This window comes from Streptomyces coerulescens (genome assembly GCF_042657965.1).
Lineage (GTDB): Bacteria > Actinomycetota > Actinomycetes > Streptomycetales > Streptomycetaceae > Streptomyces > Streptomyces coerulescens.
Window position 1 is genome coordinate 1 of record NZ_JBHSKM010000045.1, and the last position, 56699, is coordinate 56699.

The 56699-nt window shown below is 69.0% G+C and carries 55 protein-coding genes and 4 pseudogenes; 27 read left to right on the top strand and 32 right to left on the bottom strand.

All coding sequences use genetic code 11. From position 1 onward, the window contains the following. The first annotated feature begins 169 nt into the window (after positions 1-169). Positions 170-901: a prepilin peptidase gene (locus tag ACFPQ9_RS39960; protein WP_380864432.1), complete on the top strand. Its 732-nt coding sequence runs from the start codon at positions 170-172 to the stop codon at positions 899-901. Here ACFPQ9_RS39960 and ACFPQ9_RS39965 read toward each other — a convergent pair. The 4 genes from ACFPQ9_RS39965 to ACFPQ9_RS39980 all read right to left on the bottom strand — a co-directional run bounded on the left by ACFPQ9_RS39965 (position 801) and on the right by ACFPQ9_RS39980 (position 3449). Further along, on the bottom strand, positions 801-1481 hold the full coding sequence (locus ACFPQ9_RS39965) for an HAD family hydrolase (RefSeq protein ID WP_380864434.1): 681 nt from the start codon (positions 1479-1481) through the stop codon (positions 801-803). The two genes, ACFPQ9_RS39960 and ACFPQ9_RS39965, sit on opposite strands and share 101 nt — an antisense overlap. Positions 1482-1827: 346 nt before the next feature. Continuing rightward, the gene (locus ACFPQ9_RS39970) at positions 1828-2301 is read right to left on the bottom strand and encodes a hypothetical protein (RefSeq protein ID WP_380864436.1); all 474 of its coding nucleotides are present in this window, start codon (positions 2299-2301) and stop codon (positions 1828-1830) included. Between the two features lie 10 nt (positions 2302-2311). Further along, positions 2312-3094, bottom strand: coding sequence for a hypothetical protein (locus ACFPQ9_RS39975; protein WP_380864438.1), 783 nt, complete (start codon positions 3092-3094; stop codon positions 2312-2314). 115 nt (positions 3095-3209) lie between these two features. Next, positions 3210-3449 carry a helix-turn-helix domain-containing protein gene (locus tag ACFPQ9_RS39980; protein ID WP_380864440.1) on the bottom strand — a complete coding sequence of 80 codons (240 nt, stop codon included), beginning with the start codon at positions 3447-3449 and terminating at the stop codon, positions 3210-3212. A 735-nt stretch (positions 3450-4184) separates the two neighbouring features. Here ACFPQ9_RS39980 and ACFPQ9_RS39985 point away from each other — a divergent pair. Next, positions 4185-4604 carry a DUF6415 family natural product biosynthesis protein gene (locus ACFPQ9_RS39985; RefSeq protein ID WP_380864442.1) on the top strand — a complete coding sequence of 140 codons (420 nt, stop codon included), beginning with the start codon at positions 4185-4187 and terminating at the stop codon, positions 4602-4604. Between the two features lie 200 nt (positions 4605-4804). Here the strand turns inward: ACFPQ9_RS39985 and ACFPQ9_RS39990 are convergent, their stop codons facing one another. Beyond that, positions 4805-6064 (bottom strand): XRE family transcriptional regulator, encoded by a 1260-nt coding sequence (locus tag ACFPQ9_RS39990; RefSeq protein ID WP_380864444.1) that lies wholly within the window; start codon positions 6062-6064, stop codon positions 4805-4807. Positions 6065-6276: 212 nt separating this feature from the next. Between ACFPQ9_RS39990 and ACFPQ9_RS39995 the strand changes: the two genes are divergently transcribed. The 13 genes from ACFPQ9_RS39995 (at position 6277) to ACFPQ9_RS40055 (ending at position 18775) form a co-directional block, all read left to right on the top strand. Then, positions 6277-7200 carry an HpcH/HpaI aldolase/citrate lyase family protein gene (locus ACFPQ9_RS39995; RefSeq protein ID WP_380864446.1) on the top strand — a complete coding sequence of 308 codons (924 nt, stop codon included), beginning with the start codon at positions 6277-6279 and terminating at the stop codon, positions 7198-7200. Further along, a complete protein-coding gene (locus ACFPQ9_RS40000; RefSeq protein ID WP_380864448.1) occupies positions 7193-7726 on the top strand; it encodes a MaoC family dehydratase in 534 nt (177 codons plus the stop codon). Before ACFPQ9_RS39995 ends, ACFPQ9_RS40000 begins: the two co-directional genes overlap by 8 nt. A gap of 14 nt (positions 7727-7740) precedes the next feature. Beyond that, positions 7741-8919 carry a GNAT family N-acetyltransferase gene (locus tag ACFPQ9_RS40005; protein ID WP_380864450.1) on the top strand — a complete coding sequence of 393 codons (1179 nt, stop codon included), beginning with the start codon at positions 7741-7743 and terminating at the stop codon, positions 8917-8919. Positions 8920-9298: 379 nt separating this feature from the next. Beyond that, positions 9299-10123 (top strand): aminoglycoside phosphotransferase family protein, encoded by an 825-nt coding sequence (locus ACFPQ9_RS40010; protein WP_380864452.1) that lies wholly within the window; start codon positions 9299-9301, stop codon positions 10121-10123. Positions 10124-10430: 307 nt separating this feature from the next. Then, a complete protein-coding gene (locus tag ACFPQ9_RS40015; protein ID WP_380864453.1) occupies positions 10431-11417 on the top strand; it encodes an Ldh family oxidoreductase in 987 nt (328 codons plus the stop codon). Between the two features lie 33 nt (positions 11418-11450). Next, positions 11451-12593 (top strand): LLM class flavin-dependent oxidoreductase, encoded by a 1143-nt coding sequence (locus tag ACFPQ9_RS40020; protein WP_380864455.1) that lies wholly within the window; start codon positions 11451-11453, stop codon positions 12591-12593. 49 nt (positions 12594-12642) lie between these two features. Beyond that, a complete protein-coding gene (locus tag ACFPQ9_RS40025) occupies positions 12643-14157 on the top strand; it encodes a Gfo/Idh/MocA family oxidoreductase (RefSeq protein WP_380864457.1) in 1515 nt (504 codons plus the stop codon). Positions 14158-14333: 176 nt separating this feature from the next. Further along, on the top strand, positions 14334-15179 hold the full coding sequence (locus ACFPQ9_RS40030) for a phosphotransferase (protein ID WP_380864459.1): 846 nt from the start codon (positions 14334-14336) through the stop codon (positions 15177-15179). Next, positions 15176-16492, top strand: coding sequence for a hypothetical protein (locus ACFPQ9_RS40035; RefSeq protein ID WP_380864461.1), 1317 nt, complete (start codon positions 15176-15178; stop codon positions 16490-16492). Before ACFPQ9_RS40030 ends, ACFPQ9_RS40035 begins: the two co-directional genes overlap by 4 nt. Further along, positions 16489-17142 (top strand): PIG-L deacetylase family protein, encoded by a 654-nt coding sequence (locus tag ACFPQ9_RS40040; protein WP_380864463.1) that lies wholly within the window; start codon positions 16489-16491, stop codon positions 17140-17142. Before ACFPQ9_RS40035 ends, ACFPQ9_RS40040 begins: the two co-directional genes overlap by 4 nt. A gap of 147 nt (positions 17143-17289) precedes the next feature. Further along, a complete protein-coding gene (locus ACFPQ9_RS40045) occupies positions 17290-17574 on the top strand; it encodes a carbamoyltransferase C-terminal domain-containing protein (RefSeq protein WP_380864582.1) in 285 nt (94 codons plus the stop codon). A 51-nt stretch (positions 17575-17625) separates the two neighbouring features. Next, positions 17626-18111, top strand: a complete 486-nt coding sequence (locus ACFPQ9_RS40050; protein ID WP_380864583.1) for an NUDIX hydrolase — start codon at positions 17626-17628, stop codon at positions 18109-18111. Positions 18112-18433: 322 nt separating this feature from the next. Further along, entirely contained in the window at positions 18434-18775 is a 342-nt protein-coding gene (locus ACFPQ9_RS40055; RefSeq protein WP_380864465.1) for an HAD-IA family hydrolase, read from the top strand. A 304-nt stretch (positions 18776-19079) separates the two neighbouring features. Here the strand turns inward: ACFPQ9_RS40055 and ACFPQ9_RS40060 are convergent, their stop codons facing one another. After that, complete coding sequence (locus ACFPQ9_RS40060) at positions 19080-19295, bottom strand: hypothetical protein (protein ID WP_380864466.1); 216 nt, start codon at positions 19293-19295, stop codon at positions 19080-19082. An 810-nt stretch (positions 19296-20105) separates the two neighbouring features. On the opposite strand from ACFPQ9_RS40060, the gene lexA reads away from it, so the two are divergent. Both lexA and ACFPQ9_RS40070 read left to right on the top strand, forming a co-directional pair. Continuing rightward, a complete protein-coding gene (lexA, locus tag ACFPQ9_RS40065) occupies positions 20106-20816 on the top strand; it encodes a transcriptional repressor LexA (protein WP_380864468.1) in 711 nt (236 codons plus the stop codon). A gap of 150 nt (positions 20817-20966) precedes the next feature. Continuing rightward, the gene (locus ACFPQ9_RS40070; protein WP_380864469.1) at positions 20967-21653 is read left to right on the top strand and encodes a hypothetical protein; all 687 of its coding nucleotides are present in this window, start codon (positions 20967-20969) and stop codon (positions 21651-21653) included. Here ACFPQ9_RS40070 and ACFPQ9_RS44770 read toward each other — a convergent pair. The 3 pseudogenes from ACFPQ9_RS44770 to ACFPQ9_RS40090 form a co-directional block, all read right to left on the bottom strand. After that, positions 21647-22610 (bottom strand): annotated as a pseudogene (locus ACFPQ9_RS44770) (IS630 family transposase); the annotation flags it as partial. The gene ACFPQ9_RS40070 and the pseudogene ACFPQ9_RS44770 overlap by 7 nt on opposite strands. A 143-nt stretch (positions 22611-22753) precedes the next feature. Further along, positions 22754-22846, bottom strand: a pseudogene (locus tag ACFPQ9_RS40085) (hypothetical protein); the annotation flags it as partial. Positions 22847-22940: 94 nt separating this feature from the next. Further along, positions 22941-23003: pseudogene (locus ACFPQ9_RS40090) on the bottom strand (DUF6207 family protein); the annotation flags it as partial. A 129-nt stretch (positions 23004-23132) separates the two neighbouring features. On the opposite strand from ACFPQ9_RS40090, the gene ACFPQ9_RS40095 reads away from it, so the two are divergent. Then, a complete protein-coding gene (locus ACFPQ9_RS40095) occupies positions 23133-23453 on the top strand; it encodes a hypothetical protein (RefSeq protein WP_380864473.1) in 321 nt (106 codons plus the stop codon). Positions 23454-23685: 232 nt separating this feature from the next. Here ACFPQ9_RS40095 and ACFPQ9_RS40100 read toward each other — a convergent pair whose 3' ends face one another. Then, entirely contained in the window at positions 23686-23985 is a 300-nt protein-coding gene (locus ACFPQ9_RS40100; protein ID WP_380864474.1) for a hypothetical protein, read from the bottom strand. Between the two features lie 684 nt (positions 23986-24669). Between ACFPQ9_RS40100 and ACFPQ9_RS40105 the strand changes: the two genes are divergently transcribed. Both ACFPQ9_RS40105 and ACFPQ9_RS40110 read left to right on the top strand, forming a co-directional pair. Next, positions 24670-25509: an IS5 family transposase gene (locus ACFPQ9_RS40105; protein WP_380864476.1), complete on the top strand. Its 840-nt coding sequence runs from the start codon at positions 24670-24672 to the stop codon at positions 25507-25509. A 131-nt stretch (positions 25510-25640) separates the two neighbouring features. Further along, positions 25641-25955: a hypothetical protein gene (locus ACFPQ9_RS40110; RefSeq protein ID WP_380864477.1), complete on the top strand. Its 315-nt coding sequence runs from the start codon at positions 25641-25643 to the stop codon at positions 25953-25955. 27 nt (positions 25956-25982) lie between these two features. Here the strand turns inward: ACFPQ9_RS40110 and ACFPQ9_RS40115 are convergent, their stop codons facing one another. From ACFPQ9_RS40115 to ACFPQ9_RS40190, 16 genes are all read right to left on the bottom strand, one after another. Further along, a complete protein-coding gene (locus ACFPQ9_RS40115) occupies positions 25983-29426 on the bottom strand; it encodes a hypothetical protein (RefSeq protein ID WP_380864479.1) in 3444 nt (1147 codons plus the stop codon). A gap of 4 nt (positions 29427-29430) precedes the next feature. Next, positions 29431-29874, bottom strand: a complete 444-nt coding sequence (locus ACFPQ9_RS40120) for a hypothetical protein (protein ID WP_380864480.1) — start codon at positions 29872-29874, stop codon at positions 29431-29433. Beyond that, entirely contained in the window at positions 29871-30323 is a 453-nt protein-coding gene (locus tag ACFPQ9_RS40125; protein WP_380864482.1) for a TadE/TadG family type IV pilus assembly protein, read from the bottom strand. The genes ACFPQ9_RS40120 and ACFPQ9_RS40125 overlap by 4 nt, the downstream gene beginning before the upstream one ends. After that, positions 30320-30736 carry a TadE family protein gene (locus ACFPQ9_RS40130; protein WP_380864484.1) on the bottom strand — a complete coding sequence of 139 codons (417 nt, stop codon included), beginning with the start codon at positions 30734-30736 and terminating at the stop codon, positions 30320-30322. The genes ACFPQ9_RS40125 and ACFPQ9_RS40130 overlap by 4 nt, the downstream gene beginning before the upstream one ends. 2 nt (positions 30737-30738) lie before the next feature. Beyond that, the gene (locus ACFPQ9_RS40135; RefSeq protein WP_380864486.1) at positions 30739-30945 is read right to left on the bottom strand and encodes a hypothetical protein; all 207 of its coding nucleotides are present in this window, start codon (positions 30943-30945) and stop codon (positions 30739-30741) included. 50 nt (positions 30946-30995) lie between these two features. Next, entirely contained in the window at positions 30996-31895 is a 900-nt protein-coding gene (locus tag ACFPQ9_RS40140; RefSeq protein ID WP_380864487.1) for a type II secretion system F family protein, read from the bottom strand. Continuing rightward, positions 31892-32806 (bottom strand): type II secretion system F family protein, encoded by a 915-nt coding sequence (locus ACFPQ9_RS40145; RefSeq protein ID WP_380864489.1) that lies wholly within the window; start codon positions 32804-32806, stop codon positions 31892-31894. Before ACFPQ9_RS40145 ends, ACFPQ9_RS40140 begins: the two co-directional genes overlap by 4 nt. Next, on the bottom strand, positions 32803-34182 hold the full coding sequence (locus tag ACFPQ9_RS40150; protein ID WP_380864491.1) for a CpaF family protein: 1380 nt from the start codon (positions 34180-34182) through the stop codon (positions 32803-32805). The genes ACFPQ9_RS40145 and ACFPQ9_RS40150 overlap by 4 nt, the downstream gene beginning before the upstream one ends. Positions 34183-34399: 217 nt before the next feature. Beyond that, a complete protein-coding gene (locus ACFPQ9_RS40155) occupies positions 34400-35299 on the bottom strand; it encodes a hypothetical protein (protein ID WP_380864492.1) in 900 nt (299 codons plus the stop codon). Positions 35300-35301: 2 nt separating this feature from the next. Continuing rightward, positions 35302-36009 carry an SAF domain-containing protein gene (locus ACFPQ9_RS40160; protein WP_380864494.1) on the bottom strand — a complete coding sequence of 236 codons (708 nt, stop codon included), beginning with the start codon at positions 36007-36009 and terminating at the stop codon, positions 35302-35304. Between the two features lie 32 nt (positions 36010-36041). Further along, positions 36042-36941, bottom strand: coding sequence for an ATP/GTP-binding protein (locus ACFPQ9_RS40165; protein WP_380864496.1), 900 nt, complete (start codon positions 36939-36941; stop codon positions 36042-36044). After that, positions 36935-37327 (bottom strand): hypothetical protein, encoded by a 393-nt coding sequence (locus ACFPQ9_RS40170; protein ID WP_380864497.1) that lies wholly within the window; start codon positions 37325-37327, stop codon positions 36935-36937. The genes ACFPQ9_RS40165 and ACFPQ9_RS40170 overlap by 7 nt, the downstream gene beginning before the upstream one ends. 946 nt (positions 37328-38273) lie before the next feature. After that, a complete protein-coding gene (locus ACFPQ9_RS40175) occupies positions 38274-38585 on the bottom strand; it encodes a hypothetical protein (protein WP_380864499.1) in 312 nt (103 codons plus the stop codon). A 176-nt stretch (positions 38586-38761) separates the two neighbouring features. After that, positions 38762-39094 (bottom strand): hypothetical protein, encoded by a 333-nt coding sequence (locus ACFPQ9_RS40180; protein ID WP_380864500.1) that lies wholly within the window; start codon positions 39092-39094, stop codon positions 38762-38764. Next, a complete protein-coding gene (locus ACFPQ9_RS40185) occupies positions 39091-39831 on the bottom strand; it encodes a class I SAM-dependent methyltransferase (protein ID WP_380864501.1) in 741 nt (246 codons plus the stop codon). The genes ACFPQ9_RS40180 and ACFPQ9_RS40185 overlap by 4 nt, the downstream gene beginning before the upstream one ends. Next, positions 39828-40145 (bottom strand): hypothetical protein, encoded by a 318-nt coding sequence (locus ACFPQ9_RS40190; RefSeq protein ID WP_380864503.1) that lies wholly within the window; start codon positions 40143-40145, stop codon positions 39828-39830. Before ACFPQ9_RS40190 ends, ACFPQ9_RS40185 begins: the two co-directional genes overlap by 4 nt. A 631-nt stretch (positions 40146-40776) precedes the next feature. On the opposite strand from ACFPQ9_RS40190, the gene ACFPQ9_RS40195 reads away from it, so the two are divergent. The 5 genes from ACFPQ9_RS40195 to ACFPQ9_RS40215 all read left to right on the top strand — a co-directional run bounded on the left by ACFPQ9_RS40195 (position 40777) and on the right by ACFPQ9_RS40215 (position 45366). Next, positions 40777-41382: a hypothetical protein gene (locus ACFPQ9_RS40195; RefSeq protein ID WP_380864505.1), complete on the top strand. Its 606-nt coding sequence runs from the start codon at positions 40777-40779 to the stop codon at positions 41380-41382. Then, the gene (locus ACFPQ9_RS40200) at positions 41379-41984 is read left to right on the top strand and encodes a toxin (RefSeq protein WP_380864507.1); all 606 of its coding nucleotides are present in this window, start codon (positions 41379-41381) and stop codon (positions 41982-41984) included. The genes ACFPQ9_RS40195 and ACFPQ9_RS40200 overlap by 4 nt, the downstream gene beginning before the upstream one ends. Then, positions 41981-43171 carry an MAB_1171c family putative transporter gene (locus tag ACFPQ9_RS40205; protein ID WP_380864508.1) on the top strand — a complete coding sequence of 397 codons (1191 nt, stop codon included), beginning with the start codon at positions 41981-41983 and terminating at the stop codon, positions 43169-43171. The genes ACFPQ9_RS40200 and ACFPQ9_RS40205 overlap by 4 nt, the downstream gene beginning before the upstream one ends. Then, positions 43161-44561, top strand: coding sequence for an NAD(P)/FAD-dependent oxidoreductase (locus ACFPQ9_RS40210; protein WP_380864510.1), 1401 nt, complete (start codon positions 43161-43163; stop codon positions 44559-44561). Before ACFPQ9_RS40205 ends, ACFPQ9_RS40210 begins: the two co-directional genes overlap by 11 nt. Before the next feature lie 247 nt (positions 44562-44808). Further along, positions 44809-45366 carry a hypothetical protein gene (locus ACFPQ9_RS40215; protein WP_380864512.1) on the top strand — a complete coding sequence of 186 codons (558 nt, stop codon included), beginning with the start codon at positions 44809-44811 and terminating at the stop codon, positions 45364-45366. Positions 45367-45445: 79 nt separating this feature from the next. Here the strand turns inward: ACFPQ9_RS40215 and ACFPQ9_RS40220 are convergent. After that, positions 45446-46632 (bottom strand): annotated as a pseudogene (locus ACFPQ9_RS40220) (IS110 family RNA-guided transposase). A gap of 343 nt (positions 46633-46975) precedes the next feature. Between ACFPQ9_RS40220 and ACFPQ9_RS40225 the strand changes: the two are divergent. Then, a complete protein-coding gene (locus ACFPQ9_RS40225) occupies positions 46976-47611 on the top strand; it encodes a VOC family protein (protein ID WP_380864513.1) in 636 nt (211 codons plus the stop codon). A 201-nt stretch (positions 47612-47812) separates the two neighbouring features. Beyond that, on the top strand, positions 47813-48283 hold the full coding sequence (locus ACFPQ9_RS40230) for a DUF4262 domain-containing protein (RefSeq protein ID WP_380864515.1): 471 nt from the start codon (positions 47813-47815) through the stop codon (positions 48281-48283). Positions 48284-48365: 82 nt separating this feature from the next. Here ACFPQ9_RS40230 and ACFPQ9_RS40235 read toward each other — a convergent pair whose 3' ends face one another. From ACFPQ9_RS40235 to ACFPQ9_RS40255, 5 genes are read right to left on the bottom strand one after another with little or no spacing between them, the layout of a single operon-like run. After that, positions 48366-49223 carry a replication-relaxation family protein gene (locus ACFPQ9_RS40235; RefSeq protein ID WP_380864516.1) on the bottom strand — a complete coding sequence of 286 codons (858 nt, stop codon included), beginning with the start codon at positions 49221-49223 and terminating at the stop codon, positions 48366-48368. Positions 49224-49276: 53 nt separating this feature from the next. Continuing rightward, positions 49277-51895 carry an ATP/GTP-binding protein gene (locus ACFPQ9_RS40240; RefSeq protein WP_380864518.1) on the bottom strand — a complete coding sequence of 873 codons (2619 nt, stop codon included), beginning with the start codon at positions 51893-51895 and terminating at the stop codon, positions 49277-49279. Continuing rightward, positions 51871-52497: a hypothetical protein gene (locus ACFPQ9_RS40245; RefSeq protein WP_380864520.1), complete on the bottom strand. Its 627-nt coding sequence runs from the start codon at positions 52495-52497 to the stop codon at positions 51871-51873. Before ACFPQ9_RS40245 ends, ACFPQ9_RS40240 begins: the two co-directional genes overlap by 25 nt. Next, on the bottom strand, positions 52494-53606 hold the full coding sequence (locus ACFPQ9_RS40250; protein WP_380864522.1) for a C40 family peptidase: 1113 nt from the start codon (positions 53604-53606) through the stop codon (positions 52494-52496). The genes ACFPQ9_RS40245 and ACFPQ9_RS40250 overlap by 4 nt, the downstream gene beginning before the upstream one ends. 35 nt (positions 53607-53641) lie before the next feature. After that, positions 53642-56500, bottom strand: a complete 2859-nt coding sequence (locus tag ACFPQ9_RS40255; protein ID WP_380864523.1) for a hypothetical protein — start codon at positions 56498-56500, stop codon at positions 53642-53644. Positions 56501-56699 lie beyond the last annotated feature (199 nt).

Consider the following 56699-nt stretch of genomic DNA (forward strand, 5'->3'; position numbering starts at 1 on the left):
ACTCCACCTCGCGGCCATTCTCATCTGGGCCCGCAGATGACCAAGGAGACAGAACCTAGAAGTGCGATGGCCTCGGCGCAGGTTGTTCTGGGCCTCAACAGCATGCACGTGCTCCTCACGGTACGGGCTGTCCGTAACACCGGACGGAGCTGAGCTTAGGCTTCTTCCGGTGGAGACGTTCTGGATCATCGCGGCCGCGATCCTGTGGGGTGCTGGCACGGGCCTGCTCATACCGCGCGCCGCGTACCGGCTCTCTGTGCCGCCCGAAGAGCCGTGGCGGACATCCTGTCCTGCGGGACACTCCTTCGCCGGTGTCGGGAACGGATGGATCGGGCGGGCCCTCTGCCGTGACGGCGACTCGTACGGTCCCAGCACGCCACTCCTCTCCGCCCTCACGGCCACGGTCAGCGCTGTCCTGGCGGCCGCCACCGGCGCTCGCCCCGAACTCGCCGTCTGGCTGCTGCTCGCCCCGATCGGCCTGTTGCTCGCCACCGTGGACTGCACTGTGGAGCGGCTGCCCGACATCGTCACCCTGCCGCTCGCCGGAATCACGCTGACCCTGCTGGGCGTGGCGGCGCTGCGGCCCGGTGCCGACGGCAGCTGGAAGACCGCGCTGCTCGGCTCCCTCGCGGTCAGCGCCTTCTATCTCGTACTCTTCCTGATCAACCCGCCGAGCTTCGGCTTCGGCGACGTGAAACTCGGCCTCACCGTCGGGGCGGTGACCGGATGGTACGGGTGGGGCATCGTCATCGCCGGCACCTTTGCGGGGTTCCTGCTCTTCGCGCTGTACGGCCTCATGCTCATCGTCGCGCGCCGTGCCGACCGCAAGACGGCCCTGCCGCTCGGACCTTTTCTCCTCGCAGGAGTCTGCGTCGGCGTGCTGCTCGGCTCCGTCGTTTGACCGAGGCGACGTCACATGTGGTCAGGCACCGTTGCGGACGAGCTTGACCATCAGTTCGGCATCCCGGATCGGGGAGGACCACCTCAGCACCGGCATGGCGGAGGGCGTCCTCGTTGCTTCGGCCGGTGGCTACGGCGATAACGGGCACCCCGTTGGCGTGGGCGCCCTCGATGTCCGCCGGGGTGTCACCGATCAGCACGGTGCTCTCCGCGACCGCCTGCGCGCGTTGCAGCGACAGGCGGACGAGGTCGGCGCGCACATCGTGGTCCTCCCTGTAGGCGCCCAACTCCCACAGGATCGGGGTGTCGAGCCCGAAGACCTGCAGTTTTATCTCGGCGACGGCCCGGATGTTCCCGGAGACCACGGTCTGCCGCACGCCAGCATCGGCGAGCGCGCCGAGGACCGCGGCCGCGCCCGGCAGGGCATGGCCACGCTCCCGGAGCTCGGCGGCCCGCTCCAGGTGCGCGGCGGTGAGGGCGCGGGCGAACCGTTCGAAGACCGCGCGGTCCGTGGCCAGGCCGTGGGGATTCGCCGTCTCGCGGAAGATCACCGGTTCGGCGGCCGACAGCTCGCGGCCCACACCACGCGTGTCGATCAGGGTATGGTCGATGTCCCACAGGACCCCATTCGGCGCCTCCCCAACTCCCCACCCGTCACTGGGCCACAGCGTGTCACTCGACCGTGGTCGGACAGTAGATGCGGGCCGGGTCCAGCCTCTACGCTGACGGTACGAGCTCGGCCTGGGAAGGTGGCGCCGGATGTGACGCCTACGCCGCCGAGCCTGTCCGTGGGCCGCAGAGTCCAGCGTTTTCCGGCGGGAGAAGGGCGACCGGCCGGTCGCCGCGGTCGCCTGGCTCTGCGGCATCACCGCCCGCTACCTGCACATTGCCAGGTGCTGTCCGACCGACGGGCCGCCGTGGTGGTGCTCAGCGTGAGGCACTCTCGGGCCACAGCACTCTCAAGGGGACGCCTGTCCGTTCGGCGTAGGCCACGACGTCAGCTGTGCCGCCGTACGCCCACGCCGGCTTCCCGTCCCACACGGCCAGCAGCTCATCCACCAGGCCGACGAGGATTTCGCTGCCTGCCTGGTGGGCCTCAGACGTCGACTCGGTCATGCCGGTCTCGTGGACGTCGGCCGCGCGGGACATCAAGGCGTCATACGTCGGGTGATGCCACTCCGGCAGGCTCTCGCGATACTCTGCGGCCGGTACCACCACCTCAAGACGGCCTCCATGCTTCAACACGGAATCGGCGAACCAGGAGTCGGGGCCGTCAGCGATGCACGACACGGCAACCAGCTCCGAGGCGTCGTAGCCGCGTGCCGCCTCAGCGAGCATCGCTCGAACCCGTTCTTCAACCTCCGGGCTGAGCCCGCGATGCCCTGTGATCCCAACCCGCACTCTGTACCTCCTACAGGTAGACGCCGTGCAACTGCTCGTCGAAGGCCCGCACCACTTTGGGCGGTGTTGTGGTCGTGAGGGTACGGCGCACGGCGCGGGCCCGCTCCACGATCCGCCCCGACCGGTACTTGAGCCCGGTGTTCAGTGCTCGGGAGGCGAGAGCGAACGCCGCCTCGACCCGTCCGCCGGCGAGATGGCAGGAGGCTACGTCGAGCACCAGTAGCGCGCGCTGCTTCTCATGGCCGGTGGTGAGCACCTCGGTGTCCTCAGACAGAACCCAGTCCGCGAGGCCGAGCCGGGCTCCGCACGCCACCCGGGCGGCGGCGACCTTGGTTTCGGTAAACGTGAACACCCACGGCCACGGCGGCGGTTCCTGCCCATCCAGCGTGGCGACAGCGGCCCACGCTGCGGTCAGCGACCGGTCGGCGCGACGCCGGTCTCCGGCCGCAGCGTGGGCCAAGGCCTCGACGCTGGACAGCCACGCGTCCGCGACAGCGGGGCGCTGGTCGCCCAGCGCACGGCGTGCCTTCGCCGCCAGGTTGAGCGCCTGGACTCCGTTGCCTGCGTGTGCTTCGAACTGGGCGAGGCTGCCGGTCTGGTAGGCCGTCAGCAGCGGATTCCCGGCCGTCTTCGCGGCCTGGATGGCGGAGCCATACCAGGTCCGTGCGCTGCCGTTGTCGCCCATGTCCCACGCCAGCCACCCGGCCAGGCTCGCCGCCTCGCTGCCGACAGCCGCGAGGCGGGGCCGCTGCTCGGCGCTCGCGTCGCGGGTGATGGACTGGATCAGGCGCATGTGGACGCGTACGGACTCCTCCAGATCCCGGGACGGGGTGAAGCTGTCGAGACGTCTGTATGCGGATGTGCTCAGGCGGAGGGCCGCCGCCTGGCCGCTGGTCGTGTCGGCCGCATCAGGGAGCGCGGCTAGAGCTGGGGCCGCGGCCTCGGCGTCGGTCCACGTCGTCAGACCCGTCTTTCACGTGCGCCTGGGGTCGGCTGTCGGCGAGCCCGACGAGTGCCGGCGGGATCTCAAGATGCGCGGCAGCCGCCGCCAGAATGTCGGTGCTGTAGGCCGCGGTTCCCTTCTTCTCCAGACGGGACACGGCGGACTGGCTCATGCCGAGGGCCTGGCCCAAGGCGGTCTGCGTCATCCGCTGGTGGGTGCGGACGAGCTCGATGACTCGCCCGCAATCCCCGGTCCGGGATGCCTCCCGGACCGGCCCTGTCTGGAACTCCACGACCTACTCCCACGCTACGAGTCTCCACAGCACCGCGCGCCTACCCGTACCCGCTGAGCGGGTACGCGCATGCGGGTGCCGCATGTGTGATGGTCCCATGGCGCTCAGTGATCGTTGACTGGTGTCGGTGCAACGGCCGCTCCCACACGGGGAGTTCGGGCGCTGTACGACGGCGGTCCGCTCCCGCATTCCCCCGTCGGGGGCGGACCGCATCCCACTATCCGCGACCGCTGAGGCACCCATGACGACGACAGCGCAGGAGCAGACCAAGACCACGACCCTCACGCCCCCCGCCCCGACCGCCGCCGTTGTGTACGTCTGCGCCGAGCGCGGCCCGACGGCCTCTGGGCTGGCGGCCGAACGGGCGGAGCAGGAAGGCCGCGCCTTCGCGGCCGAACACGGCCTGGCCGTCGCCGAGGTGATCAGCGACCGGTACGGGCAGCCGGACCCGCAGGCCCGGGAGGGCTGGCAGCGCGTACGCGGTATGGCCGCACGGGGCGAGGTGTCCGTGGTCATCACGCGGTGGCCGAACGCACTCACCCCCAACAATGAGCTGAGGTACGCGGAGATCGCTGCCCTTCAAGAGCACGGTGTGCGCGTGGCGTTCTCGTGGGCTCCGTTGGCGAGTTCGGCCGGGTGTGAGGTCAAGTGCCCCGCAAGAAGCGCGCTGCGGCGGTTGACGGAGCGACAATCCGAAAGGCGTGTCATGCGGCGCTGTGGGACACGCGCCCGAGGACTGCCGCCGAGACGGAACTCCTCGTGCAACAGCCCGAGGGGCAGGTGCGGCTGCTTGCCCCCGATGTGGCGGCGCGCGTGCCGACCATGGACGAGTCGTGGCACGCCGTGGCGCTGATCGTGCTACGGCACGCTGACGAAGCCCTCGATCCCGGTGCCCGGCCGGCCGACCCGGCGGCGCGGCTGTTTGATCTCGGCACCTCGGCGCGGGCGTTGCTGACGCTGACCAAGAAGACGGCCTCCGAGGAGGACGACGAGCCTGAGACGGACGAGGGCGAGGAGGCGTCCGATGCGACTGGCTGGCTCGTCGTCGTCGGCCCTGCGGAGGACTGACGCATGCAGCAGCAGTGGGTCACTGGTGACTGCTGGCTCGGGTGCGAGCGCACCGGCCTTGCGGGTGATCTGGCTCGGCCCGGTGCAGTGGGACGGCCAGCACGCCCCGTTCATGGCGTGCGTCGATTGCCTCGCCCGCCTCAAGCGGCAGGCCCTCACGTACTTCATGCAACGGCAGCCAGCGATCGCCTGACACCCATCTAGGCGGCGGCGAGTTGGAGGAGTTCCGGAACACCTTGGGCGCGGGCGTAGGGCTTGAAGCGGGGGACCAGGTCGTTGACCAGGCTGGCGCAGCGGGGTGCACCGATACGGCGGGCCAGGAGCAGGGACTGGGTGGCTGCGGTCGCGGCAGGCTCGGGTTCCCTCTGATCGAGGTAGCTGGCCGCGCGATAGGCGAGGAACACGCCCCTCGTCTTGTCCCGGGCCGTGGGCAGCAGACGCTCGCCCTCGGTGATGAGCTGATGAGCGCGGGCGGTATCGCCGAGGTCGAGAAGAGCCTGCCCGGAGTCGACGGCGAGGTCGGCCGCAGACACCCAGGCGCACCAGGCGGGCCGGTCGGCCCCGGCGTCGGTGAGGTGTTTCTCGGCCGCTGCGAGGGCGCGCAGCACGGAGCGCCGTTCCCCGAGGTCGCCTCGCGCCGCGAGGGTCCGTGCGAGGCGCAGTTGGAGAAGGCAGCGGGCGGCCGGGTTGCGGGCGCGGGTCAGGGCGTGGTTGAGGATGCTGGCCGCAGTGGTGTGGTCGCCCCGCCATGCGGCCTGGTAGGCGAGGTCGCCCAGGAGGCCGGCACCCATGTCGTGGTCGCCGACGGCGTGGGCGTTGTGCAGGGCGGCTACCCAGTTCTGGCTGGCGTGGGTGTGGCTGCCCCGGTCGAAGCGGTGCCAGGCCACGGTCTGGGACAGGGAAGCGGCCAGAGTGTGCAGACGCTGCCCGACGGCCAGGCTGTAGCGGCCGTGTTCGAGCAGTTCGGCCACTGTGGACAGGTGGGCATCCAGCAGCACGGTCGTGTGCTGTCGCTGCTCGGTGGGGAGCGTGGCGAGGTGCTGGGTGGAGTTCTCGAGGAAGGCGACGAACTCGTCGCCGATCGGTTTGCCGTCGTGGGCCCGGGCGACCGCAGTGGAGGGGCCGACGGCCCAGTCCGCAGCCAGGCCGGACAGGGCGGCCCCGGAGATCGCAAAAAACGCGCGGCGGTCCATCGCTGTTCTCAGAGCCTCTCTCAGGGCGGACACGGAACTGTGGGGTCCGAGCGGGACCACGCCGTCGGCGGTGAGCGGCAGCCAGTTCGGCCAGTCGTCGGCACAGACGATGTCTGCGGGCCAGCCGAGTGCTTCGGCGATGTAGATCTGGGATTCCTCGTTGGGCTCGACGCCCCTCTGCCATTTACGCACCCGCGCTTCGTCGGTGCCGGTACGCAGACCGCGCCGGGCTGCCGCGGAACGGATGCCGGAGACGAGCTCCTCCATCGTCATTCCGCACGCGAGACGTGCCACAACCAGCGGGTGACGGGTGGTCTCTTCCACACCCTCCATCCAATCACTCAGTGCACCCGCCCGGTGACTCCTTTGCGGTACGGGACCCCCTCGGGACCCCCTCCAACCGGTCGACGAAGTCGAACAGTTGAGCCCATGCTCAGGGAGTCGCAGCAGACGGGCAGCAGCAGACCACAGGAGGCGGCATGCAGTGTCCCCCATCTCTCCCCATCAGCAGTCAGAGTGCGCCCAACCGCGCCCGCAGCACCTGGCTGGTCACCCCGGCGTCCACTCCCGGCCGGTTCGAAGCAGCCGCCGGCTCGGGCGCGGACGTCGCCCTGCTTGACCTGGAGGACTCGGTTCCGGCTGACGGCAAGACCGCGGCCCGGGCCGCGGTGATCGGCCGTCTGTCCCCGAGCGCGGAGAGCGTTGGCTCCGGCAACACGGTGCTGGGGGTACGGATCAACGCCCCGGGAACGGTGCACGGCCTGAAGGACCTGGTGGCGATAGCCGAGTCCGGTGTGCGACCCGCCGTGGTGCTTGTGCCCAAGGTCGAGTCCGCACGGGACGTGGACATGGTCGCGAACATTGTCGGTGCCGACGGCGGTCCGCGTCGCGTCTGGGCACTGATCGAGACGCCACTGGGAATCCGGCGTCTGAGCGGCATCCTGCAGTCCCCGGCGTTGGCGGGGGTGTTGTTCGGGGCCGCCGACTACGCGGCTGCCGCCCGCTGCCGTCTCAACAGCCGGGCTCTGTGGCATCCCCGGTCCGTCCTTTCCGCTGAGGCCGCTGCCGCGGGACTCCCCGCGATCGATTCGCCATACTTCGACCTGCGTGATACCGACGGGCTCAGGCGTGAGGCCGAAGAAGCCGTGGAACTCGGATACCTCGGAAAGGTCGCCGTACACCCTCGCCAACTCCCCGTCATCCAGGAGGCGTTCCGGCCAACCATCCAGGAACTCGCCGCAGCGCAGGCTGTGGTGGCAGCTGCTGACGCCGCCCACGGACAGATCACCACCGTTGACGGTCACATGGTGGGCCCGCCGCTCGTCGCCGCGGCCCGCGCCGTGACCGCCCGGGCAGGCGCCGTCCCCGCATCCGTCACGTCCGCGGAGGCACGCAGTGAGTAAGGTCCCGCTGAGCTTTCGCCGCATCAGTGAGAACCGGATCCGTGAATCGGTCGGTCTCGGTTTTGAGGACTTCGCCAGCATCGTGGGCACGGTCATCGAACACCGGCCGGCTCGGACCGTGACAGAGACGGAACACGTCCAGATCCTCGCGCTCACCGGGAACGAGGCACCTGTCCACTCCGACATCGAGTTCTGCAACCGGACCGGCCGTGACCAGGTACTGGTCTGCGGGATCCTCACCATGAACATCGTCTTGGGCCTCACCGTCCGCACCACGAGCGCTCTGACGACCGCGAACCTCGCCCTCGACGAGGTGCGCTTCGAGCAGCCCGTGCACGTCGGCGACACCCTCCGCGCGCAGAGCGAGGTCCTCAGCGCCCGCCGTTCCAAGAGCCACCCCGAAAACGGGATCGTCTCCTGCCGGATCTCGGGCTACAACCAGCACGACCAGCGAGTCTTCAGCTGCACCCGCACCTTCCTCGTCCCCACCGACGCGAACATCGTGCGCGACACGACCAACTACTAGACGGGAGGGCAGGCATGACCACTCCGGCACTCGACATCGTGGAAGCCGACGACGAGCAGTGGCAGACGTACGACACGCTGGCCCGGCGCGCGTACGGCAACCCGGTGGAGGACATACTGCGCCTGGGCGCGCACGCCGACCGCCGTGTCGCGGTCCGCGACGGGAAGGTCGTCGCCGGTGGCCTGGGACTGCTGATCCCGCAGTATTTCGGCGGCCGGCCGGTGCCCGGGGCCAGCATGGCCTGCGGATGCGTGGCCCCGGAGGAGCGCGGTGGCCAGCTCGCGGGCGAACTGGTCACTGCGCGGCTGCGGCCTCTGCAGGAGCAGGGCGCGGTGGTGGCCACCCTGTGGACCGCCTCCACCGGCTACGTCCGCCGCCTGGGGTGGGAGGCGCCGGCCCAGGTGTACTCGTGGACCGTCCCCACCGACGAACTGCGGCGCAGCTTCCGCGAATCCGGTTTCGAGATCACCCACGGAACAGACGAGCAGGTCCGCCTGCTGTGCAACGAGCTGGCCGCGCGGTGGAACGGACCGTGGGAGCGTCCGGACTGGTGGGATGCCTGGCAGCAGCGACAGCACCACGACATCGCCACCTACCGGTTCAACCGGCCCGACCAAGGGCCGAGCGGTGTGCTGTCCGTGGGCAGCGAGCGACACCCATCCGAGGGGCGGCGCCTGGTGGTCTACGACTTCTGGGCGGGCGACCAGGTGGTGGCCGCCGCCATGTTCGCCTTCCTCGGCCGGCACAACAGCCGTATCTCCAGCGTCTTCTTCCAGCGGACGGGCCTGCCGCCCACACCCGTGCTGCTGCACCACCTGCACCGCTCCAGCTCTCTCGCGGCGCGTGCCTGGCATCCATGGATGTTGCGCGTCCTGGATCCGGTGCAGGCCGTGCAACTGCGTGGCTGGCCTGACGAGCTGGATCTCACCCTGCCGATCGAGGTCGTCACCGAGGACGGCAACGCCACACAACGGTTCGTCCTGCGGATCACCGGCGGCGAGGGGGAACTGGAACCCACCGCTCGGACAGGACACCTCACCCTGACCAGGGGGCAGATCGCAGTCTGGTACGCCGGGGGATACCGCAGCGTAGCCGCCGCGGAGATCGCCGGAGTGCGCGGAGACCCGCGAGCGCTCGCCCAGCTGCTGACGGCAACCGCAGATCGCGAACCGTGGCTGGCGGACTACTTCTGACCCCCGCCCGCGCCACCACCACCCCACCCTTGCGGTGGATCAGGCGGACGCGGACTCCCTACCCGCCTGATCGCCAAGACGAGTGAACACGACAATCGAGAGGAGAACAGCGTTGTCCAGTACGCAGCCCTCGGCACTGGCGACCCAGTCGGCAGCGAGCCGGGTTCCCGAGGCCTCCGTCCTTCGGGCGACGCCCCACCGGAGGCGCCCGCCTCTCGTGGGTGGGTACAGTCAAGGCGTCGCCGCGGCCACCACGCAGCTCACCCAGCCCTTGCGGGCTGCCGCTGCTCCCACGCGATCCGGAGAAGAACCCTTCATGACCCAGAACACTCCTATCCCTTCTGACCTGCGGCGATGGGTATCCAGTCACCTGCCCGGCGTGGGGCAGGTCACGGACGTGTCCTGGCCCCGGGGCAGCTCCAGGGTCTGGCGGGTGGCGGTGGGCGCGGACGCCGTCTTCGTGAAGGTGAGCCCGAGCACGAGGGACTACGAGCGGGAGGTGCGCGGCTACGCGTACGCGGCGCGTGCACTCGCCGCCCACGAGGCACCCCGACTCCTGGCCTCGGACCCCGACCTCCACGTGATCATGACGTCACGGCAGCCGGGCGACGTCGTACGGGGTCTGCCCCTGGACGTGGGGGAGGAGCGGCATGTGTATGAACTCGCCGGGCACCTGCTCCGGCGCTGGCACGATCTCTCCGACGCCGCCTCGGACCAGGTCCGCGAGGACATCAGCGCGTCCATGGCAAACCAGGCTGAGGAAGCCGCCGCTTGCCTGGAGAGCACCGGCGAACACCTCGACAGCGAGCAGCGTGATCTGGTGCGGTGCGTGTCCCAAGAGCTGCCGGAGCTGGCCGAGGAACTTCCGGTCGTGGAAAGGCACGGTGACTACGCCACCCGCAACTGGATGTGGCACCCGGATTACGGCCACGGAGTGATCGACTTCGAGATGTTCGCCCCCGGCATCGCTGTCGAGGAGTTCGTGTGGCTGTGCGGCGCGGTCTGGGTCGTGCGCCCCGACCTCAAGGCCGCCTACTTCTCCGGCTACGGCCGCACGCTGTCCGACAGCGAGGAGCGAGTCCTGCGCCTGCTGACTACGAGGCTCGGCGTCTCCTACCTGGACTCCGGCCTTACCAAACAGCAGCCGGAACTCGTCGAACGAGGCCACCTCATCCTCACGCGCATGACGCACGAATACCGGTAGCCGTCTCAGCCGGACGTGCCGTAACCGGGCTACAGCTGTAGGGCTGCGGCCCGGCCCAACCCCAGTGATCTACGCGTCGACGTCATCCGCGTGACGCGTTCCGTCGGCGTACCCGCCGACGTCCCGCGCATACCCGAACGCATCACTCTTCTCCACGACAGGAGAGCAGCGTGCTCCTGCAACGCGGCATCGTCCACACCCTCACCACGAACCCGCGCCCTGGGCGACTCAAACCGCCACGCGCAGCCCTCACAGACATTCCGACTCCTTTCGTTCCGCAGCGCCGGGAGGGAGAGCGCCAGTGAGGGTGGCCATCGGATCTCTGCGTGGCCTCATGGGCGAGGCCTGCAGGGCAGGATCCGTTCCCAAGGACAAGGTCGAGTTCGTCGTCGAGCACTACCTGGCCGGTGAGCTGCGGGGGAGGGGAGCGCACGGCATCGCGAAGTTTTGCTTCGAAGCGCAGTTCTTCCCTCAGCGCGAAGGCTGCCCGCAGATCGTGCGGGAGAACGGGGCGCTGTCGGTCATCGACGCCCGCCGGGAGATCGGACCGATCAGCGCGGCCTACGCCGTCGAGGTCGCGGTGGGTAAAGCCGCGGGCTTCGGCGCCGGGATCGTCGGCATGATCAACACGCAGCGGTACGGCATTCTCGCGCAGTGGAGCGAGCGGATCGCCGAGCACGGCTATCTCGGCATCGTGATGAACACATCCCGGGCCGAGGCGACGATCCACGGTGGCCGGACCCCCGTTCTCGGGGTGAACCCGCTCTCCTTCGCCATCCCCACGCTCAACGAGCACTTCGTCGCGGACATGTCCACCACTCTGGCGCCCATGGGCGTCCTCTGGGAGGCCCGGCGTACCGGCGGCCCGCTCCCGCACGGCTGCTTCGTGGACGACCGCGGGAACCCAACCGCCGATGCCGACGCCGCAACCTCGGCGGTCGTGTTCGGCGAGCACCGCGGCTTCGCCCTCTCCTTGCTTGTGCAGATCCTCACTGGATCACTCTTCGCCTTCCCCATGGGCGCGGAAGTGGACTCCACCTGGAGCACCGGCTACACGTTCCTGGCCCTGGACCCGTCCTTCGGCGGGCAGGTCGCGGGATTCCCCGAGAGGAACACCCAGCTCGTCGACGCGATGAGGAGCGCGGTGACACGGGACGGCGCCGCCGTGCGCCTGCCCGGCCAGGTGAGCAGGGAGCGGGCGGACAGAGCCCTCGCGACCGGCACCGTCGAGCTGGACGACACCGTGTACCGCCGGCTGCAAGCGCGCGCTGCCGGCGACTTCGCTTGCGACTGACTGCCCGGCACCACCTCCTGGACGGAGTACGGCATGCAGATTCACTGGTTCCTCCCCACCGCGGCTGACGGCCGGTCCCTGACCGTGGGCACCCGCGGAACGCACGGCCCGGAAGGCGAAGCCGTCGCATCACTCGCCGCCATCGCAGACCGGTTCCGGGCGCCGACCATCCGCTACATGACGCAGATCGCGAGGGCCGCCGAAGAGGCCGGTTTCGACGCCGTGCTCACCCCGACCGGCACCTGGTGCGAGGACGCCTGGCTGACCTGCGCCGCGCTCGCGCAGGAGACCGAGCGGCTGAGGTTCCTGGTCGCCTTCCGGCCGGGCTTCATCTCGCCGACCCTTGCCGCGCAGCAGGCCAGCACCTTCCAGCGGCTGTCCGGCGGCCGGCTGCTCCTCAACGTGGTGACTGGTGGCGAGCGCGACGAGCAGGCCCGCTTCGGCGACCACCTGTCCAAGGCCGAACGCTACGCCCGCACTGACGAGTTCCTCACCGTGCTGCGCGGCGCCTGGAGCGGCGAGCCGTACGACTTCCAAGGCGAGCACTACGACGTCCGCGGCGCGACCGTGCTCGCCCCGCCCGCCCCCGTGCCTCGGCTCTACTTCGGCGGATCCTCCCCGGAGGCGGGCCCGGTCGCGGCCCGCCACGTGGACACGTACCTCACCTGGGGCGAGCCGCCCGACCAGGTCACGCAGAAACTCGCGTGGATACGCGGACTTGCCCATGCGCACGGAAGGGAGATGCGGTTCGGGATCCGCTTCCACATCGTGGCCCGGGACACGACCGCAGAGGCCTGGGCGGCGGCCGAACGCCTGATCAAGGGCATCGATCCGGCTCATGTCAGCAAGGTCCAGAGCGTCCTGGCGGCCAGCGAATCGACGGGCCAGGCCCGGATGAGCGCGCTGAACGAACGCTTCCGTGACGGCTGGAGGCCCGCCGATCTGGAGGTCTACCCCAATGTCTGGGCCGGGGTGGGCCTGCTGCGCGGCGGTGCCGGCACCGCGCTCGTCGGTAGCCACACCGAAGTCGCCGACCGCATCGCCGAGTACGCGGGCCTGGGCATCGACGAGTTCATCCTGTCCGGATTTCCGCACCTGGAGGAGGCGTACATGGTCGGCGAAGGCGTTCTGCCCGAACTACGCCGACGAGGTCTGACAGCCACTGAACGCCGCTGACTCCGTCAACCGGCACGCGCCCGGTCCCGCTGCACGAGAGGACGACTGTATGAACAACTTCCTGGTGGTCGGCGTCGGCCCCCACGCGCGCAGGAGTCACCTGCCGGCACTGGCGGCCGGGCAGAGTGCCGGCCTCGTCGGCACGGTCTGCGGCGTGGACCTCCTGGGGGCAACGGATGTGCTGGTGCCCTACGACGCCGACGACGGACCCCGGTCGGTGCCCGTGACGCTGATCGAACCGTTCGACTCCCGCGTCCCGGCCCTGCCCGAGGCGGTCCGCCGCGCCCTGGACGCGATCGTGGAGCGCCGCGGCATCGACGCCGTCGTGGTGTCCACCGAGCCCGCGTATCACATGGTCTACGTGCGCTGGGCGCTGGAGCGAGGCCTGAGCGTGCTCTTGGACAAGCCGCTCACTGTCCACGCCGGCTGCTCGGTGAACCCGGAGAAGGCCGAAGCCATTCTCACCGACTTCGACGTCCTGCTGGAGTGCTACAGCAAGGCCCGGCGCAGATTCCCTCAGATCATGGTCAGCGTCCAGAGCCAGCGCCGCTACCACCCGGCCTTCTGGCGGATGCGGCAGTGCATCGCCGAGGTCACGGCCGAGACCAACTGCCCGGTCACCAGCGTCACGTCCTTTCACAGCGACGGGCAGTGGCGACTGCCGGACGAACTGCTCGACATCTCCTACCACGGCTTCGACCAGGGGCACGGCAAGGCCGCCCACAGCGGATACCACTTCTTCGACATCGTGCCGTGGCTCTTGCAGGCCGGCGAGACGAACGGCAAGCACCTCGACACCGTCGATATCCACGCCCACGCCAGCCGTCCCACCGACTTCCTCGCCCAGCTGGGGGTCCAGGACCACGAACGGCTCTTCCCCGGCTTCGCGGCGCGCAACCCGTACACCGAGGGCGAACTGCGTGCGGCGACACGGCTGTTCGGGGAAGTCGACGCCTTTATATCCATGGCTTACAAGAGCAGCGGCCGGACGATGGCCCTGGGCACCATCAACCTCGTGCACAACGGCTTCTCCCAGCGCGGCAGCCTGACGCCCGCCCACGCCAGCCTCTACAAGGGCAACGGCCGGGTCCGTCACGAGAGCCACATCATCATGCAAGGCCCGTTCCAGGCCCTCCACTTCCACTCCCTGCAAACGCTCCACGACGGGACACCCAGCACGGACCCCTACGCACCGGGAGGGGAACGCCACGTCCAGGTGCACGTCTTTCGCAACAGCGCGTTCCACCCCGGCTGGATCAAGTACGCCAGCCTCAACTTCGGGACACTCACCGCGTCCTCCGACTCCCAGGTGGCGCTGCCGACACAGGAATCCTCCCGACGCCGCGCGACATGGGAGTTCCTCGAGTACCTGGCCGGCCGACGCACCCGCGACGCTATGTTCTCCGAGCTCACCAGCCATCGCCGGGGAGCCACGCTGATGGCGGGTGCCTACCTCTCGATGGCACAGCAGTGGATCGGCGCGTCCCCCGTAAGCCAACTGGACTTCCGAACCACACCGGAGTCCGCACCGGCGGTCCGGACCCGGATGGAGGCGGCACGGTGAACCTCCGCCCGCCAATACCAGCGCAGCCACTGCCGACTCTGTCCGACCTGCTGGGTCCTGCCCTGCCAGGCCTCCTCACCTCCTGCGAACGGCACGCCGGGCCGATCACCGGGACCGAACACGTCCATGGCGGAAACGTCAGCCACGTCTTCCGGGTCCGTGGCAAGCACACGGATGTGATCGTCAAAATCCGTGGTGACCGCTACGCCCGCATGCCGACGCTGCGCACCGACCCAACCATCATTGACGACGAACGCCGGGCCCTGAAGGTCTACGGATGCATCGCACCAGCAGTCTTCCCGCAGGTCCTCGGCTTCCACGCCGAGGCCCACGCCATGATCCTGTCCGACATCTTCCCCAGCGGCCGTAACTATCACGACCACCTCACCGAACACCCCGCCACCACCATGGAGATGACCCTGCTGGGCAGGACCCTGCGCCGCATCCACCACGCCACCCAGGACACCGATCCCATGTTCCGGGCCCGCAGCAATCAGTGGTTCCAGGAACGCTCCTTCCTCTTCTGCCTGCGCGCCACCGGCCACGACGTGCTCGCGCAGGCGTGCGAGGAACTGACAACCGTACCCCGCCAGCAGCTGGTCCTCGGCGATCTCGCCCCCAAGAATCTCCACCTCACCGCCAGTTCCGTGGCGATCTGCGACCTCGACAACGTCCACGCGGGCTGGCCGCCGTACGACACTGCCTATTTCCTGGCCCACCTGTTGATCCACCATCTCGGCTGGCCCGCGCACCTGCGGACACTCGTGCCCGCCTTGCTCACCGCATACTTCCATGCCCCGCCGCCGCTGCACCTGACGGCCGCGGAGGCATTGCTCATGGCCAAGGTCGCGGCCGGAGTGGTTCTGTACCGGCTGGACGAAACCGTCCCCTACCCCCTGCCGAGCCCGACCGCCGTGGCCGACCGCTACCGGACACGGGTATTGCGGCTCCTCGGTACGAGAGCGTTCACCGTGCATGACCTGGTGCAGGCCGCAGGGAGCGCCCATGAGGAAGCGCCATGATCCCACTCGTCTCCGGGTCACTCGAAGAGGATGAGGATGCGAGGTCCCTTGCCGTCCTGCGCGCCCACGGCTACCGCGTCAAGGACATCCAGTCCCTCGCCAGAAACCAGCAGGCCTTCGCGGTCCGCATCCCCGAGAGCACGTGTCAGATTGCCCCTGGGGCCAGCTTCCAGGCCATATCCATGGATCTGGGGCATGGCTCCTTCACCAACGCCTTCACGCTCAGGATCGCCTTGGAGCAGGTCCGGACCACGGCGATCTCCCGTACGGACGGCTTTCACCTTCGCGATCTCGTCGGCACAGATGGTGCGTTCGCGGCCGTCAGCGGTTCGTTCTCCTTCATCAGCGACGACCCGTACTACCAGCCAACCGAGCCCTGCCTGGACTTCTGCTGCAGGAACGGAGCCGTTATGAGTCTGCCCACGATCTCCAAGCCCGCCTTCCTCGTACACCACGGCCAGGCGACAATCGGCATGCTGAAGGCCGCCGGGACACTGAGTGTGCAAGGACAGGCCTTCAGATGGATTGGCTCGAAGGAGCCGCGCCCCCTCGGCCGACACGACCCCGCCGTCCTCACCGTCTTCGGTGCTGCGAACTGCCGGGTCCGCTACACCGATGATCCGCGCACCGGCTTCGTGCGCGACGTGGACGCGGCCACCAACATCACCCCACCCGATTCCGCGGCCGTCGACGCCGTCGTGTCGTGGATCCCGCATGACGGCCACCGTGTGACCGCGGTGCACCCGGGCGGCGGGGCCGACCTGTTCGCCGGCAACTTTGTGCTGCGCGCAGGCCGTGCGCGAGCCGCACACCTCCGGGTGGGCGCGACCGTCGAGATCACGCAGATCGGCGCGCTGGACGTGCGCGCCCTCGGTAGCGGCCTCTCGATCGGCCCCAGCGTCGCCGTGGCTGCGGCTGGCAGATGCCGCGGATACGACCAGTGCCTGGGCACCGACCCGTTCCGCGACACGCGATACGCCCGCACCCTGATTGCTCTGCACGGACGCGAGCTGCGGTTCCAGGTCCTCGACGGAGCCCCGTTATCGAAGACCTTCCGAGGCGTCACCCCCGCGGAGACCGCCGAGTTGTGTGCGCGCGAGGGACTCGATCCCCGGCACGTCTACCACCTGGACGGCGGGGCCTCGTCGAAGGTCGCCTTCACCAGCGGAGATAGGGCCGAAGTGGCCGGCAGCATGCACTACCTCCGATGGCCCCGCAGCTCACGCGAGCCCTTCCATTGGCAGGGCCTGGACGGCCGCGTCCTGCGCAGCGCCTTCACTATCAGCACCGGCCGCCCGGAAGGAACGAAATGACGACCGTCCTCGTAGTGGGAGCCCATCCCGATGACCCCGAAATCGCCATGGCCATGCGAATGCGCTGGCACGCCCTCAACGGTGCCCGGGTCCGGGTGCACTGCCTGACCGCCGGAGCCGTGGACCCGGACGGCACAGCACCGCGACAGGAGGAGTCACGAGCCGCCGGCCGTCTCCTGGGCGTGGACGAGTACACCTTTTCCGACGTTCCCGACACCCGGTTCGTCGAGCACCGAGGGGAGATCAACGCCGAGTTGTTCAGGGTCTTCCGTGAGACACACCCCGACGTCGTCTACACCCACTTCCCCAACGACCAGCACCTCGACCACAGCATCACCGCGCAGGAGGTCACAACGGTCGCCCTGCGCGAAGCCAACAACCTCACCTACTTCCGCTCTCCCTACAGCACCAACTTCGAACCCACCAACGTCTTCATGGCAACCCAAGAGCTCCTCGACACGAAGGAAGCCGCCCTGAAGTGCTTCGCCTCCCAGCGCCAACTCGACATGCAGGTCTTCCGGAAACTGGCTGAGGTCGGCTACCGCCAACACGTACATCACCGGGTCGTCGAACGATTCCCACCTGGCTCGACCTACGCCGAGCTCTTCCGCACCGCGCGACAGATCGAGTTCGCAGCTCCGGCGAACTGAGCCACCATCCAACAACCCAGCTTGCCCCTGGCTCCAGGGCGGTAGCGAGCTCGGACCCCGCGAAGGTAATGGGCGTAGCATCCGCCGATCCCCGCACCACCACAGGCGCCGACGCCCTGGCTCGACCTCGACGTGGCCAGCCCTTTCATGCTGCTGGCCCCGGCCTGTCCGCCCCGACCACACCAACAAGATCGCCGAAGTCGTCCACGGCGACGGCCCCGCGCGCGTCCAGACCGTCGCCCAGTCACCGCGCCCCTCTATGGCACCCTGATCAAGCGCTTCCACTACCTCACCGGCGTGCCCGTCGTCCTGAACACCAGCTATAACGACCGCGAGCCCATCGTCGAGACCCTCGCCCACACGCTCGCCACACTCGAGGCCTGCGATCTGGACGCGGCGTGTATTGGCGAACACCTGGTCGAACGGCCATAGCGCCTCTTCGGGGCTGCCGCACTGGAGGGCAGAACGACCTCCACCCCGCCGCTGAGGGAAGCCTCCCGAGCCATCGTCCTCGACGCTGACGACCGCGTCCTGCTGCTGCGGTACGACGAGAACGGTGGCTTCTGGGCGACGCCCGGCGGCTCCCTGGAGGAAGAGGACGGGGGAGACCACGCCGCGGCGACAGTCCGCGAGCTCGGTGAAGAGCTCGGCATCGACCAACAGGCGATCGAGCTCGGGCCCCAGCTCGCGGAGCGCAGCATGGACCACATGGTCGGCGGTCACGAAGTCCGGCAGGTGGAGCGGTACTTCTTCACCCGCGTCTCCGCGGCTGACGTCGACCCCACCCGCGCCACGCAGCGCGACAACATCCGCGAGCACCGCTGGTGGACCATCCCAGAGCTGCACGACACGGCGGAGACGATCTACCCGCTCGGTTTCGCCGACCTGATCACCGACGTCCTCGACAACGGTGCACCCGTGCACGCGTGCGCCCGTGCGCCCGTGCGCCCGGTCGTCCTGACCGGATGACCGTTCCCCACTCGGCAGACTGCGGGCATGACGGAGAAATGCCCGGCTCACCCGCCAGCGCCGCACTACGCCGCCGTGCTCTGCGACGTCGTCGGCGTCGTGCGGCACTGGCCCGCTGACGACGAGATCGAGCATGCCCACGGACTGCCCGCCGGAGCCCTCGCTGCTTCGGCCTTCGCACCGACCCGCGTCCATCCCGCCGTCGCCGGCGTGATCACTGACGAGCAGTGGCGGGCCGCCGTGGCCGCCGACCTCGCCCATACCTGCGGATCGGACCGAGCCCGCGCCGCCGTGGCCGCATGGTCTGACCTCGTCCCGCTCGTTGACCGGGAACTCGTGGGCCCTGCTGACCCGCGTCCGGACCGTGGCGTCCGTTGCCCTAGTTTCCAACGGAACCACCCGGCTGGAGCAGGACCTCGCCCGTCAAGGGCTGGACACCCAGGCTGACAGCGTGGTGAACACCGCCCGTATCGGCGTCGCGAAACCCGACCCCAAGGTCTACCGCATCGCCGCCGAAAGCGTCGGGGCCCCAGTCGACCGCTGCCTCTTCATCGACGACACCGCCGTCAACGTCGCGGCCGCCCGCCAGGTAAGTATGACCGCACTCCACTACCGACAGCTCGACGACCTGCGCATGGCGCTCGCCCCCTTGCTCGGTCAGTAACTGAGGAACGCTCGTCTCAGGCGCGAGCAGCCACACCGTGTGAGATACGCGGCAGTCCGGTCAAGCCGTCCTCACTGCTGAAGGACACAAAGAGGCGCAATGGCAGCCGCCGACCGGTTCAGCCTGCTGGTGTCCAGCGGGGGCCTTCCTCACCTGACCGGTTGACGAACAAGAACGAGACGGTCCGCACCCGCATGTTCGGCCGTCGCGGGCCCGCCCGACTCAGCTGACGACAGCCCACCGTTCTGCCGGCGGAACAGCCGGACGCACCCCGGCGCCGGCCTCGTACAGCACGAGGCAGCGTTCAGCGGCGGACGTGGATGCGGACCTGGACCGTCTCGCCCGTGGCAGCCGCCGCGGCTCCAAGTCCGATCACAGGGGCTAAGTAGTCGCTGTTGCCGCTCAGGGTGAGCACGATGACGGCAATGATCGTGCCCAGCACGGATAACGCGCTGATCCAGGTGAGCGCCCTCGCCATGGTCGACGAAGGCGCCAAGGGACTACGGTCGGTCTCAGTCACGGGGATGTACTCCTCCAGTTCCGGGGTTCTTCTGTGACCCGGGGAGAAGCCGGCCGGACCGGCGTGACGGGCTGTCCAGCCCGGCTTCCCCTCGGGAGATCGTGCGGTGCAGTTCGGACCGGTGCGCGCGCCGGCATGACCCGATCGAAGCCGAGCGCGCTGCGCGCCAACACCCCCTTCGTGCGACGGACTCCGCTAACGCCGCTAAAGATCGTTAAGCGCGCCGTCATCGAAGCACGGTCGCTTCGCGTTCGGGGCAGCTCTCTAAACGTGGCCGCGAAGTGGCCAGGCTTCGCCGAGATGGCCATGAAGTGGCCCAGGACGGCCGCAGCTCGGCGTTGATATGCGTCCCGGCACCATGGTCGTCCGGAGCGCCCAGGACCTCCGTCCTCCCTTCTGCGCCAGCACTCCGATGGAACGCCGACACCGCCTCCGTCAGGAGCCCCATCGGGCGCGAACCTTGCGAGCGATGCCCGCGATGCGCGAGAACCCGCGATCCGGCTCATTGACGTGATCGAAGCACCTCGAGGTGTGTGAGCGGAGGCGCCTCTGCCGCAAGTGGGATGAAGTGGGGAACAGCCCCGCCGGTGCGTCGAGTTGGGGTGCCTTGCGCCTTCGCTCCCTGGTACGGAAGTCCGGAACGCCCCTCTTCGCGGCCGGGGCTGCGCTCATGAAAGTGGGGCGAAGTGGGGGACGCTGTCCCTTGACACGTCCGGTGGGCGCGTCCAGCGGGAGAGCCTCGACGCGCAGACCTGCACCTTCTTCTCCCGGGGATCGAAACGGTGTTCCATTTACGAGGGATGACGGGTTATGGTCGTGCTCTGCCAGATCTTGTACGGAGGTGCCGCGGATGGAGACGCCGCACCCACACGCCGAGGTCGTCCCCCGGGCATCCGGACCACCGAAGGGGAGCTGACGAGCCGCCAAGCCGCGATCGTCCGTTGCATCACGGAGGCCGTCCGCAAGCAGGGCTATCCACCGTCGATGCGGGAGATCGGCCAGGCCGTGAAACTCGCCAGCACGTCCTCGGTCGCCCACCAGCTGATCGCCCTCGAGCACAAGGGCGTCCTCTACCGTGACCCTCACCGTCCCCGCGCCTACTGCGTGAGACCTTCGTGGGTGCCCGACTTGGGCGACCGCGGCCAGGCAGCCGTCGACGTACCGCTCGTCGGCCGGATCGCCGCCGGCGCACCCCTGCTCGCCACGGAGCCGATCGAGGACGTCTACCCCTTGCCCCGCCAGGTCGTCGGTGAGGGCGATCTGTTCGCCCTGACCGTGTCTGGCGACTCCATGATCGACGCGGCGATCTGCGACGGCGACATCGTGACCGTCAGACGCCAGGACAGCGCCGACCACGGCGACATCGTCGCCGCGCTCCTGGACGACGAGGCCACCGTCAAGGTGCTGCGCCGACAGGACGGGCAGGTGTGGCTGATGCCCCGCAACCCCTCCTACCAGCCGATCCCCGGCGATGAGGTGCAGATCCTCGGCAAGGTCGTCGGCGTCCTGCGCCTGCTCTAGGGACACGGTCGGATGCGGGTCGGCGGACCGATAACCTGGCCAAAGGTAGCCGCGCGGGAAGGGAGATCGTGAGTGGTGGGGGGCCCGTGGCCGAGAGCCATTGAACGACTCACGCATCAACTCGACCAAGCCCAGAAGGCCGACCGGCGCGTGGACGAGGCCAAGAGCTCCGACAGCGCCACCAGGCCGAAACGGGACGACTTCGAGCCCGCGGAGTACCAGCGCCAGGTGCGCGCGTACGTGCAGACACCCGAGTACAAGGCTGCGGACCGCGAACTCCGTGTCGCTGTGGCCCTGAGCAAGGCGCACGACGCTGCCCTGCTGCGTGCGGCCCACCAGCTGCTCAACCGGCGCGCGGGCGGGAAACGGCCACCCCGACGCCTTCCTCAGCCGCGCATCCTGCCCGGCAGCAACGTGCCGCAGTGGTGGATCGAAACTATCAACACCACGTACGCCGGCATCTGGCGAGCGATCCCGGCGCCCGGACCCGAGCTCCGGCTCGGAGGCCCAGACGACGCGCTGGTGCATGAAGTCGCCAAACAGGCCCGGCTGCTGCAGGCCAGCCGCGTGGGCCACCGCAAACGCGACAGCCTGTACGAGGCGTACATCCCCGACGGCACGGTCTCCGGAGGCCGGTCGCTGCCACCGATCCGCGGCCTGAGCCCGGAGGCGAGCCGCCGCGCCAACCTCCTCCTTGGCCGCGGCAGCGGCATGCGCGTCCAGCCCGGCCGGGACGAAGAGTTCGACCAGCTGCAAACCGACTACTTCGCCGTCTGGGACCGATCCCGCGCGTACGCGGCCGCCGTCCTCGCCCTGCTGCGGGACCGCACCTACTGACTTCTTCGGGTTGTTGTCGCGTCGTGGGTGAGGCTGAGTCCGGTTCCGGCAAGACAGCCGTCGATGAGGTCGGGGCGGAGCTGAATGTGGCGAAGTCCCCGGCGGAGGGTGCGTTCGAGGTGGTCATCGTCGGTGAAGGCGGTGTTGGCCAGGGGGCCGCGCCGTAACAGTGACCAGACACCCTCGACTGGGTTCAAGTCGGGGGCGTACGAGGGAAGTTGGACGATGGTGAGCCAGTCGTGGTCGTCCGCATAGGCGCGCATCCCGGCTGCCCGATGGGTGTTGAGATTGTCCCAGATCAAGACGATAGGGGCCTTGAGCTGGAGGTGCGCGCGCACGACCAGGTCGCGGTAGTCGTTCCAAGCGAAGGTGTCGCGTCCTTTGCCCCGGTGCTTGCGGTGGCGGCGCGGCCGGTAGATCAGCCGGGAGGATTCTCCTGGCCTGTAGCAGCACATGGCGGCGATCGACCAGCGGCGCCAGGAGCGGCCCCGCACCCGCACCACGGGCGTCTGCCCGCGTCGGCCCCAGGTGCGGGCGCGCGGCGGAGTCATCGAGAATCCGGCCTCGTCCTCGAACATGATGTAGGCCCCCAGCGCCGCCGCGGTCATTCCACCTGCGGCCACACGACCTTCTTCCACAAACCCGCTGCCTGCTCGTCGCGTTCCAGCGCGCGGCGGGCCGGAGACTGCCAGGACCAGCCATGCCGGTGCAGCAGCCGCCACACGGCCGCCGAGGAGCAGTCGATGCCGAACTTCCAGGCGATCAGCGCTCTCACCCGTGCCAGGGTCCACCGCTGGTCCTCCCAGCCGTGCTCGGCCGGCCCGAGGGCCAACTCCTTCTCCAGCTCAGCGAACTGGCCGTCGGACACCTGGGGAAGTTTCGCCGGACCCGTGGAGGCGAGGGCGTCCATCCGCCCTCCTGCCAGGCATGACGCCAGCGTTCCACCGACCGCTCAGAAGAGATCAGTAACGCCATCCGGGCGAAGAAGTCACAGTCTCCTACGGCGACTTCACCCGCCTACCGAGCGCTCCTGGGACGGGTGTGGCACCGTGGACGCAGGCGCGTCCGTCACTCCCCCCGTGGTGGCGGACCACGCTCTACTACGTGGCCGACGACACCCGCTCGGGCAGGGAAGTCTCCTCGATGACCTGCTGCAGATCGGTGTACATCCGCAACCGCACACCAGGCTGACCGACATCCCGTGTGGTGAATTCGGCAGGCGAGGTCCCCCAGGTTCCGAGCGATCGCGGCCTGGAAGGCGAGGACGGTAGCGTCGTCGCAGCCCGCCACGTCGATGACGAGCAGGCAGGGTTCGGACAGGTGCACTTCTCGAATCGGGTCCACGCCCATCAGTACGTGTTCGTGCACGTCCGGGGTTCTCTTCAAGCATCGGATTCACCTGACCGGGCGAGTTGTCAGTGGCGACGCCTACCGTGCTTTGTATGACCGGTTCGCCGAACTCCCCTGAGACCTCGTGTGTTGGAGGCCACCATCCAGACGGCACCGGCCGCCGATCCCCAATGGCAGGAACAACTCGACAGGCTCCGAGGAATCGCCTCGTATGTCCCGGAGACCCAGATGTGGCATGCCCGCCTCGGCGCACTCGACCTGGCGGGCGTCCAGTTGCTGCAGACCCTTTTCGATGGCGCGCGCGTTCACGGCACCGAGGTGGCCCTCACGCCCGTGCCGGTCCCGGCCTACTGGGACGCCCCTGCCTTCACGAGGGGCCCGGACGTGACCGCTTTGCTGGAGATGCAGGCCAACCGTGGTCGGTCGCTTGGCCAGCTACCTCTGGCCTGAGGAGCCCGCGCCAGGTGAGGACATCGAGCACGTTGCCGACGACCTGGAGGTAGTCCGCGCGGGTGCGGTGCCTGTCTGCGATTGCGTCGAAGGTATAGATCAGCCGGGCGATTTCCTCGCGTTCCTGCCGTCCATTGTCGTCCGGGATTGGTGACGGCAGACGGCAGTCCGCTATCGATACGGAGCCGCCAACCCGGCTTGGGGGTGGCGGCCTGCGTCGTGTGGTGTGCGGTTATCGCTGTCCGTACCGTTCGGGGAAGTGCACCTTGAGGGCGGAGCGGACCCACAGGACTCCGCCGAAGGTGCCGAGGACGAGGCCGATGGGGAAGCCGATGGCCCAGGCCTTGAACACGTCGTCGGGCGACCACGGCGCCAGGGACACCGCAGTGAGCACGAGCACCCATGCCACGAGGAAGATTCGGCCGCTGGGCAGGCCCTGTTCCTTGCGCATGCGGGGGATGTAGAGCTGGCCGGCGGCGAGGGCGAAGGCGAATGCTCCGGCGCCAACGGGGCCGATGGTGAGTGTCTCCATGTGTGGCGTGCCGTCCTTTCCGGGGCGGTGTCGTCGGGAGGGAGTGTGCCAGCCCCCACTGACAACCGGCCCCGGGTTCCGCATTTGGACTTTAGGAACAGACCGGCTCCTCAGCCAAATGCGTGGGAGGGGGCGGGGGCGGCGCCGCTCCGCAAGCGCTCAGCCACCCCACGCAGATCCCGAAATCAGTCCTCAACCTTCGTCGTTACTGGGCAGGGGGGTGCCCACCCTCGCCTGCCGCTGTCGCGCTTGTGTCGCACGATGCCCACGGGCGTCGTCCTCTGGGCGATCACCTTTGTCCCACTGGCGGGCTGACGGGGAGCTGATGGCGAGGGCAGCGGGGTAGAGCACCTGGCGCCCGTAGCGGGCGCGGGCGCGATCGGCGACGGCTACGATCGCGAGGGGTTTGTCGTCGCCGACGTCGAGGGTGAGCTGGCGGGTGGCCCGGTCGGCAGGTCTAAGAGGGCGTTTATGCAGGTCCGGCCCTATATACGGCTCTCATCCCTGCCCTGTTCTGAGGGCTTTCATCCCGTAGGCGGTGAATGACCTTCTCTGGGGCGGAGGCTCGGCCATCCGTCTCGTTCGCTTCTGCACCCGGAAGTCCGTCTGGCTTGAAGATGCCACGGAATCGCCTGATGGACAGCGGAACCGAGCCCTCCGGCTCATGCATGATCACGCTACGCCGTGAGCGAGCGCAAGCCCTACCCCAGTGACCTGTCCGACGCCCGATGGGTCCTGATCGAACCGACGTTGACGGCCTGGAGAAAGGCCCGGCTCGACCGCAGACCAACCGGTCAGCCAGCCAAGGTCGATTTACGCGACGTCTTCAACGCGATCCTCTACGTGAACCGCACTGGAATCCCCTGGAAATACCTCCCGCACGACTTCCCGAACCACGGCACCGTCTATGCCTACTACGCCGCGTGGCGCGACGAAGGAATCTTCGCCCAGCTCAATTACGAGCTGACGGGACTGGCCCGGGTGAAGGAGGGGCGCAAGCCCGAGCCGACCGCATCCGTGATCGACACCCAGAGCGTCAAGACCTCCAGCAACGTGCCCCTGACCAGCCAGGGAACGGATGCGGCCAAGAAGATCGTCGGGAGGAAGCGCGGCATCCTCACCGACACCATCGGCCTCATCCTTGCCGTGACTGTCACCGCCGCCGGCCTCTCGGAGAACGCCCTGGGAATACGCCTCCTCGACCAGGCGAAGGAGAAGTACCCGACCATCTCCAAGAGCTGGGTCGACACCGGCTTCAAGAACGCCGTCGTCGAACACGGTGCCCGTCTCGGGATCGATGTCGAAGTCGTCAACAGAAACCCGGATACACGTGGGTTTCATGTCGTGAAAAGACGCTGGGTAGTCGAGCGGAGCATCGGTTGGATCATGATGCACCGCCGTCTCGCCCGCGACTACGAGACCCTCACCGCCAGCTCCGAAGCCATGATCCACATCGCCTCAGTCGACAACCTCGCCAGGCGCATAACGGACGAGACCACCCCCACCTGGCGAGGAACTTACTAGGGCATCAAGGGCAATCTGCCTACTTCAAACGCCCTCTAAGGGCGTCGGTGCGCGGCGCGATGCTGCGGACCCGGGCGCGCTGGAGCCCGAGGGAGTCGTACACCGTGTAGGCGGCGCGGGCCAGGAGGACGGTGTGCTGGGTTGCCTTCGGGCAGGGTTCGGCTACGGCGGGTGGCGCTCAGGTCGGCGGAGCGGATCGTGCAGGTCACGCCTGTGACGATCTGGTCGGTGGCGCGGAGGCGGGCACCGAGGTCGTCGTCACCGGCCGTACGCAGGACGGGGAGACGAGCGAACTGGACGACGATCTCGCCGCGCACGTGCACGCGGTTGCGCAGACCGTGCGGGAGACACGGGAGGCCTGGCAGACCCGGCCGTCAGCGTCGAACGAGGCGGCCACGCGTGAACTGCTCGCCTACGTCACCCGGGACGTCGCCGCCAACCGGTAGAGCGCACTGCGCAGCCTGCGCACCCGTCTACAGTGCCTTGCGCGGTGCCGAGCGGGTGCCGTGCAGAAGATCGTTGATCAGCTGCTCCGTCTCCATCTCAAGATCGCAGTCCAGTGACCTGTTGACCTGTTGGACCTGCGTGATCGCGGTGTGAAGGCCGGAGCGGTTCCCGGCGGCATGCTCGATGCGCATCCAGTCCCGGTAGAGGAGCTCGGCGCTGCTGTCGGCGTCGAGGCCGGTCGCGACGGCCTGCCGAGCCGCGGTGAGGTCGTGGTACGGGCCCGCTGGGGTGCGGTGCGTGGCCACCGTGTGGGCGACGTCGATGATCCTCGTGATCATCTCTTGCTGGAAGGGCCCTGCCCAGGGCAGTGGCCTTGACCCGAACGGCCTTCCCCGCACCAGCCCGAGGGCCCTCTCCAGATCCGGGAGGCCCGCCGGGCCCTGGGGCAGCGCGCGCTCGGCGAGCTGGAGGAACCTTGTCCAGTCGCACCGCACCGCAGGGGAGAGGCGGTAGGGGTCCTCGCCGGTTCGACGGCGCGGCACGTACGCGTCGCCGGCCGGGTCATTTCCCAGGGCGCTGCGCAGGCCGCGCAGCCGCGCGTTGAGGGTGCTCGAACTCCACGGGGTGAGCGGGTCCATGTCGGTGCACAGCGCATCGGCGGAGCGGCCCGGCCGGAAGAACAACAACGCCGCGAGGTGCGCGATCCGCGGGCCGTGCCCGGTGGCGGCCACGTCGTCCACCTCGACCGGGCCCAGGACACGTATCTCCGGGGCACGCAGGTCGTGTGCCTCCGGCGCCTCTGGACTCCCGCTGTTCTCCGCCTCCGGGAGCTGGCGGTTCGACTCCTCCGGCGCTTCCTCCTCTGCAGAATCCGCGGCGAGCGCCTGGTCCTTGCCGGCATCATCCTGCTCGTGAGGCGGGGAGGGGGGCAGGAGGCGGAGCCCGGCCGGGTCCGCGGAGGCGGCCAGCAGAGCGGAGAATACCGTGCTGTCGCCGATACTGTTGCTGCTGTGCACCGTCGTCACCGGGGCGACCGGTGAAACTGAGGCGCCGTGGGAGATGCCCGTGTCAGGGCCGGTGTCGTCATCGTCGGCCTGTGCCACGGCAGGCGAGGACGCTATCTCGGGCTCGGGCTCGTCCGGAACCTCCTGCCACGGCCCCTCGGCTGGTGCGGCGGGCTGGCCGGACACTGCGAGCGCCGTGACGATCTGCTGGTACGCGGCGCGCTCAAGGCGCTGCACGGTGATCTCGGTTCCGACGTAGGCGAGTTGCTGCGGCTCGTCGAGTGCGGCGTTGAGGATCTCGGCGTCGGGAAAGTGCGCGACGGCCGCGGGTGCCGGTGCGATCAGCGTGACTGGAATCCGCGCCTTGTCGATGACGTCGGCGAACTGCCACGCCGTATCCCCGTCGAGAGACGCGGCGCAGAGCAGCAGGTAGGGGTGATGGCTGGTCTCCGGCATCTGGTGCAACTCCAGCAGACGCTCGGAGAGATCCCGCAGTGCGTGCACGGCCTCCCGCATGTGCATGATCCGCGAGGTGGGCAGCAGTCGCGGCAGGTCCTCGCCGAACCCGACGGCGACCACTTCGACCACGCTGCCCCACGGGCTCATCCCGATCTCCACCGCGAGCGACGTGCACACTTCCGTGATGCGCGTCGGATCGCCGTCGAGCAGCAGCGCGGGCATTTGGGCCAGGTTCACCAGGAGGAGGTCACCGTGGTCGGTGCTGCCGAGGGTCACGAGCCCCGGATAGGGTGCCGGTACCTCACGGGCGGTCTCCTCGTCCAGGAGCTCGGCATCCCCCGGCAGCACCCACCAGCCACGCTGACCTGATGTGAACGGCCCCAGCGGCTCCAGAGCGAGGTCCTCGGGCAGAACCTCCAGCGTGCGGGCCCCGATCCGTGCGGCCCGCAGCCCGGGTAGGGGGGCCTCGTCCTCCAGTTGGTGGGCCATCGTCCGCAGTGCCACATCCAGACGGGCCGAACCTCCCGGCTCGGCGGCGGCCGCCAACTGCGCCTCGGCAGACGAGGTCTCCGCGGCGAGCGCGATCGTCTCACCGGGCTTGCGGCGACGGCGCTGCAGCATGCGGCGGGTGGCGAGCGCACCGGTCACGGCGGCTGCCAACAGTGCACCGGCGCCCAGCACCATCCGCAACTGCAGCACTTGACCCGCGGGCGACGACGCAGGAGTCTCCGATGAGGGGGTCTCGGACGCATGCGCCGTGGGAGTGTCCGTTGCCGACGGCCCGCTCGATTCGGGTGCGGACGACGCACTGCTGCCGGACGAAGGCCGGGCGGTGACGCCGCCCTGGCCCTGCCCGGGCTGCTCGGACGGACGGCTCGACTCGCTGGGTGCCGGAGTCTCTGTTCCCGAGGTAGCGGACTCACTCGGGGCCGTCGACCCGCCAACTCCCGAGCTGGCACCAGGCTCCCGCTCGGTGTCGCCCGGAGCCGGGGGAGTGGAACGTCCGGCCCCGGAGCCGTCCTCCGTGTCCTCGCGGGAATGCTCGGGTCGCTCGGATGCGGCCCCGGGCATGGTGACCTGCTGCCCCGGAAAGATCAGGTTCGGGTTTGTGATCTTCGGCAGGCCGTGTGGCTGCGCAGTGTCCCGGCTTGCCTCGAACAGCTCCGGCCACTTGCTGCCATCGTGGAGCTCCTCTGCTGCGATCTTGGAGAGGGAGTCGCCCGGCTCCACAGTGACTGCCTCACCATCCCCACCGTTGTCGGGGGTGTCGTGCGTGCTGGAGGCGAGCTGAGTGCGTATACCCGTCTCGGGCGTCTGATCGCCCACCTGGGCGTCGCCGGGCACGCGCAGGGTCGTGCCCTGCGGCACCACCGTGGCCGTGGTGGGTACTTCGGGGTTCAGGCGCTGCAGTTCGGTGTAGCGCGTACCGTCCCCAAGTAACTGCTCGGCCAGTTCCCACCAGGTGGTGTCCTCCGCTCCCACGGAGAACTCCCGGGCGCTCCCGGCCGTTGCCGTCCGCTCCGCAGCCGGGACCGTGCTTGGCCGGCTGCTTGGAGCCTGGTCGGCCGACGGCACGTGGGTCGCGGTGGCGGCGACCGCCGGGGTGGCGGCGCTGGCCGCGGCCGCGGGCGAGGCCAGCACGATGCTGCCCAGCAGGAACCCGGCCAGACGCTGACCGGTGGCCATGCCCGGAAGCCGCGGCGTCGTACGCCGCGCCAGGACGGCGACGATCTCGATCAAGACGGGGACGACGAGCCACAGCCACGCGATCCACGCTGCCACGGTCATCGTGGTCAGCAGCCCCGAGCCGTCATCGTCCGGGCTCAGCAGCACCTCGCGCGCCCCGTCCAGCGTCGGCACGGTCGCGGGCAGCGTGCCGACGGCGAGCAGCAGCGCGGGCACGCCGACGATCAAAGCGGCCAGGGCGACGAATGCGAACAGGCCGCGCGCGACCGCCCGTGGCCCGGAGAGGCTGCGGCGGCGCACGGGCGTGGGGGTGTGGGGCATGGGGTCAGCCTCCGGGCTGGTGAAGCAATGTGGCAGTGCCGTGTCCCGTCACGGACATCTCACTGACGCCGATCAGGGACGCGAAGTAGGGGTGGTAGGCGTCGCGTACGGTCACCGTGAGGCTCTGCCCGTCCTCGGCGACGGCTACGTCACCGTCGACTCCCTCGCTGTCGAGGAAGGCGCGGGCGGCGGTTTGCGCGGCGTCCGGGTCGACCACGATGTCCTCGCCGGTGATGGCCTGGCCCGGGTCGATCTGCTGGGCGCCGGCCCGCGCGGCCTCCTGTGCGACGTAGTCCGCATCCGACATCCGGTCCAGGGCCAGCCCAGCATCGATGACCAGGCCGACGATGAGAAACGCGATCAGCACCGTGCCCGCGTAGAACAGCTCCATACCGCCCCGGTCCCGGCAGCCGGAGGGGATATGAAGCCAGCGACGCCACTTGATCATGGGCCGCCCCGAGTCGCCCACGTGTCTACGACGGACGTCTTGGTGCTGGTGAGCGTCTTGGACCCGCCAACGCCGGGCAGCGCAAGCTCGCTCAGCGGCGCTGTGCACGACACGGTGGCCGTCACACTGGCGGCCTGCCCGACCGGCGCGGACAGCCCGCTGGTGTCCAACTCGACGCTGATGCCGGCACAGTGGATACCGGAGTTGGCCAAAGAGGTCTGCGCGGCCTGGCGGGCGTCAGCCTCGCCGGAGGCCGGGTCGTTGGCCAGCGAGGCGGTGCGCGCGGCATCCCGGGCGGCCGCGTCGGCGGCGCCCTCGGCCAGTGCCACCCGCCCGCATGCGATCGTGAAGCCGATCAGCACCAGGGCCACGGGCGCGAAGATCGCGAGGCTCAAGGCGGCGCTGCCGCGGTCGCGCTCCAGCCGGCCAGGCCACCGTCGCCACCTCATGGGCGGAACTTCTCGACGGGGGCCTGGACGCTCTGGCGGACGTGCCCGCTCCAGCCCGGCACCAGGTTGATCACGTTGCCTTCCACGGAGACGCTGACCGTCTCGCCGTCGTCGCTGACCCGTACCGCCGCGCCGTTCAGCGAGCCGCCCATCCGGGCCAGGAACTCGCTGGCAGCCGCCTCTCCCGCACCTGGTGCGGCGTCGTAGGCCCGTTGCGCGTCCACGGCCTGTTGAGCCGCGTGGTGCGCTACCGACCGGCCATGGAACCAGATGCCGCCCTGAATTAGGGTGAACACCAGCAGAAACGCGAGCGGGACGACCATCGACATGTCAAGGGCGGTGGCACCGCGGTCCTCCCGCCACCACCGCCGGCCGGCCAGCTGCCGCCACCGGCGTATGCGTATCGCCGCCATGGTCAAAAGCCCAGGATCTGCGTGACCTTCTCGCCCACCGTCGTATTGGCCGCGGCGTACACGATGCCGACCATCGTGCCGCCGGCGACCAGGATCAGGCCCCACTCCATCGCGGAGGCACCGCGATCTCTGGCGCTGGAGCGGAGAACGGCTATGCGGCGGCTCAGTGCGGCACGGGCACGGGTGAGGCGGGTGCGGACGATGTCCACGGGGTCCTCCAACGGGATGGTCGGGCCGATGAGTCGGCCAGGCAGTGCGGTCAGAAAGCGAGGATGCGGACGATGGCGGGGGAGAGCAGGAAGGCCGCCAGGAGGAAGACGATCGCCAGCGAGGGGACATGCATCTTCTCGGTGGCCTCGTTCGCCTTTTCCTTCCGGGCGGCGAGCAGACCACGGCGGACGACTTCGGCCTGGGCCTCCAACTGGTCGTAGACGGCGGCCTGCTCCTCACCCGCGAGACTCAACGACGCGGACAGCCGGGCGAGGTCGGGCACGCCGAGCTCCGTGCCGAGTTGGCCGAGCGCGTCCCACGGGCTGACCCCGGCCAGCCGGGCGTGCTCGACGCTGTCGCGGATCCGGACCGCGGCGCGGCCGTCCCCCGACTCCACGGCGCGTGCGAGGGCCTCGGCGGCGCCGGCGTCGGAGTTGCGGGCCAAAGCGACGCGCTCCAGGACGGAAGCGATGTAGTAGCGGTACTCCAGGCGCGCGCGAGTGGCCTTCTCTCTAACGTCGTCCAGGCACTTGAACACCATGAACAGGGCGACGCCCACCCCGGCGGCCGCCGGGATGACGAACGGCAGCGTCAGCCCACCCAGTCGCAGCAGGAAAATGATCCACTGCGGGATGAGGAATCCGCCCAGCGCGTACAGGGCGCAGCGGCCCAGCAGCGTGGAGGGGCCCACCTCCAGCAGGCTCAGGTCCCGGGCGGGCAGCCGGGTCACAAACGCGTCGGTCTCCATGAGCCGGGTACCGATCCGGTCAGCCCACTGCGAGGGGCCCTTGGCCGCGGTCGCGGCGGGCACGGGGCGCGGGGCCGGGGCATGGGTGCGCCGCAACACCTGATCAAGCGGGGGCCGCTTGGGCAGTAGGCTGCGTGCCGCGAGCGTGCCGCCGAGCGCGGTCAGCCCGCCCAGCAGCATTCCGGGAACGGACAGGCTCATGCCGCCTCACTCCCTTCCTTCACTCGTTCCTCGGCGGTGAGCAGGGTGCGCGGCTCGTCTTCCATCGCGGCCATCTTGCGCAGCCACAGCAGCGACATGACGAACAGCAAGCCCAGGACTAGCAGGCCGAGTTGGCCGAGCGGGGTCGCGAACGGCGCGGAGTAGGAACCGTTGACGAGGATCACTGCGACCACGGCGATCGCGAAGAGGGAGACCCGGCGTGCCTCGGAGCGGGCCTTTGCCCGCTCGGCGTCGATGTCCCGCAGGTCCGCGGCCTGCCGCGCCACCAGGGCGGCCTGCGCGGACAGGGCGCGCGCCAAGCCCGGGCCGCGGCTGGTGACGTGGTCCATGAACAACTGGGAGATGTCGTCGCCGATGCGGCTGGCGAGGTCGTCGGCCAGCCCCCGATACGCCCACCGGGCGGGCATCCCGGAGCTCAGCCGGTGGGCGAGCCTGCCGACCGGACGGTGCAGCAGCACCGGCACCGTGTCCAGGTCCACGATCGTGGCCTCCAGCGGCTTGCCGCCGGCCCGCACGCTGGCGAGCTGCTGCAGCCACTCCGCGATCGCCTCCAGGCGGGCGATATCCGTACGGCCCGAGCCGCCCGGATACAGCACGAACGGCAGCCCGGCCACCGCCGCGAACGCGAGCAAGCCGTGCGCCGGCCACCCGGTGAACGCCCACATCAGCACGCCCGCGCCGGCGGCTCCGGCCAGCAGCAGCCGGTAGTTGTCCCGCCAGCCGGGCGGCAGTTCCTCAACCGCCCGCAGGATGCGGCCCCGCATGCGGCCGGGCCGTAATCCACGTACGGCGGGCCGCCAGCCGCGCAGGGCGGCGATGACTCCGGTCAGGCTCAGGGCCACCACGGCACCGGCCAGCATGCCGAGCGCAGACAGGTACGACTGGGTCACGCCGCGCCTCCCGCCCGGCGCAGCGGCCGCCACTGCCCGCTCGGGTAGTCGATAAGCCAGCGCCGGTGGAAACCCTTGCGTTCCAGCTTGCGCAGCCGGCGCTCGTTCATCGGCGTACGGGTGGGCAGCGCCCGCGGCTCGTTCTCGTCCTCGCGGGGAGCGAAGATCTGCGACAACGCCACCCCGCCGCCCTCGCTGCGGCCGGCCGTCTCCCACACGTGCGACACGAACCGGTGCACCTGGCCACCCTGGTCGGTCTCGTCGATCGCGTCCACGTACACGATCAGGTCGACGGCGGCCGCTATGAGCCGGTAGGCAGCCTGATCGCTGAGGCCGGCCCGAGCCAGCGGCACCATCAGCCGGTCGATGACGGCCTCAGGGTCCTTGGCATGCAGGGTGCACATCGACCCCGCACCGCCCGCGATCATCGCCTCCAGCATGGCGACGGCCTCATCGCCGCGGACCTCGCCGACCATGACCCGGGTGGCCTTGTAGCGCAGGGACACGGGCACCAGGTCGGCGAGCGTGACCCGCCCGGTGGCGTCCCGCTCCCCATTGCCCTCCCGGGTGCGGAAGGCCAGCACGTGCGCGTGCTGGTCCGGATCGTCACAGTTCAGTCGCAGTTCGGGCTCGCTCTCCAGCGTCGCCAGCCGCTCGTGGGCGGGGACTTCGCGGCCCAGGGCCCGCATCAGCGTGGTCTTACCCGTGGCCATGTCGCCCGCGATGATGATGGACAGGCCCGCTTTCACCGCCGTTGAGAGGAACGCGGCGACGATCGTGTCGACGGAGCCCCACTTCTCCAGGTCGGCGAGGGTGGCCGCTTCCGCTACATGGCGGCGGATCGCGATCGTCACATCATCGGTCAGCAGTGTGGCCGCGACGCGGGAGCCGTCCGGCAGGTCGAACTCGACCTTGCCGGTGGCGTACGACAGCAGCCGCTCGCCGTGCCCGGACGTCGCGGCCATCTGATTGACCCACTCGATGGCCTGCGACTTGCTGGAGAACGGCGAGCGCACTCGTTCGCGCGGTTTGCCGTGCGAGTCGATGTGCATCCACTCGCCGTCGACCAGGACGTCTTCCACACCGGGCCGGTCCAGGACACGCTGCAGCGCGCCAGCCAGGAAGATCAGGTTGAATACCTCGGTGCGGACCCGCTCCAGTTCCTCGCCTGATAGCGGCGGGTTCCTCAGCGACCATGTCTGTGCCCATTCCGCGACCCGGGCGCGCACCCGGGCGCGTACGACTTCCTCGAGGTCCTTCTCGCCGAGCGGGGTTCCGGCGTGGCGCCGGTCCTTTTTGACGTGGTCGACGTCGTCGGCGACCTGCTGGCGTAGCTTCGTTATCTCGCCCCAGGGCACGGGCAGTAGCCCGGGCAAGGTCGTCGCCGCGCCGAAATCGGCTGGTCCAGCCCCCGGCGGCACCGCGCTCGGGGGACCAGGGGGTGGGGCCGCCGGCGACGTCGCTGGGGCAGGTGCCGACTGTGCGGTCGGTGGTGCGGGGTGCACGGGTGGATGGGTCGCGGTGTGCTCGGTCAGCAGGCCGCCCAACCGGGTTGCTACGTGCTGACCGTTGGCACCGCCCTGGCCGCGCCAGTCAGCCATGCCGCACCCCCCGCTGGGCGAGTTGCTGGACGATCCGCTCGACCGCCGGGTTGGCGGCCTGTACCTGCCTCATTTGCAGGTGCAGGCGGCGCCGGTCGGCGTGTTCACGCAGCGGCCCCATGGTGTCCCGCGCGGCGCGCATCAGCCGGGAGCGGGTCACTCCGCGCGGCATCCGTCCGCCGGTACGCAGATACGCGGCAGCCGGCTCGTCCCACGGCAGGGTGGCCAGCACCGGGGCGTCCAGGCCCCGGGCGACGTCGGCGGGCCGGTAGCCCTCGCCGAGCGCGAGCAGCCCAAGCGCCCGGGCGCCGGTTCCCTGGGAGGCGAGATCGTCCTGCAGGGCGCGCACCCTCGGGTAGGCGAGGTTCTGGGATTCCTCGGTCATGCGGACCACCAGCAGCACCAGGTCGGCCTCGCGCAGTACGGGCGCGGGGGTGAGGACCGGGTGCAGGCGGCCGCCGTCGAGCACCATCCGCCCGCCGTCGACCAGGACGTCCCAGTGCAGACGCTGGTCCGTCAACTGCAGCACGTTCAGCAGCGTCGGCCAGGTCGACGTCAGCGATGCGGCCTGCCTCGGATCGGTCAGCCCGGGCAGCGCGACACGGAACTCGCTGTCGTCCATCGGCCACAGGTGCTGGGCGACCTGCGGGGTGAAGTCCTGCTCGGCGCTTGCCCGTTCCCAGTCCGCCTGCGGCAGCCGGTGCAGTCCGGTGTTCCCGTCCAGGCGTTCGTGCTCCCCGCGCGGCACGTCGCGCAGGAGCCCGTGACGCAGCGTCCCGCCGGCCATGTCGAGCTCGGCGAGTAGCACCGGCCTGCGGCTGGCCAGGGCCAGGGCAGTTGCCGCCGTCGTCACACCGTCCGACTTCGCGGACACCAAAGCGATGAGAGCCACGGTCAGCTCCCGCTCTGGCGGGGCTGACGGATGAGCGCTATTTGCTTGGCCGCGGCCTTCGTCGCCAACAGGGGACCGTCCGCGGGATCGACCACCAGGTTCACGACCAGGGCTCCGGTCGAGTCCGGGGTGCCGACCGACTTCACCGTCGCCTCGATCGTCTGCGGGGTCTCGCTGCCTGCGGACCCGGAGTCCGTGGACCCGGTGTCCGCCCCCTGCGCGGGAAGGACCACGGCGGCTACCTTGTCGCCTGGCCGCAGCTCGTTGCGGGGCACGAAGCCCCGCTTGAGCTCGACCCCGACCACCTGCTCGGTGTCGCCCAGCCCACCGCGCGCACTCAGCTGCGAGCGGGTCAGCAGTTCGCCGGGGTGCAGATCCACGGCCGCACGCTGGCCCACCACCGAGGACCGCTCGTTGGCTCGGATCGGGGATAGACCGGGGTCGTCGGCAAACGACACGACCCTCACGTCCTGTGCAGTGACCTGCTGGCCGACCGGGACATCGCGTGCGACAGCCAGGACATCGACACGGTCCCCGGCCCGCGTCACCACGACCGCACCGCCCAGTGCACCGATCAGTGTCACCAGCACCAGCAGCACGGGTACCGACCACGAGCGGCCTGATCGTTTCTTCGTGCCGGTGCTGACGGGCAGATCGGGCTGCCGCTGCACATCAGGGCGCGGCGCAAAGGAGGTCTGACTGCTGTCCATCGGCCTACAGGCCCTTCGATCTCGTGCGACGTTTACGAATTGACGGCCTGCGACTCGACGATGGTCACCGCCACCGAGGAATTGCGGACCTCGGTCAGCTGGCCGTTCGCTCCGCCGCCCTGCCAGTTGATGACCCAGGTCGAGGTCGCGGTGACCTCGTACGTGCCGCCCGTCGCGTCTCTGGACGGCTGGGTGTACACGTGACCGCAGTCCGGCGACTTCTTCAGCCCGTAGGACTTCTGGTAGACGGTGCCGGGCGTCGTGCAGGTCACCGAGGAGCCGTCGCCCATTGACCACACGACCTTCGACACCTTCGCCGTCGCGGTCACCGTGACCCCACCGGCCGACGCGGTCGCCGTGTTCGGACCCCACGTCGTCTGAGACTGGTCGACAGCCATCCACACCGGCATGCCCACCAGTCCCTTGCCGCCGGGCTTGGGGTTGATGTTGATGTCGGGCCCGAGCAGGGTCATCTTGTCCACGGCCTGTTGAGCCAGTACGGCAGGATCGACAGCGGGCGGCGGATTGGCAGCCCAGAACGTCTCGACGGTGGTGTTCACGTTGATGCCGATGAACTCGTCAGTCGACGAGCAAATGCGGGTATAAACGGTCCCGTCGTCGGGATCGTGCCCTTCCCAGAGGTCGCTGCCAGCAAGCGGTGGAGGGTCCATCTTTGACACGGTGCAGACCGGGGCGTCCGGATCCTTCTCTCCGCCCTTACCGCCCTGCTCGTTAATGCCGTTTGCCGACGCTGATGACTCCTGTGAGCCGTTGGAGCCATCCACTCCAACGCCGACGCAGAACTCCATGACGGTGCAGCTGCCCACATCAACGTTTGAGTTCCCCGGCCCGTCCGCGGCCTGCGCGGCGCCTGCCACCAGCAGGAAGGCGGTGGCTGTTGCAGCGCCGAGCAGGGTGCTCCGCGTCAGCACTTGTCTGCCTCTCGAGTGGTGCTCAGCACGACCCATCGGTCCCCCCACCTCTCTGCCTTGACAATGCTGACGTACCGGGTGAGTCGCTCCTTCGGGAGCTTGATCTCCTTGCTGGTGCTGGCATCGACCAGCTTCCAGCCGGTGGTGTCTACGCAGTCGCGCACGGAGGCCGAAGGAACCTTGCGATTAAGATCCATCGTTCGGATCTCGGGAGAGAGCGTGACTCGGCCCTGAGCGACCTGGCCATTGCTCTTCATCGCCTTCAGGTCTTGCGTAGCAGCTGCTAGAGCCGTGCCGACGGCGTACTTGTTCAGCTCGGTGCCGTCGAGACCCGCATGTGCATACGCCTGTTCCTTCTCGTCCCAATATCGTTGATAGTCGGCCAAGAGCGCCCGAGACGCGGCTACCTTCTCTGGATCAGCCGTGGAGCTGCGGGACGCGGACGGGGTCGCTGTACGATTCTGGCTGGGGTCGGACGGCGACGCCCCTGGGTCGCTGTCGCTGCAGCCGGCCAGCACCACCAGACCTCCCGCGAGGAGCACGGCGGTTGCGTGCTTCCGGATGCGAACAGCAGTGAGTCTTAGTGCTCGTGTCACGTGGTCTCCCCGTACGACGTGCTACTGACCGCTGCCGCAGCCTCTGGTCGCGAGGGCGACAGCCCAACGGAGCTGCGGATATGTGCTCGTGTGATGGCGACACTACGCATAGGCCATCCGACTTCCCATCCTTGTTCGCGAGTTGATTCGCACAACTCGGGACGTATCCGGTCACTTTCGAAGTATGAAGTCGATTTATCGTCGCGCCCGCTCGTCGCATCAACTGCAAACAAGGCCAACCGTCCTGTTTTCCGGAAGGTGCGAGTCAACTGATACGCGGACTTTACGGGTGACTCTCCGCCGCTGGAGGTGGCGTGGCAGCCCCGGAAACCGGCCGACTACCCCGCTCTGACCGAACGTCGTCGAAGCCCCAGCGCCCGTGAAGCTCGGGGTGTTCTCAGCCCTCGGGTCGGCGTGCAGCCGAGATAGGCTGCAGAGCAGCACCGTTGTTTCCTGACGGCAAATCGTGCCCTCGATGCGATACATTCAGGTCCCCCAATGGCCATGCTCAACCCGGCAATTCCCGGCGTGCGCTGCATAGTACGAAGTGAACTATACGTTCACGTAAGCAAATCTCAAGGGTTCCGGCGGTGCCCGTTGCGAGGCAGGCACTGGGCGGGAAGGTGCAAGGATGGAGAGCGGAGGCCAGCCCTGGTTACTGGCCTCCGCTCACGTGCTCCCGAACAGCGCCGCACAAAAAGCCTGCGTTGCGCCGGGAGCGGTCAAGGGACGCCGCCTAGTCCACGGACGCGAGAGCCGGTAGGCCGCGCTCGGCGATGGCACGGCGGACGGTATGCCGTTGACGTGCCCGAGTGTCAATCCGGCGGAGTGCAGAGCGTGTCCCGTTCAGCGACCGCGCCAGCGTCTCGATTACCTGTTTCGCGCGCTCGATCTCGTCGATGACATCTCCATCACGGGCCGGCCACACTCCACCGGGGGCGTGCTCAGCGGCCAGATCGCGGCAGTGCCCCAGCAGTTCCGTCACTAGAAGATGAAGCTTGTCCACGTCTGCGTCAGTGAAGTCGCCAGCCGTCAGGGACGTCGTCATCGGTCGTACTCCTCCGTTGTTGCGGGTCCCTAACCGGACGGCGCCGGCTGGCGCAGGGCGGCCAATCCCGTCCGGCCAGGCCATCGGCGAGGCATATCCCTCGGGGACGGTTTCCACAGTCGAGATCTCCTGGGCAGATGTGGCGGCATCGGCAATGCGGGCAAGGGCATGTGGATTCAGCAGAGCCTCACCCTGGGTGGCCCCGGAGGGACGTCGAGGTGTCCTGCCGCTCCGCGGCGCTCTGCACTCGGCCTGCGGCAGCCGTCCTGGTCGCTCGGCCACACCACCAGGACATCCACGTCGAGCGTCACCAGGCGGCCGGGGTGACAGGCACGGACGGCCGCGCATGTCTCGTCGGTGAAGGTGCCGTGCAAAACGACCGCAGAGCCGATCGCCTCGAAGGATTCGGTGGAGGGCAGCGCCACTACGTCAGCCAGCACGCACAGGCCGCGGTGCGGCTGCACCGGGCAGACGAACGACCAGGCATCCCTTCCCGGTTGGCCGATCACGAAGCGTCTCCCTCTGCAATCCGGTGGTGACCGGTATGAGCCGCAGTCAGGCCAACGGCCGGAGCAAGGGATTCGTCCATCACCCGGCTCCACTCCCAGGGAGCCAGCCCGTATCCGTGCAGCACGATTGCTCGTCGGCAGGGGCCGAGCTGATGCACCTCACGCTTCGCCCAACCAGCCCCGACTTCACTGAGGTGCTCCTCCTGGAGCCCTGGGGCAAAGGGCGTTGCGGCCGAGGGCTGGTTGCCGGGTGCACGACACTGGATGGCACCGGGCTCGGCGTCCGCTTCTACGTGCACTACCGCGTAGAAGACGCCGCTCGGCTTGAGCCACCGCCCGACGTCCGTCAGTAGGCGCCCAGGTTCCAGGTACGGCAGACCGTACCGGCACGTCACGACATCGAGCTGTCCGGGGACCAGGGTGGGTGGGATGGGGTCGGCCACGATGTCCCACAGCCTGTAGGACAGACGGGCGCCCGATCCCGCGGCTTTTGCTCGGCGGAGGGCCTCGTCGGAGAAGTCGTAGCCCGTGACCGTCATGCCCCAAGCTGCAAGTTGCCTCGTCCACAGCCCAGTTCCGCAAGCAAGGTCGACTGCGGTCATGCCTGGCATTGGGGAGGCCATCTGCTGGAAGTGGTCGGCTTCCATCGCGCTGAGGTCGTCCGGGTGAACGGTCGCGGCCCACCGGTTCCAGTCTGCCGCCGACAGGCGGGCGGTCTCCTTGCCGGTGCTGATCACGGTGTGCGCTCCCGCGATGTCCTGGAGCCGCCAAGGCGGTGCAACTGGTGCAGTCCGCCCGCCCCCTTGCCCGACGTCCTGCCCTTCAGCGCCCTCCGGGGTTCGAACAGGCTGATGGTGGAGGCGTTTTCGGATTGGGGCACCAGTGCGTTGAGCGCGGCCTGCGGAGCGCGCACGGGCAGGTGTGCTCCGGGTCCGTTGGCCGGCTGGGGGCAGGGCGCGCTGGCGATGGACGCTTCGGATGCCGAGGTGGCCGAAGTGTGAGGCGCGAGGTCGTGCGACAGCGACGGCATATTCGTCGGCAGCGTGCTCATGGGCGCTCATCTCCTCGGAGGGGGGTGGGTGAGCGGGGAGCCGGAAAGCGGGCGCTCGGATTGGAAATGCGCGGTTGCGACGGATGCGTGCGTGCAGTGGCATACCTGCGGTCGGTAAAGGGTGGGCGGGGCCGGCCACGGACGGTGGGATACGGGGCCGGCTCCCGCCCGGTCTCCCGGCTGGCCTTTCGCAGGGGGAGCGATGGCAGTCCGGGAGGGACTGGAGGCGTTCTCGCAGGTAGCAGCAGGGTTCGTCAGTTCTGTGCGGGATGGGAGGTGGGTTGTGGGGGTGGCGCGCGCATGTGTTGGTCTCCGTGGGGCGGTGGCTGGTGTGGCGCAGCAATCGATGACTGATCACGGTCGGTAGCAAGGTGATCCGTCTCCGTTGTCAGGCGATATTGCTACGCGCAAACGAATGGTGTCAACGATCGAATTGAGAAAGGAAACGACCGTTGCGATCAGGTGGGATGACCCAAAATGCCCTCGAATGAAGGCCCTTGACTTCGGGTGAGGGTTGTCCTGAAACGATTGCTCCCGTTCGGGCAACGATCGTTGCGGGCCTGATCGGGGAGTGCGTAGGCTGCCATGTGCACGCAGAAGGCCCGCCCTTTGGGGACCCAGGGAGTCATCGTTGGAATCAGCCCCGCCGCTGTCAGAGACCCTTCGGCGTCTGGAACTGCTCATCCGTGAGCGGGGTTTGAACCGGTCGGACGTCCTCAATCCGCAAGTCCTCGCGGCCGAGACTGCCCTGCCCGAGGAGTTCGTTCACCTCCTGCTCCAAGGGCGCCCGGTACCCGAGGAAACAGTCAACGAGAGGGTCTGCACCCGCCTCAAGGCCGTAGCCGAAGCACACATGGCCCGCACCAGGACACGTCCCGCGGAGCTTGTGGCCGACCTGCATCGCCGCCTGGGCATTTCCGAGTACTGGGCGCGCCAGATCTGCGACGGCAAGAAGGTGCCCAATATCGACCTGCTCCACCGTCTCGTGCGGTACTTCGGCATCACGGCCGGAGAGCCCTTCTTCACCGACGGGGCCGACGAAGCGCTCAACCGCGTGCTGCTGCCGATCCAGCGCCGTCTGGAACCCGAGGGTGACTCCCTGGACGCCCTGCTGGCCAGGCACGGTGTGGTCCAGACAGACCTGCGCATGCACGGCTCACTGAACCCGGAACAGCGAAAGCTCCTGGCCGGAGTTCTGCTGTCGGTGCTGTCCCAGGAGGGAGACACCAAGCAATGAGCACGAGGGGGATGAAGTCGCTGCTGACCATGCTGGGCAACGAGGCGCAGAAGTCGTTACAGCGGCCCGCCGAGCCCCGGCACGTCATGGAGGAGTTCTGCCGCGCCATGACCGTCCGCACCGGAAGACCCATTCAGCTCCTGTTCCGGGCCTTCCCTCCGGACATCCTGGTTTCCGGGATGCGTCTGGACTGCGGGGAGCAGTCCATCATCGTCGTCGAGGAAGCCACGGCCCCCGAAGCCCAGTTGGTGATCCTCGGCCACGAACTGTGGCACGAAGAGACCGGCGACTGCGGCCACCACGTCGCCGGCCTGCCGGCAGCCACCCGCTCCCTCGCCCCCGCCCAGAACCCGGACGCCGTCGATCGGGCCGTGGAGCAGATCCTCGACTCCCACGAAGTGCCCCGCGATGCTGTCCTCGCCGTCGCGGCCCGGGCGGACTCCCTCGATGACCACGAACGGGACGCGGAAACCTTCGGCCTGCTGCTCGGCCGTGCAGTGCGATCGTGGATGAAGGGCTACACACAGGGGCCGGTCAGCGCCGACACAGTCGAGGGCCGCATGCACCTGTCGCTATTCGACCGCGGCGGACGCATGCTGTGAACTACTTCCACATCCCCTACATCATCCCGACGGCGCTCTTGGCCGTCGCCCTCATCCTGAAGTTCCCCACCCTCATACGGGCATGGCGCGACCACGACGTCCGCGCCACCACCGTCCTGCTGACGTGCGCCACGATGGTGCTCATCGTCGTCACGCCCGTCAACATCGAGCGGCTCAACCAATGGACCGGCGTACCCAACATGGCATCGCCGACCGCCTACAGCTTCCTGACCACGTTCTGCGCCACCGCCCTCACCATGATCATGAGATGGCGGGAGGAACCCTCCCCGCGTCGGCAGCGTCGGATACGCCTCATCTACTGGATCTACGCCGGCATCATCGTGGCCCTGTGGGTGACGTTCCTGATGGCAGACGTACCCGAGCCGCGTATCTACGACCTCGACACCTACTACGCCAGCACCCCCTGGATGCGCGAGCACATCCTGCTCTACCTGCTTGCCCACGGTGTCTCGGTCATCGTCGCCACCGCCATGCTGTGGCGCTGGTTCCCCGAGATCACGAACCCCTGGCTTCGCGCCGGCGTCGTCTGCCTTCAACTCGGATTCCCATCCGGCGTGATCTTCGACATCTGCAAGCTGCTCGCGATCAGCGCCCGCTGGTTCGGAACCGACTGGGACGACCTCAGCACGATTGCGGCGCCCCCCTTCGCCCTCCTGGAAGCCATCCTCGTCGCCTTCGGGTTCATCGTCCCCCAAGCCGGCCCCAGCCTGCACAAATGGTTCCGCGACCAGCGCGAGTACCGCCGCCTGCGCCCTCTGTGGCGGGAAGTCAACGACCTGCCCGCCTCCGCCGCCACCGCCCGATTCGGCCTCTGGGTGCCCCTGGAACTCCGCCTCGTGCAGCGCCGCCAACGCATCCACGACGCCCTGCGGATCCTCACCCCCTACCTCGACACCGGTCTCTACCAGCGCGCGCAGGCCGCAGCAGACGGCGGCCACTCCGACGACGAGACGCTCGGCCTGGCCGGCGTCCTCACCATCCGCGCAGCCCTGCAAGCCCACCGCGAAGGGACCCCCACCCCCGCCCGCGCTCAGGAACAAGAACTCGCCATCGAACTCCACGAACACCTCGACGCCATCTCCCAGGCCGTGCACCGCCCCCGCCTCATCGACGACATCCGCCGACGGCTGACCAGCACAGAAAGCACCGACACCCATGCCTCCTAGCGCTCACCCCCGCCGACCCGCCGCCGTCGTCATCGGCGCGAGCGCGACAGGCCTGTTCGCCGCAGCCGCGCTCGCGGAGTTCGCCGACGTCACCATCGTCGAACGAGACCAGCTGCCGGACGGCCCCGAACTCCGCCGCGGTGTCCCCCAGGCCCGGCACGCACACCTGGTGTGGAGCGGCGGCGTAAAGGCCTTCAACGAGCTCCTTCCCGGAGTCGTCGACGACGCCGTCGACCGCGGCGCCCGCCTCATCCCGTTCATGGGCGCCGGCGTCAGCCGGGCCCCCAACGAGGTCTGGTTCAGGCGCTTCCTCAGCAACCACCACACGATGCTCCTGTGCTCGCGTCCACTCCTCGACCAGGTCCTGCGCGACCATGCCCTTGCGCAGGACCACGTCACCGTCCTGCAGAACACCACAGTGGAGAGCCTGGACGGCGACGCCTTCCGCATCACCGGCGTCCACGTCCGCACCGGCGACCACACACGCACCCTCACCGCAGACCTCGTCGTCGACGCCTCCGGCCGCGGCTCCCAAACACCGAAGTGGCTCCAAGACCTCGGCCTGGCGCCCGCGACCGAACGCCGGGTCGACGCCGGCCTCGCCTACGCCACCCGCCTCTACCGAGCCCCCGGCACCACCGCCGACATCTCCTTCCCGCTCATCAACGTCCAGGCCAACCCCGCCAAAGCCCCCGGCCAAGGCGGTGTCATCCTGCCCATCGAGAACGGCCAGTGGATCGTCACCCTGGCCGGAACCCGCGGCGGCGAACCCACCAACGACCCCGACCGCTTCATCGACTTCGCACTCGGCCTCGGCGACCCCGTCATCGGCGAACTCCTCAAGAACGCGGAACCCCTCGGCGACGTCGCCACCACCCGCTCCACCGCCAACCACCGCCGCTACTACGAGAAAGCCGAGCACTGGCCCAACGGATTCGTCGTCCTCGGCGACGCGATCGCCAGCTACAACCCGGTCTACGGCCACGGCCTGACCGTCGCCGCCCAATGTGCTCTCGCCGTCCGCGACGTCCTGCGCAGTACACCCCTGACCGCTTCGGGTACCGCCCAGCGGATGCAGCGCGCAGCCGCCCGCCCTGTCGCCGGCGCCTGGGACCTGGCCGTCGGACAGGACGCGTTCTACCCCGGCGCGACCGACACCCCGCCCACCGCCGTAGAGCGCTGCCTCGCGAAGTTCGTCGACCGGGCCGTCGAAACCGGTGCTTCCAACCCGCGCGCCATGGCTGCTCTGCTGGACGTGATGAGCCTGGAGAAGCCTGCGACCAGACTGTTTTCCTGGGACATGATCCGGCCGATGCTCTTCGGCCCGAAGAAGCCCCCACTTCAGGGTCCGCCCGTGACCGAAGCTGAACGCAAAGCGACCCTCTCCTGATGACTTCCAGTTTCGACAGCGCACGGCCATAGGCGGGGAATGACCTCGCAGTAGCTTCCCAATGGAGAAGTCAAGCCACGAGGGTCCCGCCGCTGCAAGCCGTACTCAGGAAGATCGATGTCCTCACCGGCGAGTGGCGGACGCGAAGTCGCGACGCCTACCGGTTCGCTGGTGCTGTGGATGGAGTTCGCCTGTCAGAGACACTAAGAAGCAGCGCGGAAACGGTGGTTGACACGGGGGTGGCGTGATGGATTCGGCAGTGGCGGGCCTGTTGGCGGCGGTGGTAGGCGTGGGCGGCACGCTGGGTTCGGCGTGGTTGACCCAGCGGCGCGGAGACGCGTCCCGCCGCGAGGAGTGGGAACGCCTCGAACGCTCTCGCCGCGCCGAACTAGCTGCCCAGCAGGTGGAGTCGGGCCGGGAGACCCGCAGAGCCGCGTACACGGAGTTCAACGCCGCAGCCCGTCACTACCTGGCGACCCTCAACGACCACGCTCACGTACTGCGCATCGGGTACGCCCCGCAGGAGTCGCTGGCCGCGGTCGAGACGGCCCGCGCGGACTACCGCCGCCAGTACGCCGAGGCTCAGATGATCGTGCCGGACGTTGTGCTGACGGAGGTGAGACGGGTCGACATCGGCCTAGGCTCTGTCTACGGCATCCTGGCCCGCCTCACCCACGACACGGCACGCGAGGGCGACGACATCGAGAGCGTGCGGGACACGATCAAGCAGGGCTGGCGAGACCTGTCCAGGGTGCGCGCGGCGATGCGTGCGGATCTGGGAGTGACAGAGCCGTCACACGAGTGAGTGCAGTTCCTCGGTTCACCGTATTGGCCCGGATCATCTCGCTGAGTGAATGCGGGCTCGGCGCAACCCGGATGCCGGGTTAGCCAGTCGGCTGAGGTGGGGCGACTTGGTAGAGGCGCCGGTCCCGGATCAGGGCCCACAGAACGTTGATTCGGCGGCGGGCGAGGGCGATCACGGCCTGGGTATGGCGTTTGCCTTCAGCGCGCTTGCGGTCGTAAAACGTGCGGGAGTTGGGGTCGTAGCGGACGCTCATCAGGCGGACATGTAGAAGACGCGCTGGAGACCGCGGTGATAGTGACGGGGTCGGTGCAGGCTGCCGCTCCGTTTCCCGGAATCGTGCGGCGCCGGAGCCAGGCCGGCGAAGGCCGCGAGCGCGTCCGGGCTCACGAAGTCCGCGAGGTCGCTGCCGATCGCGGCGAGGAATTCGGCACCCAGTAGTGGCCCGATGCCGGGCATGCTGGCCAGGACTTCGGCCAGCTCGTGGGCCCGGAACCTGGCATGGATGAGCTGATCGATCTCGGCGACCTTCTCGTTCAGAGCCTGGACCTCCTGGGCGAGTGTCCGAACGAGCTGGGCGATCACAGCCTCGCCAGGAACGGCGGTGTGTTGTCGCTCGGCCGCCTCCACGACCTTCTTCGCCAGCCCGTCCGGACTGCGCACGCCGCGAGTACGCAACCAACGGGTGAGCCGCGCGACTCCGAGACGCCGAAGTGCTGCCGGGGTCTGGTAGCCGACCAGCAGGACGAGCGGCCCGTCGCTGGTCAGGACAAGCGCCCTTTCCAGAGCCGGAAACATGCCGGTCAGAGCAGAGCGCAGCCGGTTGATGGCCCGGGTGCGGTCGCGGACGAGGTCGGCGCGGCGGTTCGTCAGGAGCCGGAGCTCGATGATGGCTTCGTCGCTGGGCCGCATCGAGTGCAGGTCGCGGCGGAGGCGAGCCTGATCGGCGATGACCAGCGCGTCGCGGGCGTCGGTCTTGCCCTCACCGCGGTAGCCGTCACTGGCCCGGTTGACCACACGGCCGGGAATGTAGAGGACTTCCTGGCCGTGGTTAACCAGCAAGGCGAGTAACAGGGCGGACTCACCGCCGGCCATGTCCACGGCCCAGGTCACCTGATCGCCGAAGGCGAGTACGGCGTCAACGAGCTTGATGAGATCCGGCTCATCATTGGCGACGCGGCGGGACAGCAGCTTTTCGCCGCTCTCGCTGAGTGCCACACAGTGGTGGTGGGTCTTGCCGCTGTCGATGCCGGCCCAGATCCGGTTCATGGCGCTCCAGATGTCGTGCGGGCGGTTGGTGCCACGGACGACCTCGCCGGCATGGCCTTACACAGCGATCTTGCTCGCACTTCCCAATCTGGCGGCCGGGTCGTCGTGGGGCACCGGGCGGCCAAGCCACTGCAGCCACGATCGGCAGCCAACTAAAAGCCACACCCGGCACCCCTGGGCGGCCCAACCATACGAAGGGCTCGGCTCATCCCGTCCCTGGAACGTAAGGCCATCTACCAGATGCTCTCTGCGTGCTGCAGCACCCGACTTCGTAGGTGCCCACGACGTCACTTGGGTACTGCTACTCATGCGTCGCACCATGCCGACGCTTACCGTCACATGCATGTTGAAGACCCCTGTACGTACAGTCAGGGCCTCCGGGCCGGCCGTCCGGTATGCCATCACAGGGCTCGTACTGATTGCGTTGTCAGTCGCTGCCGCGGTGGAGGGCAGCTCCGTGTGGAACGGCGCGCCCTATCCAGCGGCAGACCCCGACGCAGTCGCGCAGCGAATCAAGGACCGATCAGACCGGGTGTACGACGACTTCGCCCTGCCCGAGAAGTACGCGGCGGATTCGGGCAGGATCAGTACCGGCGCCTGCTACTACCGAGGGCTGAGGAGCATCGCCCACATCGATGAGGCACGAAGCGACGTCCGTAGCTTCGGGCTCGATTGGAGCGTGCCCGACGTCCCCGAAGCCACTGCACGAGACGCGCAGCGGCGCGTGCGTGAGCGGTTGATGAAGCAGGGTTGGAAACTTATCCACGAAGGCGACCGTGCAGGGGCGACCTTCCGCGAGCTGGGTTTTCGATTCGAAGATCCAGAAGGCAACGACCAGATCGACGTTTACTGGAACGACTTGACCACGACTCTGTTCATCAGTGTCTACGCCCCCTGTGGGCAGGTTCCCGACGAATTTGAGGAATACGGCTGGTCCGAGGCCGACTGGCATCCGAAGGAGCACACCACTCGGCCTTGACGGTCGGCCCCTCTACATTTGAAGGCACGCCACCGAGGTCTCGGCAACGCCTGGCCGTTCGATCCAGGGGGTGTCCCGGCACCCGGCTGCCCGGCTCAAGCGCTCACCTCGTAGCCTCCGCGCATGACTGGTGATCCCTTTCAGTGCCGTTGCGTCCTTTGCCATGACTACGGTGACCGAGACGAAGCGGACCGTGTCGATATGACCATCATCGAAAATGTGCAGCAGCACGGATGGCATGTCGTGATGGTTCCCGAGGACGAGATCGGTCCTGGATTCGCCTACACGATCGGCCTCTCGCACACCCACGCCGCACCTGAACTCGCCATGTTCGGACTCGATGTCCATGCCATACACCGCATGCTCAACACGCTCGGAACGAAGTCCGCCGCAGGCGCTGAACTGGCTGACGGCCAGAGACATCCCGACGGTTCCGACGGCCGCCAAGTCGCGCTCAGACAAGTGGATCTCCGCTGGTACCGGACCTTCTTCGGACGGGCCATCGGGTTCTACCGCCGGCCTCCTTTTCCGGTGCTGCAAGTTGCGTGGGCCGACGCGGATGACCACTTTCACTGGGAAGAACAGGCGCAGGAGAGGCATCGGGAGTCACAGCCTCAGCTGTGGCTGCCACCGAGTGAGCACCCTGTGGGGATCTGGACGACTGAACTCTGACCTCGAACCTGCCGACACCTCCGAACGACCCGGGCGAAGAGTAACGATCAAGCTAGAGCAGGATCTGCCCGATGCCGCCGCGTCACAGCTCGGTCCACGCCCTCGAATCGCCGCCGCCAAGTGGGACCCAGACGTCACTTGTCGGTCCCCAGGCTTCCAGGTCCTCCAGGACGGCCGCGCCCAATGGCACCTGCCGGGCGAGGCTGCCTACGAGAGGGTGTTCCGCCACCATGGCCTGTAGGTCGCCGATCCGGTTGTCCAGGACGTACCGGGTGGCCCCGGTCAGCACGATCAGCACCCGGGGAAATACGGGATACCAGCGCAGCCACACGGCTCCGGATGTGGCGGGCTGGCGTGAGCGCGGCCGGCCGACGGGCTGCGGCTCGTACGACCAGAGGCGCGAGTATTCGATCAGCTTGGAGGCGAGGCGTTCGCTGCTCATGGTGGTCCGGTCGACTTCGACGAAGGCGCGCAGTTTTGTCCGCTCACTGGCCTCGACGAGGGTGTAGTGCATCACGGCGTCCGTGATGAGCCGCTCGCCGTCGCTGAGCGGGTGGGAGACCTCCGGAGTCCAGTCCAGGTGACCGTGCTCGTCGCCGCGTCGGCGGGCGTCGGCGACGAACGCGAGGTGGGTGCGGACCGAGGTCAGGGTGTGCGGTGTCTTCAGCGAGGCGGCCGTGGCTGAGGAGATCGGGTATGGCGGCCGTCCTCGAAGTGCGGGGAAGTCGCGGGTCAGACGCGCCCCGTCGCTCGTCAGGTACCAGGCGCGCGTCCGCTTGGACGCAGGCAGCACGGTGTAGTCCACCAGGCCGTCGTGGCGCAGTTTGTTGAGTGGCGCCGAGATGGTCTGGCGCGCGGCGCCGGGCCGCAGGAGTTCGTGGAGCTGATGGGTGGTCGCCATCCGGTGCTGGCCGAGTACGGCCAGGAGCTGATGCGGCAATGGCTCGACGGGACTCGGCGTCCGGCTGGACGCCGCAGCCCTGGAAGTAGGGGTCACTTGTATGCCTTCTTCAGACGGACGGGCACGGCGGTGGAGACGTGCTCGGCGAGGAAGCCGCTGACGCGGGCGAGCTGGTTGTCAGCCCGGTCCGTGAGCTGGGAAATCGGTGCTGCGGCGGTCGTGGATTGCGCGGCGTGCTCCAGCGCCCTGGCCTTGTTCGGGCGGGCGTGGTCGGCGAAGACGTCGTCCAGGTGGGGGCCGGTGATCCGGACGGGCCCGATGCGGCGGCCCTCGACGGTCAGGGACATGTAGTGCTCGAACCGGTCCAGGGCGGCGACGACGTCCGGGCCGGGCCGGTCTCCCCACTCGGCGGTGATCGGGGCGATGGCCGACTGTGAGCCTGCGGTCGATGCCAGGGTGGAGGCGTTCTGCACCAGTGACTGCCGTACTGGTCCAGGAAGGCGTGAGAGTAGTTGGGTCATGCCGTGGACGTGGACCTTGTACTTGCGGAAGTCCTCGAACATGGAGGCGATCGTTTCGGGAGCGGCGCCGGTGAGGCTGATCAGTTCGTCGAAGTACGCCCGGAATGGGACCCGTTGGGCCTCTGGCGTGTCTCTCCTTGAACGGACGGCCCGCAGCAGGTCCCGGGCCAGCAGCGCGGTGACCAGCCTGTCGGTGGGCCCGTTCCCGCCCGGGCACACCCACACGATCATCCGCGAGTCCATCGAGGCCCGGATGTTGTAGGCGCCGGCCCCCTGCCCGAGGAACGCCCGGGTCACCGGGTTGGCCGCCAGCCGGGCGAGCGGGTTGAGGACGACGGCGAACGCGTCGGTGGGCAGGGTCGGGAACACCGTCTTCCACCATGAGCGGGTCTCCTCGTCCAGGCGCCCCTCGATGGCGGTGAGCGCCGAGCCGCGGAAGACCGGATCGGCGAGCAGGGCCCGGACATGAAAGATCGTGGCCTGGTCCTTGGGCCGTCCGGCCTGGCAGGCTGCTTCGTTCACCGCCACCAGCACCGCCAGGGCGGCGGTCAGGATGGTAAGCGCCCGCGGGGCGGTTGCGTCGTCCCAGCCGAGCACAGACGCGTAGGCATCGGCGGTCGCCTCGACGACCTCGTGCGCGATCTGGCCCTGGTGCATGCCGATCGGATTCCAGGAACTGACCTGCGGATCGGGTCCGCCCGCGGCGAGGTCGATCAGCGCGATCCGCTGCATCAGGTGGTCGTGGGCGAGGAACGGCAGAGCACGCGGCCACGAGTCGCGGTGCGGGTCGACGAACATCAGCCCCCCGCCGGCGTGCGCCCAGCCGATCGCCTGCGTCAGTGCGCGTTCGGTCTTGCCGCCGCCTGCCTTGCCCACCCCGACCTCGAACAGTGTCTCGGCGGCGTAGGTGGCGACCAGGCGCCGGCGCCCATCCGCACCCCGGTAGATCCCTTGCAACAGCAGTGAGCGATCCCCGTGCTGGAACGTCGGCAGGTCGGAGGAGAGCAGGGGCAGACGGCAGTGCACGGTGGGTGGCTTGAGCAGGCCGACCAGCTCGTCCAGGCGGACCCAGTTCGCCTTGGGCGGCTGGCAGTGCCCGAGCTCCCACCGGCGTTCGAAGCCGCGGCGGCTGGGCCACCGGTCCGCCCCGAACCGCCACGGCCCCAGCATCCAGCCCCGCATCACCCACCGCGAGCCGCCGCCGAACACATCCAGCGCCGCCTGGACCTGAGCGAGCCGGGCCTCCGCGCGGCCCTCGAAGTTGGAGGCGCACATCACCAGCAGCTGCACCCGCACCAGATGGTCATCCTCGGCCAGCTTGCCCAGCCCCTCGGCCGGGTCCACCCGCCGCGGGACTGGCGGCATGACCAGCCGACGCCCGCCCACGCCCTGCTTGCCCGAGACCAACTGCTGTACGTGCGAGATCAGCGAGTCCTCGATGCCGGTGGCGTCCTGCCGCACCCACCGCGCGGCGCGCTGGGCCTCTCGCCGCTCCCGGCGCCGCGCGTCGCTCATCAGCTGCATGCGGCGTGCCCGCAGGGACCACTTGGGGGCGCGCTGGATGTCGAGCCGTACCTCTGCCAGGTCACCTAGTTCGGCACGCAGGTCGGAGACTGCGTCGATCAGCGGCTGCAACGGGTCCGGGTCCAGTGGCACGTCCCGCAGGGGTGCGGTCGGCTTGCCGCGCAGCAGGAACTCGGCCCGCACGACATGCTCACGCCGCTTGTCGGCGAGAGGGTTGCCCCGGTTCACGGTGACGTCCGGGCCGAACGGCGTGATCGACAGCAGGCGTTCGCCGCCGGCCGGGCCCTCGATGCGGTAGCGCAGCGGCGTGCTGCCGTCGGCGCGCAGCCTGATCTGAACTGTCTTCGCCCGGCGCGGCGTCCACCACGGCATGCTCGTCGACGCCCGCGCGAGCTGAACCCCACGACGGAAGATCTCCTCCAGTCCGGGATCGAAGTGCCGCGACGGGACGAGCTCCAGCGCCATCCGCTCGGCCGAGGCCTTGCGGGCCAGATTGCGGGCCACCGCCTCGCCCGCCGCCCAGAGGGTGACGGCGGCCAAGGCCACCACCCACCAATGAGTGATCACCCAACCGACGGCGGCAATGACGCCTAAGACGAGTCCGAACACCTGATCCGGTATCGATGCCGAGGCTTGAGCGGTCAGGTACGGGGCTGCGGGGTCCACGTAGTTGCTCCTGTCTTGGTGCTGCGGATGAAGTGCCAGTCAGTGACGCGCAGGTCGGTGTAGGTGCCGCCGCGGTCCTGGCCCGCCCACACCAGATGGACCACCGCCTTGTCCGGGCTGCCGTCCTGGCGGGCGACGGCCGCCTGGATGCGGAAGCGAGTGGTCGCGAACGCCGGTGCGATCGCCTGGTTTTGGCTGGGGAAGATGCCTGGCCACTTCGCCCGGCCGATCCCGGTGGCGTCCGCGCGCAGCAGGGCGCGCCCGGCGGTGAGCAGCTCCTGCTCGTCGGTGGCCTGAAGGTCGGCGGGCCAGGCCGCCTCGAGGTTCCACTGGACAGCCTGGTCCCCGGCCGCGCTGTCGCCGTGCGGCGGCAGAGCGGACTCGACGGCAGGCCGGGGCGATGCGGCCGGTGCCGGAGGGGGAGCGGTGCCGGAGGCAAGCGCGCTGGCCGTCGATGAGGGCGGACCCGCGGTGGTATACGCGGTCGATGACGGCGTCGACCGTTCCTGGCCATGGGGAATGCTCAGCAGCGCGATGCCTGCGACGGCGAGCACGACGGTGCTGAGCAGCAGCAGGCGCGGGGAGCGAGGCAGGGTGGTCACAGCAGCCGTGCCCCTCCCGCATAGCCGGACATGGCGTTGACAGCGTCCAAGCGCACGACGGTGCCCGGGCGGGGTGCGTTGACCATCTGTCCGCTGCCCACGTAGATCCCGACGTGGTAGATCGTGGCATCCCGGCCGGGCGCGGTGGCGTAGAAGACGAGGTCACCGGGCTTCAGTGCCCGGGTGCCGAGGCTTGCGGGGATGCGCTGCCCTGTACCGGCCTGGGCGGCGGCCACGCGGGGCAGGCGGATGCCGGCTTTGGCGTACGCGTACAGGGTCAGGCCCGAGCAGTCGAAGCCCTTGATGGTCGCGCCGCTTTTCCCGCCGGGGGAGCAGCAGATTCCGTACGACGCGCCCTGGGCGTTGCCGCCTCCCCACGAGTACGGCACTCCCCGTTGTGCCAGTGCCGCCTCGAGGACGGTGCGGACCCTGCCGGACACGTCCTTGAGGCCGGGGTCCTTGGCGGCCGCTGTGTACTGGTCGATCCACCCCAGCACGTTCGACACGTACGCGTCCGAGCGGTTGTACTGGAAGATCGCTGCCCTCAGCTGAGCCCGCTTCGCGAGATCGCGGCCGTCGCCGCACACATAGAGCGCGGCGCCGAGCGCGGCATCATCGGCGTTGTGCGGGTCGGCCTGCTTGTCACCACTGGCGTCCTTGCCGACGCCGTCCCAGGTGGAGGGCAGGAACTGAAAGGGCCCGACGGCGCGCTCACCTTGTGCGGTGCCGTCCCAGCGGCCGTTGTCGGTGTCCGGGAAGGCCGTGGTGTTCCCGCCCGCGCCGGACCCGTTGAGCAACACTCCGTAGATCTTCGGGCGAATGTCACCGCTCGGGCTGATGTTGCGTCCGACGGCGTGGTTGGACTCGACCTTGGCAATGCCGGCGAGGATCGGCCAGCGCATGCCCCGGCACTTCGCGGCATGCCTGCCGGCCTGCTGGACGGCCTTCTTGTACGCGGCCAGCATCCGCGGCGGGATGTCCGCGGCGCTGCCGCCCTCGGCGACCCCGCCGTCATGCTGTACGCCTTTCTTCAACGCGACGTACGCGCTGATCGCGTTTCCTACCGGTGCGGCGCAGAACGCGGCGGCGAACAGCAGCAGCACGATCACACATCCCCACCGCGCCAGGCGCCGTCGGCGCGGCCTCACCTGCCCTCACCATCTTCGTCCGGCAGCTCGCCCAGGTCCTCGCCGAGTTGCCGCCACCAGTTCCGGAAGTACGGCTGGTCGTAGAGGTGGGCGTCCGGGTCGTCCTGCTGGCGGCCTGGCTGTTCGGTCCGGTCTCGCTCCGGAGCTCGATGGTGCGGCCCGGCCTCGGGTGGAGCCTCGCGCGTCAGCCTCTGGAACATGGCGCGCGCCTCGTCGCGGGCGCTGCTGCTCACCCGGCCGCCCCCGGGAAGGACCGTCCCGGCCCTGTCGGATGCCGGTGCGTCCGGAGGCCGGGACGCACCACCGGCGAGTCGTGTCGGCGATGGCGGCCGGGTGCTCCCTGAAATCGACACTCCAGAAGCTGAAGCACTTGGCGATGCTGATTCCGGCCTTGCCCCGCCCGGGATGGTGGAGGATCCGGTCGGGCCTGGGACCGCCGGTGCTCGGGTGGACAGCCGCCGACCGGTGACCGGTCCGGTCCCGCCGCTGGCGTTCGTGCCGTCACGCACGGCACGGGACATCCGGCGTCCGGTTGCGGTCCAGGCCCGGCTGTCTTCGCGCAGGGTGTTGCCCCAGACCCGCACCTGCTGGCGGGCGTCCTGCAGGTAGCGGGAGCCTGTGGCCCGCGCCCGGCCGGCGTTTGCGGGTAGCCCCATCGTGGTCCCGTACGCGGCTCGGCCTCCGCGGTGCAGGAGGCGGTAGCCGCGGTAGCGGACCAGCCGGTTGTGCGCGCGCGTTGACAGCAGCGTGCGGTCGGAGTGCTGGTCGTGCAGGACCTGTCCGGTGGTGCGGTCGACGATCTCGCCGTCCTCGTCGCGGTAGCGGTCCGGCGGGCCTTGGGGCCGGCGCGGACCCCCGCCGCCCGGTCCGTGGCCATCGCCCCCCGGGCCGTCCGCGTTCGGGTCGCCGTCGGCGAGGGCCTTGCGCCACCGGGCCAGGTGCTCCTTGTCCAGGCGGCGGCCGATCAGCAGCCAGTGCGCGCTCTTGGCGCCGAGCCGCAGGCCGAGCCCACCGACGGCGGCGGCCGCGGTGAGCGGGGCCAGGCCGCGTCCGGCTTCGGCGGTGGCATCGGCCAGCACACGGCCGGTGTCGACCGGCATGCCCGCGCCGTCGGCCAGTGAGGCGAGGGCGCCCATGAGGCGTTGGCGGGTGCCGAGGATCCCGTACCGGCCGCCTCCGCCGCCGGTGAGGGCGCGCAATCCGCTGCCGCCGTAACCGCCGAGTACGGTGGGGGAGTTCATGGCGAGGGCGGCGCCGAGCTCGGAGGTGTCGCCGGGCAGGTGGGTGCCGCCGACCTTGGCGTAGCGCATCCGCATGGCCATGCGCCGGCCGAACGAGGAGATGCCGGTCAGCATCCGTCGGTGGCCGGCCGCGCCGGCGATGGCGAGGACGTCGATCAGCAGGATCCGCTCGACCATCAAGTCAGGGCCGTTGGTGAGGGTGGCGTCGACGGCGATCCCGAAGGCTGGCACGAACGCGCAGATGCCGACCATGCCCGCCATCGAGATTCCCCACAGGGACAGCCATTTCCACACTGACTGGCGGGCGGGCCCGGGCAGCATGCCGGCGATGAACGTCACGCCGCCGACGGCTGCGGCCGCGGCGCAGATTCCTTGGGTGCCGAGCAGCACGATGGTGGACGACAGGAGCATGCCGCAGATGAACAGCGTGGCGATCAGCAGCAGGAGGGCGCCTCCGACTCGCCACCAGGTGGGCTTTTCCGCGTATGCGGCGCAGGCCTTGCCGACGTCGCCGGCCTTCGTCATGTCGGCGAGGAACGCCGCGAACTCCTGGTCCTCCTCGGTGATCACCGGCCGGGCGGCGTCCAGCAGTTCCCCGCCGGGGGTCAGGGATGGCAGGTCGCCGCTGTCGGGGCCGTCGTCACCGCGGCTGTCGGGGTCGTTGTGGGCTATGCAGTACTCCTTGGCCGGGCCCGCGACCTTGCTGCACGCCTCTTCGGCGTCCTCGGACGGTTCGCTGTCGGCTTTGTAGCCGCCGATCAGCCATTTCAGGTGGACGGCGTAGGCCTTGCTGTCGGACTTTTTCGCCGGGTCGAGGATGCGCCCGTACTGCAGCAGCATGTAGGGCTTGACGATCAAGGCGTTGGTGATCGAGTCCTGCAGCGGGCGGGCGACATCCGTGGAGGAGACCGGCCGTTCGGCCTCGTGCTCAAGGCACTTGATCTCGGCGTTGCCGGCCATGCCGTCGCAGGGGCCGCGGCTGGCGAGCTTGCCTCCCCAGTTGTAGGAGTTGACGCTCTCCTGGGCGACCTCGGCGGCCACTTGCTGGGTCTGCCCCAGCGGGCCGTCCTGGGTGAGCAGGTAGTCGGGGCGGACGAACGCGGACGCAGCGAACGCCGCGATCAGCAGGGTCAGAACCATCTCGCCCAGACCGCGGCCGACCCGGCCGCGCACGATCATGAAGCCGGTGAAGACGAACGCCCAAGCCAGCAGCAGTCCTTTGAGCCCCAGGGCGTCGACGACAACGGTGTTGTAGGCGTCGGACACCTTCTGCGCCGGAGCGAGGAGGATCTTCAGCAGCGGGAACCTGAACGCCATCTCGATCGCCCAGCCAGCCAGTCCGACCAAGAGCCGGATGAGGGCGAAAATGCCGGAGAGGGCGAAGGCGAGGGACTGTGTCTCGAAGCTGAAGATGGAGCCGCCCTCGGCGTTCAGCTCGTATCCGTTGATCGGCACGCCTTCGGAGGAGTAAATGTTGAGAGGGGCGAGCAGGTCTCCGGTCTCGCTGTTGCTGCCGGCCGCGTATACCACTTGGCTGTTCACCAGGACGAACACACCGGCGAGCAGCACGACGGTGGCGGCCGAGCGCAGTATCGCGCGGTCTGGGCGGAACATGTCAGCGCCGCCTTCGCCCAGCGGAGTTCCGCCACCGCCACACCACGAGTGCGGCCATACCAGCACCGGCCGGGACCAACCGCCATGCGGAACCAGCATCAGCCGGCTTCTCGGTGGGGGCACTCGGTGCATTGCCGCGCTCGCAGTACTCCTTAGCGGGACCAACGATCAGCGCGCACGCCTCCCGTTCTGCGTGTGG

Excerpts from the sequence above, each read along its gene's own strand:
- ACFPQ9_RS40045 (WP_380864582.1), top strand. The coding sequence starts at position 17,290 with ATGCTGCTGGCCCCGGCCTGTCCGCCCCGACCACACCAACAAGATCGC.
- lexA (WP_380864468.1), top strand. The coding sequence starts at position 20,106 with ATGGTCGTGCTCTGCCAGATCTTGTACGGAGGTGCCGCGGATGGAGAC.
- ACFPQ9_RS40160 (WP_380864494.1), bottom strand. The coding sequence starts at position 36,009 with ATGGACAGCAGTCAGACCTCCTTTGCGCCGCGCCCTGATGTGCAGCGG.
- ACFPQ9_RS40020 (WP_380864455.1), top strand. The coding sequence starts at position 11,451 with ATGCAGATTCACTGGTTCCTCCCCACCGCGGCTGACGGCCGGTCCCTG.
- ACFPQ9_RS40005 (WP_380864450.1), top strand. The coding sequence starts at position 7,741 with ATGACCACTCCGGCACTCGACATCGTGGAAGCCGACGACGAGCAGTGG.
- ACFPQ9_RS40175 (WP_380864499.1), bottom strand. The coding sequence starts at position 38,585 with ATGACGACGTCCCTGACGGCTGGCGACTTCACTGACGCAGACGTGGAC.
- ACFPQ9_RS40035 (WP_380864461.1), top strand. The coding sequence starts at position 15,176 with ATGATCCCACTCGTCTCCGGGTCACTCGAAGAGGATGAGGATGCGAGG.
- ACFPQ9_RS40200 (WP_380864507.1), top strand. The coding sequence starts at position 41,379 with ATGAGCACGAGGGGGATGAAGTCGCTGCTGACCATGCTGGGCAACGAG.
- ACFPQ9_RS40225 (WP_380864513.1), top strand. The coding sequence starts at position 46,976 with ATGTTGAAGACCCCTGTACGTACAGTCAGGGCCTCCGGGCCGGCCGTC.
- ACFPQ9_RS40040 (WP_380864463.1), top strand. The coding sequence starts at position 16,489 with ATGACGACCGTCCTCGTAGTGGGAGCCCATCCCGATGACCCCGAAATC.
- ACFPQ9_RS40210 (WP_380864510.1), top strand. The coding sequence starts at position 43,161 with ATGCCTCCTAGCGCTCACCCCCGCCGACCCGCCGCCGTCGTCATCGGC.
- ACFPQ9_RS40100 (WP_380864474.1), bottom strand. The coding sequence starts at position 23,985 with ATGGAGACACTCACCATCGGCCCCGTTGGCGCCGGAGCATTCGCCTTC.
- ACFPQ9_RS40255 (WP_380864523.1), bottom strand. The coding sequence starts at position 56,500 with ATGTTCCGCCCAGACCGCGCGATACTGCGCTCGGCCGCCACCGTCGTG.
- ACFPQ9_RS40130 (WP_380864484.1), bottom strand. The coding sequence starts at position 30,736 with ATGGCGGCGATACGCATACGCCGGTGGCGGCAGCTGGCCGGCCGGCGG.
- ACFPQ9_RS40215 (WP_380864512.1), top strand. The coding sequence starts at position 44,809 with ATGGATTCGGCAGTGGCGGGCCTGTTGGCGGCGGTGGTAGGCGTGGGC.
- ACFPQ9_RS40115 (WP_380864479.1), bottom strand. The coding sequence starts at position 29,426 with ATGCCCCACACCCCCACGCCCGTGCGCCGCCGCAGCCTCTCCGGGCCA.
- ACFPQ9_RS39995 (WP_380864446.1), top strand. The coding sequence starts at position 6,277 with ATGCAGTGTCCCCCATCTCTCCCCATCAGCAGTCAGAGTGCGCCCAAC.
- ACFPQ9_RS39980 (WP_380864440.1), bottom strand. The coding sequence starts at position 3,449 with ATGACGCAGACCGCCTTGGGCCAGGCCCTCGGCATGAGCCAGTCCGCC.
- ACFPQ9_RS39990 (WP_380864444.1), bottom strand. The coding sequence starts at position 6,064 with ATGGAGGAGCTCGTCTCCGGCATCCGTTCCGCGGCAGCCCGGCGCGGT.
- ACFPQ9_RS40120 (WP_380864480.1), bottom strand. The coding sequence starts at position 29,874 with ATGATCAAGTGGCGTCGCTGGCTTCATATCCCCTCCGGCTGCCGGGAC.
- ACFPQ9_RS39975 (WP_380864438.1), bottom strand. The coding sequence starts at position 3,094 with ATGCGCCTGATCCAGTCCATCACCCGCGACGCGAGCGCCGAGCAGCGG.
- ACFPQ9_RS40025 (WP_380864457.1), top strand. The coding sequence starts at position 12,643 with ATGAACAACTTCCTGGTGGTCGGCGTCGGCCCCCACGCGCGCAGGAGT.
- ACFPQ9_RS40190 (WP_380864503.1), bottom strand. The coding sequence starts at position 40,145 with ATGAGCACGCTGCCGACGAATATGCCGTCGCTGTCGCACGACCTCGCG.
- ACFPQ9_RS40140 (WP_380864487.1), bottom strand. The coding sequence starts at position 31,895 with ATGAGCCTGTCCGTTCCCGGAATGCTGCTGGGCGGGCTGACCGCGCTC.
- ACFPQ9_RS40125 (WP_380864482.1), bottom strand. The coding sequence starts at position 30,323 with ATGAGGTGGCGACGGTGGCCTGGCCGGCTGGAGCGCGACCGCGGCAGC.
- ACFPQ9_RS40230 (WP_380864515.1), top strand. The coding sequence starts at position 47,813 with ATGACCATCATCGAAAATGTGCAGCAGCACGGATGGCATGTCGTGATG.